Genomic DNA, 57,671 nt, shown 5'->3' with positions numbered 1-57,671 from the left:
GAAGGCATGACCGGCGTCTCCGGTATTCATAGGCTGGCAAACGTCACGACAGCGTGATGTTTGCCGAAACCCCCGATATCTTAATCTGATCTTTTAGTACGCAAGTTGGGGCTAAGGCTCCGTAAGGGCCCGCCATGCGGGCCCTTACTCGTTTAATCACCACGGTTTTAAAGCCCCTGAAAAACTACCTGAGCTTGCGGATCGCCTCTACGGTTTCATGAATCAGTTCCGGCCCACGATAAATAAAGCCCGTATACAACTGAACCAGCTTCGCGCCCGCACGAATCTTTTCAGCCGCACTCTCACCGTCCGTAATACCGCCCACACCAATAATGGGCAGCTCGTCACCAAGCTCAGCGTATAGCCCCTGGATAACTCTCAGAGATGCCTCCCGAACCGGAGCTCCACTCAGCCCCCCTGCCTCCGCAGCATGAACGTGGCCGGCAACCGCATCACGGCTTATGGTGGTATTCGTGGCAATAACACCATCGAGCCCGGCCTCTCTCAAAGCTGAGGCGACGAACCGGATGCCATCGTCGTCCATATCCGGGGCAATTTTAACGGCAACGGGGACATATTGCCCAAACTTGTTCTGACACTTCAGCTGCTCATCCTTGATGGCGTGGAGCAGGCTTTTCAGAGAGTCACCAAACTGAAGATCCCGCAAACCAGGGGTATTGGGCGATGACACATTAACCGTGATGTAGTCGGCACGGGTGTATACGGCCGAAATCCCTTTTCTATAGTCCGATTCAGCCTTCTCATTGGGCGTGTCTTTGTTCTTGCCAACATTGATACCCAGAATTCCGCGGTAGTTACGTTTATCCACACGCTCCAGCATGTGTGCCAAGCCTTCGTTGTTGAACCCCATACGATTAATAATGGCTTGATGTTCTGGCAACCGGAACATACGGGGTTTCGGGTTCCCAGGCTGGGCGAGCGGCGTAACGGTTCCAACCTCTATAAAACCGAAGCCGAGGGCGCCCAAGGCATCCAGATGATCTGCATTTTTATCCAGTCCTGCGGCAAGCCCTACCGGGTTGGGGAAATCCAGCCCCATAACATTTACTGGCAGCGCATGGGTTTTCGGTGAAAAGGCGCCTAACACGCCCAACCGATGCGCCAGATCCAGGCCATTCAATGCAACGGAATGGGCCTGTTCGGGTGATAGCCGGAAAAGCAGGTTTCGAATAACGCCGTACATCTGAAAACTCTCCTATAAAACGTGTGCGCGAGTATACCGGAAGTTTTCCACAGCGGCCCGGTCATGCAAATAAACGCAGCTAAACAGCTGTATCTTTAAGGTCGCGGGTGCTTGTCCACGGAATCTGTGGATAACCCTGTTGAAAATCGCGGGGCAACCTTGCCTACCCCTTGTTATCTGCGCCAATCTACAAATTGATCATTTTTTGATCAGTTTATTTTTGCATGTTTTTCAACAAGTTAAAAGAATCAAGCTTTAAAAAAAGAAAGTTTAAGCAAACAGTCACTAATGCGAAATAATGTTGCAATGTGCATAAATCTGGCGCATAAGCGCCGAAAACTACCTTGAGAGAGCTCTTCCAATAGCTCACAACACCACAAGCAATAAGGTTATACTGGCTTTCGCCATTTTGACCCGGAGTTTTTAAATGCAACAACCCGACTCCCCGGCCCAACGCAACCGTGAAACTCTCGCTGTGGAAATGAAAGCAGCCTCGCGGGTAACCATTATAGGAATGGTTCTTGATGCCTTTCTCGGAATCATTAAAGTTATTGGCGGCACCCTATTCCATTCTCAGGCTCTCCTCGTTGACGGTATACATTCGTTCACCGATGTCGTTTCCGATCTAGTCGTTCTGGGTGTAATGAAACTGTCACGCCAGGAACCGGATGACAATCACCCCTACGGTCACCAACGCATTGAAACCTTTGGCACTCTGGTGCTTGGCAGCATTCTCATTGCAGTAGGCGCCGCAGTGGCCTGGGAAAATACTCTTAGACTGATAGAAGGCGATATTAACAACGTTCCCGAATGGCCGGTGCTTGTTGCTGCCGCCATTTCGGTTGTGAGCAAGGAGTGGATATTTCGTTACACCCGTCATATCGGGCAAGCCATACGCTCAGACCTTATTATCGCCAATGCCTGGCACAGTCGTACTGACGCATTTTCCTCCGTGGTAGTTCTGATCTCAACGGCAGGTGCCATGCTGGGCTTTCTGTGGCTGGACGTACTGGCAGCTGTAGCCATTGCCGTCATCATTACCCACATTGGCTGGAAATTCACCTGGGACAGCGTTCAGGAGTTGGTGGACACCGGGCTATCGCCGGACGATACCGAAATGTTGAAAACCATAGCCCGCGATACCGATGGTGTTCTCAATGTACATGAGCTGCGCAGCCGTCGCATGGGACACGATATTCTTCTCGATATTCACCTCGTCGTGCGGCCGGAAATCAGCGTATCGGAAGGGCACCAGATTGGCATGCAAGTGGTGATAGGCATGCGTAAGGCACTAGAGAATATCCGCGACATAAACTTTCATATTGACGCAGAAAAGGACGAAGACCATTTCCCGGAAACTGAAAGCCTACCCTCGCGGGCGGAAGTGGGGAGAATCATTGCAGAACAACTTGGAGAAATACCCCAGCGCAGCCGTCTAAGGCTTCATTACCTCAGGAACAAGCTGCACCTGGAGATTTTCCTGGACGAGCAGGATCCCGGTACGATATTCACATCAGAAAATGTCCGGAGCCATCTGGATGGCTATCCCTGGTTTGGCAGCGTAAGAATTTGGGTAGCCGGCCCGTAAGCCGGCTATTAGAGGATCGCCTGCCGTCAACGCCGGCGGTTCTCCTCCATCCTCGACAGAAATTCCTGCATGATCAACGTATAGAGTTCGCCACCAAGAAACAGGTCTTCAACACCTGCATCAATGCTTGGGTTGTCGTTAACTTCGATAACAGCAACCCGATTTCCGGATTGTTTGATATCCACACCGTAAAGCCCATTACCTATCAGCCGGGTAGCGTTCAGCGCCGCCTGAATGACGTTTCTTGGAACTTCATAGGTAGGCATGGTTTCAAATCCGCCGCTCTCGCTCGCTGACTCGCCGTGCTGGTAAATCTGCCAGTGGCCTTTCACCATCATATATTTACAGGCATAGATGGCCCGGCCACCCAATACACCGATGCGCCAGTCGTAATCGGTGTAAAGATACTCCTGCGCGAGTACCAGCGCCGACTGGCGAAACAGGTCTTTTAGCCCTGTCCTCAAGGACTTTTCGTCTTCTGCCTTGTTCACTCCCCGGGAAAAGGCGCCATCAGGTATTTTGATGACGACGGGAAAGCCCAATTCCTGAACCACTTGTTCTACAGCGTCTTTCTGGTCCTTGGAAAGAATCAGGGTTTTCGGTGTCGGAACCTTGTTGTTTTTCAGAAGGTCTGCCAGAAAAACTTTGTTGGTGCATTTGAGGATCGACGCAGGATCGTCAATCACCACCATGCCTTCTGCCTCCGCCTTGCGGGCAAAACGATAGGTGTGGTGGTCAATGGCTGTGGTTTCCCGGATAAACAAACCGTCGTACTCGGGCAAACGCATGTAGTCCCGACGCGTAATCTGTTCTACGTTGATACCCAGTTTTCGGCCGGCTTTTTCAAAGCGCTTCAAAGCAACAGCATCGCTGGGAGGCATTTCTTCTTCGGGGTTAACCAGAATCGCAAGGTCAAACCGGTAACGACGGCGGGTTCTTGGTTTGCGCCACACCATACTGCTGAAGCGGTCCAGCGCCGACGCAAAGGCATCCTGTTCGGTCTCATCCAGATCTGCTGGCGCCGCAGGCTTCATGGACTCGATCTGCCAGGCCTTCCGGCGCCGGAAGACAATCTCAAGAATCGGGCTGGGAAACCGCTCAAACAGTGCCCGTGCCACAGGTTTGAGATCCGGATGCTCGGTTTGCCCGAAATAAGTACGAATCCGCACTTCATGGGTAGCATTGCGTTCATCACTGGCCGGGTCGATGGCCGATCCAGCTGCCTCCAGCCAGTTGATGACACTGGCGTCCAGTTCTTCCAGTTCGAGAGAAAACAGCCCTTTGCGACTCAGGTCGTTAAGCGTCATTACCGAGGGCACGACGTGATGGCCGCGGGCTTCGGCCAACAGCGAGCAGTAGTAGCCACGACTCAGGTATTTTGCACTCTGACACAGGTTGATAACACGAACGCGACTATTGGCCGGTGCAGAAAACTGGAGGTACTGATCAAAGCTCAGAACGTCTTCGCTGGGGTAGTAAGGAGCCCAGTCTTTGGTGCGATCTACAACGATAAGCAAACGGGACATTAAGGGCACTCCTCCCCGGAGACAATTGCCAATAGAACTGGCCGCAACAATACGCCGCTGCGGGGGTGGGAACAATCGGTGGATAATGAGTGCTTTTACGCATGATGAGATTATATGCCTGCGCTCAACTCTCAAACATAATAGCCGTACACGGGAAGCCTGCCAGCATGCCCAGCCGATATTCTCAAGGCCAACTTATACATGTCCGATCTGCAACTGCGGCAAGCCACCAGCGATGATCTGAAGGCGCTTCTGCAACTTGAACATCGCTGTTTTACGGAAGACCGTCTATCCCGCCGCAGTTTCCGACGCTTTCTGGACATGCCCCGGGACAGGTTGATTGTCGCCGAGGCCAAAAGCCCGGGGCAGAGCGAGTTGCTGGGTTATTGCCTGGTTCTGATGAGCGCCGCCACCCGTATGGCGCGCATATATTCCATTGCCGTGCTGCCGACTGCGCGTGGGCGTGGTATTGGTGAAAAGCTGGTAAAAATGGCGGAACGTGAAGCAGCAGATGCAGGCCGCATACTAATGCGCCTCGAAGTCCGGGAAGACAACAGCGGGGCCATTGCACTCTACAAGCGTTTGGGCTATCGCCAGTTTGGAACTTACCGGGACTATTACGAAGATCACGGGACGGCTCTGCGCTTTGAACGGCGCATTCTGTTTTACGAGCCAACAAGGGAATTTCTCCCCGTACCCTATTACGCCCAGACGACGGATTTTTCCTGTGGCCCTGCTGCGCTGATTATGGCAATGGCAGCGCTGGACGAACAGCAACCACTGACCACTCTGGAAGAGCTGAAAATCTGGCGCGAAGCTACAACCATTTTCATGCTTGCCGGTCACGGCGGCTGCGGCCCCCACGGACTTGCACTGTCCGCCTGGAACCGGGGTTTTGAAGCCAGCGCCTGGGTGAGTGCCGAAGGCCCGTTATTCAGGGACACGGTCCGAAACGACGATAAAAAAAGGGTTCTGGAACTGGTACATGAAGGTTTTTTGAACGACATAGGAAAGACCGGCATACAGTTGCATCACGATCCGCTCACCCTTGAGGCCATGGAGCAGGCGCTCCTTGAAGGCCGGATTCCGGTGATTCTGATCAGTACCTGGCAACTCAATCGAAGCCGGGTACCGCATTGGGTAACCGTGTGCGCTGTCGACGATCGGTTTGTGTACCTCCACGACCCGGAAATTGACGTGGATGACGGAGAAACCGTAGCCGACAAACAATACCTTCCGGTGGATAAACGGGTATTCAGCCAGATTTCACGGTACGGTCGCAACCAACCACTTCAGGCCGCCGTCATTATCGGCCCGAAGCGCTGATTTGGGTTTAACCTGTCCGAAGCGCCGCTTCTTTAAGCGCTGAGATTTCATCCCGAAGACGTGCGGCAGCCTCGAAATCCAGATCTGACGCTGCTTTGTACATCTCGTCTTCAAGGCGTGACACTTCTTTGAGCAACTCAGCGGGCGTTCGCTGGCCAACCCTGGCACGATACTGCTCTGCTTCTTCAGCCGCTTTCTCACCAGGTCGTGTGGCTTTATTGCGACCTCGGCCTCCGCCGCCAGCGCCTTCCATGACATCCGCAATTTTTTTGTTGAGCCCCTGCGGTGTAATACCGTGAGTCTCATTGTGCTCGGCCTGCTTTGCGCGACGGGTTTCGGTGATATCGATGGCCCGTTGCATTGATCCGGTTATTCTGTCGCCGTAAAGGATGGCCTTGCCGTTAAGGTTCCGCGCCGCTCGGCCAATGGTCTGAATCAGCGAACGCTCGGAACGCAGGAAGCCTTCTTTGTCGGCATCCAGAATGGCCACCAGTGATACCTCGGGCATATCCAGGCCTTCACGCAACAGGTTGATGCCTACAAGCACATCGAATTCACCCCGGCGCAGATCACGGATGATCTCTACCCGCTCAACCGTATCAATATCCGAGTGCAGATAACGCACGCGAATATCGTGCTCCATCAGAAAGTCCGTAAGATCCTCAGCCATGCGCTTGGTGAGCGTGGTCACCAGTACCCTTTCACTGACTTTCACCCGGGCGTGAATTTCAGAGAGCAGGTCGTCAATTTGTGTCGAGGCAGGACGTACTTCAATGATCGGATCCAGCAGGCCTGTCGGGCGCACGACCTGCTCCACCAATTGGCCAGCATGTTCGGCTTCGTAGTTGCCGGGAGTGGCCGACACAAAGATCATCTGAGGCGCTATCCGCTCCCACTCATCAAACCGCATAGGCCGGTTATCCAGAGCTGACGGCAGCCGAAAGCCATACTGCACAAGGGTTTCTTTTCTGGAGCGGTCACCTTTATACATGGCGCCGATCTGCGGGATAGTCACATGGGACTCATCCACAATCAACAGCGCATCCGGTGGCAGATAATCAAAAAGTGTTGGCGGTGCCTCGCCCGGCTGCCGACCGGAAAGATAGCGGGAGTAGTTCTCGATGCCGTTGCAATAGCCCAGCTCGTTCATCATTTCCATATCGTAGCGGGTGCGCTCTTCCAGCCTCTGGGCTTCTACCAGGCGACTATTATCACGCAGCTGCGGCAAGCGCTCATCGAGTTCCTTCTTTATCTCCTCAACGGCATCCAGCACTGTTTGCCGGGGCGTGACATAGTGGGACTTGGGATAAATCGTAATCCTGGGCACACGCCGGAGCACCTCGCCGGTGAGCGGATCAAAGTAGCTGAGGTTCTCGACTTCATCATCAAACAACTCAATGCGGACAGCTTCTTTTTCCGACTCAGCCGGGAACACATCAATGACATCGCCACGAACACGGTAGTTGGCACGGTGAAACTCGATATCGTTGCGGGTGTACTGCAGTTCAGCGAGCCGGCGCAGAATGTGCCGCTGATCAATCTTCTCGCCGCGATCCAGGTGCAACATCATTTTCAGGTAGGATTTCGGATCACCCAAGCCGTAAATGGCAGACACGGTTGCCACAATAATGGCATCCGGGCGCTCAAGCAGAGCTTTGGTGGCAGACAGCCGCATCTGCTCTATGTGTTCGTTAATCGAGGCGTCTTTTTCGATGAAAGTGTCAGACGAAGGCACATAGGCCTCGGGCTGATAGTAATCATAGTAAGATACGAAGTACTCGACGGAATTATCCGGAAAGAATTCGCGAAACTCACCGTATAGCTGCGCAGCCAGGGTTTTATTGTGGGCCATGATAATGGTTGGCCGCTGCACAGACTCGATCACTTTGGCAACGGTAAACGTCTTGCCCGAGCCGGTAACACCCAGCAACGTCTGGTGCGCCAGGCCAGAGTGAATGCCATCCACCAGCCCTGCAATGGCTTTGGGCTGGTCACCGGCAGGCTCGAATGGTGAATCAACCTTGAAAACGCCTTCCTTTACAGAACTGCTGGAATCGCTACTGGCCATAATCGGCACACAACCTCCACTCACTCAACATTGGTATCCGTACCAGATCCCGCTAGCGCAAAACCTGGTCTCAGAGAGAAATTTATTGTTGCGCCGGCTTCATGATACCATCAACCTGATCGACGGCTGGGCGAAAATCAGCCGCTAAATGGCAATGATTCAGACACCCCGCCGGTCACAGACCTATCAGACGCAGCTTTAAGGAGCGCAAGTTTGGACCTTCAACTTTCCAGCCGAGTACAGGCAATCAAGCCATCTCCCACCCTCGCGGTAACCAACAAGGCTGCCGAACTTCGCGCAGCAGGCCAGGATATAATCGGCCTTGGTGCGGGCGAGCCCGACTTCGACACTCCGGATCACATCAAACAGGCAGCCATTGAGGCCATTAATAACGGCCAAACGAAATACACTGCTGTTGATGGTACGCCGGCCCTGAAGAAAGCGATTATTGCGAAGTTCAAACGGGACAACGGCCTGGAATACGAAGCCAACCAGATACTGGTATCAAGTGGGGGCAAACAGAGCTTTTTCAACCTCGCACTGGCGACCCTTAACGCCGGTGACGAAGCCATTATCCCGGCGCCCTACTGGGTATCCTACCCGGATATGGTTCTGGTTGCTGAAGGCAAGCCGGTGATCATCGAAACAGGCGCGGAAACCCGCTTCAAGATCACTCCGGAGCAACTGGAAAACGCCATTACCGAACGCACCCGGTTGTTTGTTATCAACAGCCCTTCCAACCCCAGCGGTATGGCTTATACCCTGGAGGAGCTGCAGGCGATTGGTGAGGTGCTGAAGAAGCACCCGAACATCATGATTGCCACCGATGACATGTATGAGCCCATACTTTGGACCGGCAAACCGTTTTGCAACATCCTGAATGCCACACCCGAGCTTTACGACCGTACCTTTGTTCTCAACGGCGTATCCAAGGCGTATTCGATGACTGGCTGGCGTATCGGCTACGCGGCTGGCCCAGCGCGTATCATTGGGGCTATGAAGAAGATTCAGTCTCAAAGCACTTCCAACCCATGTTCCATCTCCCAGGCCGCCGCTACCGCTGCGCTGGATGGTGATCAGGCTTGCGTGGGTGAAATGGTCAAGGCCTTCAAACAGCGCCACGACTGGCTGGTAGACGCCCTGAACAAGCTGCCAGGAGTTGAGTGCCTTAAAGGTGACGGTACCTTTTATGTATTCCCAAGCTTCCAGAGCGCAATCGATGCCGATTCCAGTGTCAGTAATGATGTGGAGTTCGCAGAGAAGCTGCTGAGCGAAGCCGGCGTTGCTCTGGTTCCAGGTTCTGCCTTCGGTTGCCCGGGGCACATGCGCCTGAGTTTTGCGACAAGCATGGACAATCTTGAGCAGGCGATTGAGCGTTTGCAGAAGGCTCTGGGCTAAAAAGTTCGTCTAGGGGTTGACGAGGCGGTGGGGTAATCTTAATATACGCGCCTCGTCATATGACGACGTTCCCCGATAGCTCAGTTGGTAGAGCAACGGACTGTTAATCCGTTTGTCGCTGGTTCGAGCCCAGCTCGGGGAGCCACTATTTTAAAACCCGCTAATTCTATGAGTTAGCGGGTTTTTTCGTTTTAGCTTCGTGAACTTTTGCTTTTGACCCTAGCCTGCTTGGCTTGGGGGAGCGGGATGACCGACAGGGCTTTCCAAAACACGCTACAAGCACACCCATGTGCGCCTGTTTCGGGCCATCCATGGCCCTCTACAGTTTTGGAAAGCCCTGTCAGCCACCCCTTGCTTAACACTGAGTTGTCCGCAGAGTTTATAGACTATTACTCGGAAACCTGACTGGAATGGTGGGAGCCCACTCCCAAAAATGTCGTAGGCCAAGGATGGCCGAAGACAAGCGCACATGGATGTGCTCGTAGCGGTTTTTGGGAGTGGGCTCCCACCATTCCCTGCACTCAGGCTCAAAGGCCAGGTCGAAAACTAGAGGCCCATCACCTCGGAATGAATAGCCTCCAAAGCAGCCAGAGGGTCAGCCGCCTGGGTAATTGGTCGACCTATAACGAGGTAGTCTGAACCGGCTTTGAGAGCATCGCTGGGGGTCATGATGCGCTGCTGATCGCCTTTGTCGGCCGTTAAAGGCCGAATACCCGGAGTGACCAGTTTGAAATCGATGCCCTGCTCTGTTTTGAGTTTTGGGGCTTCCTGTGCGGAGCAGACTACACCGTCGAGGCCGCAATTTCGGGTTAGCGTAGCCAGGCGGGAAACCTGTGCTTCAGGGGAATCGGTAATGCCTATGCCTGCAAGGTCTTCTGCAGTCATGCTAGTGAGAACCGTGACGGCAATCAGCAGGGGCTTGTCGGCGCCAAAGGTGTCCAGGCGCTCCCTGCAGGCTATCATCATCTTCTCACCACCTGAGGCGTGCACGTTTACCATCCACACACCCAGGTCGGCAGCGGCGGCCACAGCAGCTGAGGCTGTGTTGGGAATATCGTGGAATTTCAGGTCCAGAAACACATCGAAACCACGCTTGTGCAAACCCTCAACAAATTGGGGGCCGGAGCGGGTAAATAGCTCTTTGCCGACCTTTAGCCGGCATTTTTCAGGATCAAGCTTGTCCACCAGGCCCAGAGCCGGGTTTGAAGAGGGAAAGTCTAGGGCTACGATGATCTTGGGATCGTTAGAGGTATGCACGTTGAAATATCCTGAAGGTGTGTCAGTAAATATTATTCGGCTTCAACGCCCTGAATCGGGCGAACAGTTTCCCACTGCTTACAGCTTGGGCATAGCCAGTGCAGCTGTTGACCTGAAAAGCCACAGCTAACGCAACGATAGACCGGTCGATTGGCTAGAATCAGAAGCCCTATACGGCTCACCAACCGACCTTCGTCAGTGGTCATACCCTTCTCATAACCTGCCATTTCTACCAAGCGCAAAAGCGCTCGCACGCTCGGGCGTATCTCCAGCTCCTTACGCAACAAATCCAGCGCCGCCGGGCGCCCGGCCCCCCGCTCAACAGACTCAACCAGAGCGAGCAACAAACTTGTACTCGGATAAACCTCATAAAGTTTGCGCAATTTTTTTACCAACCGGCCAATATCCCCGTGCTCATGCTCAAGCTTCATTAGGCGGTCGACGGCTTCAGGCCCGAAATCCGGGTTTTGGTCAAAAACCTTCAGGCTCTGATTTCCGGCTTCCCGATAACTGCCCTGCCGGACAAGTATCTTCATCAGGATCAAGGTCGCGCGAACGCAGGAGCGGTCATAATCCAGCGCTTCTTTGGCAAGCCGCTGGGCAGCCCAACGATCATCTCGTCCAAGAGCCTGTTCTGCCATCTCACAGGTAAGGTACGCCAGATCCTTGAACATAGCCGGATCTGCATCGTTTTTGGTAAGGGCGCGAGCGATGTCTGATGCTTTTCCCCACTCCCTTTCTTGTTGATAGAGCTCAATGAGTTGCTGAGCGGCCTTGCGCCCATACTCTCGATCTCCCATCAACTCTTGCAGTAAAGCCTCAGCGCGATCTAGCAAGCCCGCATTAAGAAAGTCCATGGCAAGCTCAAGCGTGACCTGAGGTGAAAATCGCGGGGGCAGTTCGGGCCGTGCGAGGAGGTTCTGGTGAACCAGAATGGCGCGATCGGTTTCGCCTTTATTGCGGAAGTGCCTGCCAATGGAGAGGTGAAGACTAACCGTCTCTTTGTTGACAGCCAGAGACTGTACAAAATTATCGACAGCCTGATCTGAATAGTTCGTAAACAGGAACTGAAGCCGATCCTTTACGGAATCTTCGTCTGAAATCTTGGTTCGGTTTCGTTTATTATCGCTACCCAGACGCCCAACAAACCAGCCGAGGGCAACTGCAATGGTCAACAGCAGCCACTGAAACACTATATCCATTAAATAGCCCGGTCGTTCTGAACCCTGGATTTCTCCAGTGCCTGTTCCGTTCGATCAAGTTTCTTCTGCAGGGTACGACGGGATACCGACGTGCGAAAGGTAGCAAGCAAGGTCATCAAAACGCCAACCAGCGCGCCGATTACAAAAGACATGATGATCCAGACGGCGACGCCGTGGGGCTGGGTTTCAAACACCAGAAAGTTTAGAGCGACGGCCATCTGATTGTTCAGAGAAAACACGAGCGCCAGCAAAACCAGGACCAGTACCAACAGAATCAATAGAATTTTCTGCAATCCTGCCATAGCCTTAGCTCTCCCTAACGCTTATAAAGTGCCCGAGTTGTGGGTATTCCGTTCCAGGAACAAAAACTTCTAAAATCCCTGCTTCAAACTGTCATTCACTTGTTCACGCAGCTCTTTGCCTGGCTTGAAATGCGGAACATGCTTTGCGGGTAATTGTACCGCTTCGCCTGTTTTCGGATTCCGGCCAGTGCGGGCAGCCCGATGGTGAAGGGAAAAACTGCCAAATCCCCTGATTTCAATTCGCTGCCCGTTAGCAAGCGACTGGGACATATGCTCAATAATCGTTTTTACCGCCAGCTCAACGTCTTTAACCGAAAGCTGCGTTTGTTTTGAGGCAATTAATTCGACCAGTTCAGACTTCGTCATGAGGCACTTCCCTCTATTCTTTTTTTATTCGGCCGTTGGTTGCCGAATTCCTACTCGTGTAGTTTAGCCAAATCATAAAAAAACACAAAAAAAACGGGCTCTTAGAGCCCGTTTTTTTTCATACCAACCGGAACTTAGTCCTTATTGGCGTTTTGCTGCTGCATTTGCTCCTTGATGAGATCACCAATGGTGGTCGCACCGGAGGTAGTTTCTGCAGCTTTGCTACGTACAGTATCAATAGCCTGCTTATCGTCTTCTACGTCCTTGGACTTGACGGACAGGTTGATAATGCGGTTTTTGCGATCGATGCTGATGATCTTCGCTTCAACTTCTTCGCCTTCTTTCAGTGCGTTACGCGCGTCTTCGACACGGTCACGGCTGATTTCAGAGGCTTTCAGAACCGCTTCAACTTCGTCGTTCAGAGCAATAGTAGCTGCCTTGGCGTCAATGGCAGAAACAACACCCTTAACGATGGAGCCTTTGTCATTCAGCTGAACAAACTCAGCGAACGGATCGCTTTCAAGCTGCTTGATACCCAGGGAGATGCGCTCACGCTCGGGATCTACAGACAGGATAACGGTATCAACATCGTCACCCTTCTTGTATTCACGAACAGCTTCTTCGCCTGTTTCGTTCCAGCTGATATCAGACAAGTGAACCAGACCATCAATGCCACCGTCCAGACCGATGAAGATACCGAAGTCAGTGATTGACTTGATCTTACCGGAGATGCGGTCGCCCTTGTTGAAGTTGCCGGAGAAATCTTCCCATGGGTTGGATACGCACTGCTTGATACCCAGGGAGATACGACGACGCTCTTCATCGATGTCCAGAATCATCACGCCCACTTCGTCGCCAACATTAACGACTTTGGATGGGTGAATGTTCTTGTTGGTCCAATCCATTTCAGATACGTGAACCAGACCTTCAACGCCTTCTTCCAGCTCAGCAAAGCAGCCGTAATCGGTCAGGTTGGTTACACGTGCAGTAACCTTGGTACCTTCCGGATAGCGACCTTTGATATCAACCCAGGGATCTTCACCCAGTTGCTTCAGACCCAGAGATACACGGTTACGCTCACGATCGAACTTCAGAACCTTAACGTTGATCTCGTCACCAACGTTTACGATTTCGCTCGGGTGCTTGATGCGCTTCCAGGCCATATCGGTAATGTGCAACAGGCCGTCAACACCGCCCAGATCTACGAACGCGCCGTAGTCGGTCAGGTTCTTGACGATACCCTGAATTGACAGACCTTCGGTCAGGGTTTCCAGCAGTGCTTCACGCTCGGCGCTGTTTTCAGCTTCCAGAACGGCGCGGCGAGAAACAACCACGTTGTTACGCTTCTGGTCCAGCTTGATAACCTTGAATTCGAGTTCCTTGTTCTCCAGGTGCGCAGTATCGCGAACCGGACGAACGTCTACCAGGGAACCCGGCAGGAACGCACGAATACCAGCCAGATCAACGGTGAAACCACCCTTAACCTTGCCGTTAATAATACCTTTGACCACTTCTTCAGCTTCGAAGGACTTCTCGAGTACCTTCCAGGATTCAGCGCGCTTGGCCTTTTCACGGGACAGGCGGGTCTCACCGAAACCATCTTCTACTGCATCCAGTGCTACGTCGACAACGTCGCCAATAGCTACTTCCAACTCGCCTTTTTCGTTCAGGAACTGGGAGGCGGGGATAACGCCTTCGGACTTCAGTCCGGCGTTAACTGTGACCCAGTCGCTATCAACATCAACTACGGTTCCCTGGACGATGGAACCTGGTTTCATGTCAATTTCTTTTAGGCTTTCTTCAAAAAGATCCGCAAAGCTCTCGCTCATTATGAGTCCTATAGGTTCAATGCAAGTATGCTCCGTGCCGCCAGCAACACGGTCTGTTAATAAGTTCCGGAATCAGCCAGTGACTGGCAGATTACGCTGCTTCCGGTATTTCAACGACAAAAAGGTGCAGTCAAGTCTGGCCCGCTGCTGCCATACACCTGCCCAACACCTCTTGTATACTCAACCCCGTAGAATCAATGACTTGCGCATCGTCTGCAGGCTTGAGAGGGGCTGCGGAACGGTTCATATCCCGTTCATCACGAACCCGTATCTCCTCTAAAAGGGCGTCAATACTAACATCGACGCCGGCAGCCTTCAACTGGCCGAAACGCCGGCGCGCTCGTTCTTCGGCGCTCGCTGTCAGAAAAATCTTGACCGGCGCGTCCGGGAAAACCACTGTGCCCATATCGCGACCGTCTGCAACCAACCCGGGCTCTTGCCGGAAATCCCGTTGACGCTGCAAAAGCGCATCGCGAACCGGCTGCATAACGGCAATGCGCGACGCGTTGTTACCGCAGATTTCCGTACGGATGTCAGAGGTTACATCCTCGCCCGCTAAAATCACCTTTACGGGCTCACCTTCCTGAGTCGGCTGAAAGGCAACATCCAAAGATGCAGCAACCTGCACTAACGACGCTTCGTCATCCAGCGATACATGCTGGCGCGTTGCTGCGAGAGCCGTCAGCCGGTAAAGAGCACCACTGTCGAGAAGGTGCCAGCCAAGTTTTCGCGCCAGCATCTGGGTAACGGTACCTTTGCCAGAGCCACCCGGGCCGTCAACGGCGATAACCGGTGCATTGCCTTCCGACATTAACCTGCTCCCTGTTCGGCGTTCGCTTCGGAACCCTCGGATGAAATATGGATACCGGTTTCTTTGGCCAGCTCTACAAAACCGGGGAAAGATGTTGCTACGTTGGCACAGTTATTTATCTCGATCTCGCCAGTTGCCCGCAGCGAAGCCACAGCGAAAGACATAGCAATACGGTGATCGCCATGGCTTTGAATGGAACCGCCTTTGATGGTCTGGCCACCCTCGATAACGATGCCATCCGGTGTAACCAGTGTTTCAACACCCAGAGCAGCAAGACCATCGGCCATTACCTGAATGCGGTCGCTCTCTTTTACCCGCAACTCCTCAGCACCGGTCAGTACCGTGCGGCCGGTAGCGCAGGTGGCAGCAATAAACAGCGCCGGGAATTCGTCGATAGCAAGAGGTACCTGATCTTCCGGAATATCAATACCTTTAAGCTCAGCAGAGCGGACACGCAGATCCGCAACCGGCTCACCACCAATTTCCCGCTCAGCCACGATCTCAATATTGGCGCCCATCTGCCGCAGGATGTTGACCACGCCGACACGTGTGGGGTTCATGCCAACATGGCGCAGGATCAGATCGGAATCTGGCGCAATGCTCGCTGCCACCAGAAAGAAGGCAGCCGATGAAATATCCGCTGGCACATCGATAACATTGGCTGTCAGCTTACCACCGCCAGTAACACTGGCCGTTGGCCCATCGCGCTCCACCTGATAACCAAAGCCAGTCAACATGCGCTCGGTGTGATCCCGTGTCGGTGCGGGCTCAGTTACGGACGTTGTGCCATCAGCATAAAGGCCGGCAAGCAAGAGGCAGGATTTCACCTGGGCACTGGCAACCGGCATATCGTAGTGAATACCTGTCAGTTTCTTGTCTCGGCTGCCATGAATTTTCAGTGGCGGACGACCGCCCTCTGCGGTGTCGATAACGGCACCCATGGATCTCAGTGGGTCCGCAACCCTGTTCATGGGTCGAACGGAGAGGCTTGCGTCGCCGGTGAGCTCGGATTCAAAGGGTTGAGCAGCCAGGAGACCGGTGAACAACCGCATGCCCGTTCCGGAATTGCCTAGATATATAGGGCCGCGCGGAGCCTGCAGGCCGTGCATTCCAACGCCGTGAATGCGCACAAAACCGTTGTCCGGCCCCTCAATCGTAACGCCCATATCACGAAAGGCCTGTAGCGTTGCGAGGCTGTCTTCACCTTCAAGAAAGCCCTTCACCTCGGTGATGCCTTCAGCCAGAGCGCCGAGCATAATAGAGCGATGAGAAATGGATTTATCACCAGGCACCCGGATATCCCCGGTTACGGAGCCACCTGGCTGAAGACGGAACCTTACCTGCTTTTCACTGTTATTTGTCACGTAAGCCTGCCCTGAAAGCATTTTTGAAAAGTGTTCACGCGCCGCTTTGGCACGGCTGAATACTCGCAATAGCGTAGCGCCATCCTGATCTGCAATCGCAGTGCGGAGTTGATCCAAGTCTTTAGTGAAATGATCGATCACCCGAAGAACGGCGTCGCGATTGGAAAGAAAAATATCGTGCCACATAACCGGATCGCTCGCGGCAATCCGCGTAAAATCACGGAATCCGCCTGCAGCATACCGGAAAATATCCATGTTCTCGTCTTCCCCTGCCAGCGTATCAACCAGCGAGAAAGCTATGAGATGGGGCAGATGACTTGTCGCTGCCAGCACTTCATCGTGGTACGCCACTGACATGGTAAGCACAGTCGCCCCACACGCCTCCCATAAAGCCCTGAGCTGGTCCAGATGAACACTGCTCACGTTATCTGATGGGGTCAGTATGACTTTATGGTTGGCGAACAACTCCCAATTGGCCGCACGAATGCCACTTCTTTCCGATCCGGCAATCGGGTGCCCGGGAATCACACGAGGCAAAAACTCCCCGAATACAGCTTCTACATCCTTTACAAAACTGGTCTTGGTACTTCCGACGTCGGTGAGAATTGCATCCGCTGATAGGTACGGCCGCACTTCCTCAAGTACCTTGCGAGTCGCCTGCACTGGCACAGCCAGCACGACAAGGTCTGCACCCTGCACCGCTTCTGCGGTCGTTCCGGCAACCGTATCAATAACGCCCAGAGACTGGCCCAGCACAAGGTCTTCTTTACGCTGATCAGCTGCGACAACTTCCCGGGCAAGTCCGTTTTTACGAATAGCGCTGGCCAGCGAACCGCCTATCAGGCCGAGCCCGATAATGGCGACACGATGAAAAAGCGGCTCGCCGGAAGACACCTCAGGCGCCCTGCCCTGACGCTGCCAACGCCTTAGCGAGCGCGTCGATAAACTGTTCGTTCTCCTCAGGCAACCCCACTGAAACGCGGAGGTGTTCTGGCATTCCGTAACCCGCGATGGGGCGCACAATAACCCCGTGGGCCAGCAATGCCTGGTAGACACCCATAGCTTGCGGCCCCACTTCAACCGCCACAAAGTTACCGGATGAAGGAATATACCGGAGGCCCATCTGATCAAAGGCCGCTTCCAGCTGCTTCAACCCGGCAGTATTGGTCTCGCGGGAGCGTTTCAGATAATCCTCGTCATCCAACACTGCGGTGGCGGCTGCGAGTGCAACAGTGCTTACGTTAAAAGGTTGCCGGACGCGGTTGAGTATGTCGGCAATTGCCGGTGAACTGATGCTGTAGCCAACACGCAGTGCAGCAAGGCCCCAGGCTTTGGAAAAGGTACGACACACAATCAGGTTCGGGAAACGGGTCAGCAGCGCAACACCGTCCGGATCCTTTTCACCGGTCATATACTCGCAGTAGGCTTCATCCAGAACCACCAAAACGTCTTCAGGGATCTTGCCGAGAAACGCTTCAATGGCGTCTGAATTGTGCACAGTTCCGGTAGGGTTGTTCGGGTTGGCCACAAAGATCAACCGGGTGCGTTCGGTAACCGCTGCCGCCATGGCATCCAGATCGTGGCCCCAGTCTTTCGCCGGCACAGCAACGGCTTTGGCGCCAATTGCCTGAGTCACAATCGGGTAAACGGCAAACGCATACTGGGAAAACACTACTTCGGAATCAGTGCCTGCAAAGCAACGTGCAATTACCTCGAGCACATCGTTTGATCCGTTTCCAAGTGTAATCTGGTCAGCGCCCACGCTGAGTCGCGCGGACAGCTTCTGCTTCAGATCAAACCCGTTACCATCGGGATACAAACAAAGTTCCGCCAAGGCTTTTTCGGCCGCAGCAACAGCTTTTTTACTGGGGCCCAGAGGATTCTCATTACTGGCCAGTTTGATGATCTCAGCCGGATCCAGGCCCAGCTCTCGAGCAAGCTCGCTGATCGGCTTACCCGGCTGATAGGGAGATAATGCCTGAACACCTTTTACCGCCAGGCTTTGATAATCAATGGCCATACACCTTCCTTAACTGGATGATACTAGAGAACACCGATGGGATAGGAGCCCAGGCGTTTGAGCTCAACGGCTTCTGCCTCTACCTCGGCGAGCACTTTACGCGCCAGCTCATCATCCATATGCCCTTCAAAATCGATATAGAACACATAGGCCCAGGTGCCACTGGGCGAGGGGCGCGTCTCAAGCCGGGTAAGACTGATTCCATGACGATGAAACGGCTCCAGCAACTGGTATAGCGCGCCAGGCTTGTTTCTCATGGAAACCAGAATCGACGATTTGTCTTGCCCGCTTGACTGAACCTCTTCCCGACCAACAATCAGGAATCGGGTGGTGTTGTCCGGCCGGTCTTCAATGCTGCCCGCCAGTTTCTCGAGACCATAGAGCTCTGCTGCCATATCACCGGCAATTGCTGCTGCGCCCGGCTCGTTGGCTGCCCTGCGCGCTGCTTCGGCATTACTGGACACAGTAACCCGCTCAATACCGTAGCGATGGGTATCCAGCCACTGGCGACACTGGGCAAAAGACTGCTGGTGCGAGTAAATGCGGGTTATTTCCAGATCCCGGTAGTCCGGTGAAACCAGCAGATGGTGATGAATTCTCAGCTGAACTTCTCCGCAGATTTTCAGCGGGGACAACATGAACATATCAAGTGTGTGGTTGACCATGCCTTCAGTAGAGTTTTCAACCGGCACCACGCCATAGTGTGCAGTGCCGGACTCTACCTCACGGAAAACCGCATCGATCGCTGGCAGGGGTAAACTGACAACGGAGTGCCCGAAGTGCTTGAGGGCTGCCGCCTGGGTAAAGGTGCCGATCGGCCCCAGAAAAGCGATGTGCATGGGCTTTTCCAACGCCAGACACGCCGACATGATCTCGCGAAACAGGCGGGCCATTTCTTCACCCGGCAAGGGGCCGGGGTTCGCCTCTTTAATACGGCGCAGAACCTGCGCTTCCCGCTCGGGGCGATAGAAAAACACATCCTCCCCAGGGTTTGCGGCCATTTTTACATGAGCAACTTCCTGGGCGCATTTAGCACGGGCACTGATCAGTTCCATGATCCTCTGATCAAGACTGTCTATTTCTTCCCGCAGTTCTCCGAGGCGAACCTGCTCATCACTCATGATCAGCCCCGCTCCTTCGCAAACTCAGTCATGTATTGAATCAGAGCATCCACGCCCGCCTCGGGCATCGCATTGTAGATACTGGCACGCATGCCGCCGACCGAGCGGTGACCTGCCAGGTTCAGCAAACCACGGTCCTCCGCACCCTGAAGGAAGACACCATTCAGAGCATCGTCTTGCAGCGTGAAGGGCACGTTCATCCAGGAACGAAAACGCGGCTCTATCGGGTTAGCGTAAAACTCATTGGTATCAATAAAACCGTACAGTTTTTCCGCTTTTCTCTGATTAATCTCGCCCATGGCTTTAACGCCGCCCTGAGCCTTCAGCCATTTGAATACCAGGCCCGCGAGATACCAGGAGTATGTCGCGGGCGTGTTGTACATAGACCCGTTATCGGCAATAACCTGGTAGTTCATCATAGTCGGCGTTTCCTTCCGGGCTTTCCCCAGAAGGTCCTTGCGAATAATGACCACAACCAGCCCGGAAGGGCCTATATTTTTCTGGGCACCGGCGTAGATCAGCCCGAACTTTGAAACATCCACCGGGCGCGAAAGCATGGTAGAAGACATATCTGCCACCAGCGGGACATCCGCGCTATCAGGAATAAAATCAAACTCCAGGCCGCCTATCGTTTCATTCGGCGTGTAATGCAGATAAGCCGCATCGGCACTGGTCCGCCAGGAGGCCTGATCCGGAATACTGGAGAAGCCACCGGCTTCAGCGCTGGCAACGACATTCACGTCGCTATAGCGCGCGGCTTCGGCAATGGCCTTTTTGGACCAGATGCCGCTGTTCACGTAATCCGCAGACGTTTTGTCGCCAAGCAGGTTCAGAGGAATCGTAGAGAACTGACTGGAAGCTCCACCCTGCATGAAGAGAACAGCGTAATCATCTGATACTCCAGCTAATTCCCGCAAATCCTGCTCGGCGGTTTCGGCGATCTCCACGAACGCGTCACCACGATGACTCATTTCCATCACGGACATGCCAGTGCCGCGCCAGTCCAGCATTTCATCCCGCGCCTGTACCAGCACGCTTTCCGGCAAGGTTGCCGGACCTGCACAAAAATTATACGCCCTGCTCATGTTCCTGTGGTCTCTCACGTCATGCGGATTCGATGTTCGGCAGCACTGGCTTATTCCTCGCCAGCGCCCGATTCCGAACTGTTGTCTACGCCTTCATCTGTGGAAGCTTCTTCGCCGTCGATATCTGCGCCATCAACCTCAGACTCTTCAATGTCTTCATCGTCGGTTTCAGCAATCCGCTCCACGCCCACCAGGCGCTCATCTTCCTGACTCAGTCTGATCAGGCGCACACCCTGAGTGTTCCGGCTGAGGACAGACACTTCATCCGTGCGGGTACGAACCAGCGTACCTTTGTCGGAAATCAGCATCATCTCGTCGCCGTCGAACAACTGCAGCGCAGTTACCAGGTTACCGTTACGGTCGGAGCACTGCATGGCAATAACGCCCTGGCTGCCACGACTATAGGTCGGGAACTCATCAATCGCGGTGCGTTTGCCGTAACCATGCTCACTGGCCGTCAGAATCACCCCGCCTTCCTGAGGAATGATCAGGGAAACCACATGGTGGCCTTCCGGCATTCTGATACCACGCACACCACGGGCCGTCCGGCTCAATGGCCGAACCGACTCCTCGTTGAATCGAACCGCCTTGCCCGCTGTGGAGAACAGCATGATTTCGGCGTCGCCTTCGGTTATTGCAGCGCCAATCAAGGTATCACCTTCGTCCAGAGACAAGGCAATCAGGCCACTGCTACGCGGGCGTGAGAAGTTCGGTAGAGGCGTTTTCTTGACGACACCTGCAGACGTCGCCATGAGAACAAACTGGTTTTCCGGGTAATCCCGCACTGGCAGGAAGGTAGTGATACGCTCACCTTCCTCAAGGGGCAGAATATTAACCATCGGCCGGCCACGGGATGCGCGACTGGCACGGGGAATCTCGAATACACGCAGCCAATAGACCTTGCCACGGTTGGAGAAGCACAAGATGGTGTCATGGGAGTTGGCGACCAACAGCTTCTCAACGAAATCTTCGTCTTTCATGGAAGTCGCGGCTTTACCACGCCCACCACGGCGCTGGGCCTGATAATCCTCAACCGCCTGAGTCTTGGCATAACCACCATGGGAGATGGTTACAACCAGGTCTTCTTCATCAATCAGGTCAGCAATCGTCAGATCACGCTGGGAGCTGGTTATTTCCGTGCGTCGCTCGTCGCCGAACTCCTGTACCACAGCTTCCAGTTCTTCACGGATAACCTGCATCAAACGATCCGGGTCGCCCAGAATTTCCAGCAGGCCGGCGATCTTCTCGAGAATTTCCTTGTACTCGTTCTGGAGCTTTTCCGTTTCCAGACCGGTCAGACGGTGCAGACGCATGTCCAGGATAGCCTGGGTCTGTTCCGGCGACATGAAGTACAGGCCATCCCGCAAGCCATAGATTTCCGGCAGGTCGTCCGGACGGCAGGCATCTTCGCCGGCACGCTCAAGCATCGCCATCACGTCACCGGGCGCCCAGCCCTTGGCCATCAGCTTCTCTTTGGCTTCCACAGAGCTCGGCGAGGCCTTGATCAACTCGATCATTTCATCAATGTTGGCCAGTGCAACGGTCAGACCTTCAAGGATATGGCCCCGTTCACGGGCTTTGCGAAGCTCAAAGATGGTACGACGGGTCACCACTTCACGGCGGTGACGCACGAACGCGTCCAGCATTTCCTTGAGGTTCAGAATTCTTGGCTCACCGTCGATGAGCGCAACCATGTTGATACCAAACACAGTCTGCAACTGGGTGTGTTTGAACAGGTTGTTGATAACAACTTCCGGGTTCTCACCGCGACGTAATTCTATAAAGACGCGGATGCCTTCCTTGTTAGACTCGTCCCGAAGCTCGGTGATGCCTTCCAGGCGCTTTTCTTTCACCAACTCGGCGATCTTTTCGATCAGACGGGCCTTGTTAAGCTGATACGGCAGCTCAGTGATAATGATGGCATCACGATTGGTTTTCTTGTCATGCTCGATTTCATGCCGGGCACGAACATAAATACGGCCACGGCCGGTGCGGTAAGCTTCAACGATGCCGGCACGGCCATTGATAATACCTGCAGTCGGAAAATCCGGTCCCGGGATGAACTCCATCAGCTCATCGCAGGTAAGATCAGGGTTATCTATCAGCGCCAGACAACCGTTCACTACTTCGGTCAGGTTATGGGGCGGGATATTAGTCGCCATGCCTACAGCGATACCAGAAGAGCCATTCACCAGCAGGTTAGGAACCCGCGTAGGCATAACTTCAGGAATTCGCTCTGTACCATCATAGTTGTCGACAAAATCTACGGTTTCTTTGTCGAGATCTGCCAACAAGGAGTGTGCAATTTTCTCCATGCGGATTTCGGTGTAACGCATGGCTGCCGCGTTATCACCGTCGATAGAACCGAAGTTGCCCTGACCGTTTACCAGCGGGTAACGCAGGGAGAACGGCTGAGCCATACGAACGATGGTGTCGTAAACAGCAGAGTCACCGTGCGGGTGGTATTTACCAATGACATCACCCACCACACGGGCAGACTTCTTGTAGGCCTTGTTCCAGTCGTTGTTCAGTTCGGACATTGCGAACAGAACACGACGGTGAACCGGCTTGAGGCCATCCCGCACGTCTGGAAGCGCTCGCCCGACGATAACGCTCATGGCGTAATCCAGGTAAGACTGCTTCAGTTCATCTTCAATATTGACCGGCAGGATCTCTTTGGCTAATTCACCCATCGAGAAAGGTTCCTTTGCGTTATCTGGAAGTCGTTGCAGGGCCGTTTCCAGGCCCCGTCGTTATTCTTCAACAAGCCGCCAATTCTACCACAGTCGCACCCTTTCAGGGGCATCTGTGGGGCAGCCTTAATCAAATACCACAGTCTTGTTTTCGTAGGTGATCACGCGATCCTCAATATGAGAGCGCAATCCCCTGGCGAGAACGTTTTTCTCCACATCTTTACCGAGGCGCACCATGTCCTCAATGGAATCACTGTGGGTAATACGGATGACGTCCTGCTCGATAATCGGCCCCTCATCAAGATCCTGGGTCACGTAATGGCAGGTAGCACCGATCAGCTTTACACCGCGGCTGTAAGCCTGGTGATATGGCCGCGCCCCGGCGAAGGACGGCAGAAAGCTATGGTGAATGTTAATCACCTTTCCGGCGTGTTTCGCACAAAGATCAGCCGGAAGAATCTGCATATACCTTGCGAGCACCACCACATCAACGTCATAGCCCTGAAAAAGCTCGTCGATATGGGCAAATGCCTCATCACGGTTCTCCTTGCTCACCGGAATATGGTGGTATGGAATCTCATGCCACTCCACCATACGGCGCAAATCATCATGATTGGAGATCACCGCAACAATTTCAGCGTTGATTTCATTACTGTGCCAGCGATACAGGAGGTCGGCCACGCAGTGGGACTCCTTGCTGCACATCAGAATCACTTTTTTGGGCTGGGCCGAATCGGCGATATGCCAATGCATATCAAACTCACGGGCAATCGGCTCAAACGAGGCGCGGAACTGATCAAGGCCAAACGGAATAGACTCGGCCTTGATCTCGTGGCGCATGAAGAACCGGCCGGTGTGGGTATCCGAATGGTGACTGGCTTCAGTGATCCAGCCATTATAAGTCGACAAAAAATTACTCACCTTGGCGACAATTCCAACCCTGTCCGGGCAGGAAATCACAAGACGGTAGGTATGCTCCATGAAAGCCTTTCCTTAACTGAAAAACGGGAAAGCAGATGCGCCGGGAACCATTGCCGGAAACGGCAGCCGGAACAGACACCAGGGTTAGCGGTACGCACCAGATAAAATGACGGGCTATCATAGCCTATCTGGACATCAGAAACGAGGAGTGAAGACATGGACAGAGGCCTGCACCAACAAACTATGGAAACCCGACTCCCCGGGCGCTCAGGCAGCCTACAGACACTTACCCGGATGGCCTGCCTTGCCCTATGCCTTGCAACCCTAACGACGCCGGTTTTCAGCCAGGCGATTCTTGAGGGTGAGCGGTTTCATCCCGCCAGTGCCCACAATGGCATGGTTGCAACCAGCCACACCCTGGCGACAGAAGTGGCATTAAAAGTACTGAAAGATGGCGGCAACGCCGTGGATGCGGCAGTAACTGCCGGATTCGCCCTGGCCGTTACCCAACCAAGGTCCGGAAACATCGGTGGCGGTGGTTTTATGCTGATATCGAAAGGCGACGGCTCCGCACCCGAGGCCATCGATTACCGGGAGAAAGCGCCGTCTGCCGCCACCGAGACCATGTATCAGGATGAGTCTGGCAACGTAATCCAGAACCGCAGCCGCTTTACGCACCTTGCCGCAGGCGTTCCCGGCACAGTTGCCGGCCTGGCCATGGCTTTGGAGCGTCATGGCACTCTGTCCCTGAAGCAGGCACTGGCACCCGCTATCGAACTCGCCCGGGAAGGGTTCATTGTTCCGCAACGATTCAGTGAAGGCCTTGAGCAGGCACGGGAGCGGCTTCAACGCTGGCCCGCAACCCAGGCAACCTTTTACAAAAAGGACGGTTCTGCCTGGAAAGCCGGTGAGCGCTTCCGCCAGCCGGAACTGGCAACCACCCTGCAACGCATTGCAGATGAAGGTGTAAAAGGTTTTTATCAGGGTGAAACAGCTCAATTGATTGTTGAAGAAATGGAGAGACATGGAGGCCTTATCACCCGGCAGGACCTCATAGACTACCAGCCGATTGTTCGCGCTCCGGTGCATGGAAACTACCGGGGCTACGACATCTACTCCATGTCACCACCCTCCTCTGGCGGTGCGCACATCGTACAGATACTGAACATTCTCGAGGGCTTTCCGATTCGGGAGCTGGGCCACAACTCGGCGGATACGATTCACTACATGGCTGAAGCCATGAAACTGGCCTACGCCGACCGCTCAGAATACCTGGGCGACACAGATTATGTAGATGTGCCCCTAAAAGGACTAACCAGCAAACCCTACGCTGAACAGCTGCGGCAAGGCATCAAACAGGACAAGGCTCGCCCGGCAAGCGATATCCGCCCCGGCCAACCCCCGGGCTACGAAAGCCCGGAAACCACACATTTCTCGGTTGTTGACAAATGGGGTAACGCAGTATCAAACACTTACACCATAAACTTCAGTTACGGCTCAGGGATTACCGTGGAGGGCGCCGGCTTTCTACTCAACAACGAAATGGATGACTTTAGTGCCAAGCCGGGCGTGCCCAATGCCTATGGCCTGATTGGCGGCGAGGCAAACAAGGTAGAACCCGGAAAACGCATGCTCAGCTCCATGTCACCGACCATTGTTCGCAAAGACAACCGTAATTTCCTGGTGACCGGCAGCCCGGGCGGCTCGCGCATTATTACAACGACTCTGCAGGTAATCATGAACGTGATAGACCACGACATGAACATACAGACCGCTGTTAATGCGCCCCGAATCCATCACCAATGGCTCCCGGATCAGATTCGCATCGAACAGGGTGTCAGCACGGACACTGTGCGTTTACTGGAAGGCCGCGGCCACAAGGTGGTAACCAATTCGGCTATGGGGGCCATTCAGAGTATTATGATAGGTGAAGATGGCACTCTGTACGGTGGTGCAGACCCGAGACGTAGCACCTCTTCGGCCATGGGCTACTGACACCAGAGTCGCGTGCCGATACGACGGTAGATACGGTAGATATAGAGGGTAACCGAAGATAAAAATGATCAATCCCAACAGCCCCGAAAAGCAGACGCCCCCGGCAAAGCAACAGCCGGAGGTACCGAAGCAGTATTCCTTTCTGTGGCTCAGCGCCGCCATCTTTCTGGCGTTCATGTGGCTACAGGACAGTGGCGCACCTAAGCTTCAGGAACTGGCGTACTCGGAATTCAAGACCGCCGTTACAAATAATCAAATCTCCGAGGTAACTCTCAGAGAAGACAACATAACCGGCCTGTTCAGTGACCAGGGACGAGCTTCTTTCACTACTGATGATGCGGCAAACAGCTCTAGCCCCGGATTCAGCACTACCCGCCCCCCCATGGATGATCCCGAACTGCTCACGCTGCTGGAAAGCAATGATGTCACCATCCGGGCCAAATCCCCGGAACTCCTGTGGTGGCAGGAGCTGATTCGCGGCATCCTGCCCTGGATATTACTGCTGGCCCTGATGTACTGGTTCTGGGGCTCCGCGCAGAAGCGTATGACCCAGGGCGGTGGCATGTTTGATTATGGTCGTTCCAAAGCCCGGCGGGCAGTGAAAGAAACCTCCACCACAACCCTGAATGATGTAGCTGGCATTGAGTCAGCAAAGCGTGAAATTGCGGAAATTATCGATTTCCTCAAATCCCCGGATAAATACCGGGCACTGGGTGCATCCATGCCCAAAGGCGTTCTTCTCGTCGGCCCACCAGGTACAGGCAAAACCCTTCTTGCCCGTGCCATTGCGGGGGAAGCGGAAGTACCTTTTTTCAGCATCAGCGCTTCAGAATTCATTGAAATGTTTGTGGGCGTGGGTGCCTCAAGGGTTCGGGATATGTTTGCGAATGCCCGCAAGGAAGCACCCGCGCTGGTTTTCATTGATGAGCTGGATGCGATCGGCCGCTCCAGAGGTGCCGGCGTCGGTGGCGGACACGATGAGCGAGAGCAGACACTGAACCAGATTCTTACGGAAATGGATGGCTTTGAGTCCCACGAGAACATTCTTGTGCTGGCCGCCACCAACCGCCCGGATGTTCTGGACAGCGCCCTGCTCCGCCCTGGTCGGTTTGACCGGAAGATCACTCTGGATCTTCCCCACAAAGATGCTCGGGACGTCATTCTCGCCGTGCACGTTCGTAAAGTACCCCTGGCTGCAGACGTAGATTTGAAGCAACTGGCGGCCCGCACTATTGGTTTTTCCGGTGCCGACCTGAAAAATCTGGTCAACGAAGCAGCTCTGACAGCAGCCCGTGAAAACCTGAGCGAGGTGACGGCTCACTGCTTTGAGCTCGCCCGTGATCGCATTGTACTGGGTGAAAAACGTGACGCCCGGCTATCACAGGAAGAGCGGGAAGTTGTGGCCTACCACGAAAGCGGACACGCCATCATGGCTTATTACATGCCCAAAGCCGACCCCCTGACCCGGGTCACGATTATTCCTCACGGCATGGCTATGGGCGTCACGGAGCAGACGCCGAAGGAGGATCGTTACAATTACTCTGAAAGCTATCTCAGAGACCGCATCAAGGTAATGCTCGGCGGTCGATCAGCAGAAAAGATCATCTATGGCGAAGTAACCACCGGCGCCCAGAGCGATCTCAAGGAAGCCACCAAACTGATCCGCAAGATGATTGGCCAATGGGGCATGAACGAAAAAATAGGCCCCATGGGCCTGAGTATTGGCGAGGAACACGTTTTCCTGGGGCGCGAGATGGGCTCGCAAAGGGAATACAGTGAGAAGATGGCAGAGCTGATTGATGCTGAAATCCAGTCAGAACTTCTGGCTCTGGAAAAAGCCACCCTTGAATTCCTGACAGATCACAGGGATCAGCTTGAAGCTCTGGCCAAAGCCGCACTCAAGAAAGAAAACCTCGGAGCGGAAGAGATCGAAAAAATCCTCAACAAAGAGGCGACCCGAAAAATCGCCTGAACACACTTGCCCTTGGTATGCCCCTCAAAACGATTCCCAAGGGCTTTATCTCAGACTTGCGTAACCAGCATATCGCTGAACAGCGCCAGGCAAAAACCGATCACCGCACCAAGGGGTGGCCCCCAGTGCTTTTCCAACCGCGACTGGGGCGCAATATCCTGAAAAATCAGATACAGAATACCGCCAGATGCCACCAGCATGATGGTTCCGAGAATTACTGGCTGGTCGGACAGAAAAAAATACCCAAGAAGCCCTGCAATCGGCCCCGCTGCAGCAAGGCCTGTCATTACAGTCAGGGTCTTTTTCGGTGTATAACCTGGCTTGTCACAGAACTCACGATAGGCATTGAACCCCTCAGGCAGGTTTTGCATGGCAATCAGCACAGCCATCAAGGGTGCCAGGCTCGGGTTAACGATAATGAGCCCACCCAGCGCGGCCGCCTCCGGCACGAAATCCAGCATCACGCCCATCAACTGTGGTGATTCCCTGTTATAAACTCCGAGCATTCGTTCAATCCAGAAAAACAGCAGACCGCCGGAAATAATAGCGGGTATGGCCCAAAACGAGTTGCCAATGCTCGACTGCCCTTCCGGTATCAGCACAATACTCACAGCGCCAAGCAGAATGCCACCACCCAAGGCTATCAGAAAGTGCCGGAACTCCTGTTCCAGCCAGTTGGGGCCGATGCGTTCAATTCTTGCCAGTAATCCGCCAAGGGGGATGCAAATACCGGCAAGTGCAGTCAAACCAACGATATAGACGATTTCAGAACTCATCGAAAAACCCGGGCTGAAAAAGTTGATACATCAGGATTCGCCAGAAGCCCCTGCAAGTTTGTCCTGGGTTTTGTGCTCAAAATCGCTCGCGTCGTGGCGCTCATATAGCTGACTTTCAGGTTCCCCCCAGGCCCGATTCACCATTCGCCCACGTTGAATGGCGGGGCGCTGTTTAAGCTCCAGGGCCCAGCGCAGCACATGGGTATAGGTGTGCGCTTCAAGAAACTCGGCCGCATCGTAAACCTTGTTTGTTACCAGCGCGCCATACCAGGGCCAGATGGCCATGTCCGCGATGGTATATTCATCGCCCGCAACATACCGGTTATTGGCCAACTGACGGTCCAGCACATCCAGCTGTCGCTTGACCTCCATGGTGTAGCGGTTAATGGGGTACTCGTACTTCTCGGGTGCATAGGCATAGAAGTGTCCAAAACCACCGCCGACAAACGCCGCACTGCCCATCTGCCAGAACAGCCAGTTAAGCGTCTCGGTGCGTTTGGCTATATCCGAAGGCAGGAAATGGTCAAATTTTTCAGCCAGATAAAGCAGAATGGAGCCCGACTCAAATACCCGTACAGCAGGCTCCTGAGAGCAATCCAGTAACGCCGGGATCTTCGAATTCGGGTTAACGTCCACAAACCCGCTACTGAACTGTTCCCCCTCGTTAATGCGAACCAGCCAGGCGTCGTATTCAGCTTCATTGATACCCAGTTCCAGCAACTCTTCCAGCATAATCGTGACCTTCACACCGTTTGGTGTTGCCAGTGAGTAAAGCTGGAATGGATGCTTACCTACAGGCAAGTCTTGGTCATGAGTCGGACCTGCAACAGGGCGGTTGATATTCGAAAAAGCGCCGCCGCTTGCAGATTCCCACTTCCAGACCTTGGGTGGCGTGTAGCTGGAATCGCTCATATCTATGGATACTCCTTGTATGCTTATTATCAAGCCTGCATGCCGGCCATTCAGAATATTCAAGCAACTGGGTTGTGCATGCGAAACCCCGTGCTTCACTATAGGTTAAGCTATTCCAACAAAGGAACCGTACGTATGCCAATGATCGGTTGGATTTTTATACTCGTTGCCGTAGCCCTGGTTCTGGGCAGCCTTTTTATGCTCAGGGATTCCGCCAGCAAAATGTACATCCCGGAAGACAAACTGGAGAAGGTTCGCAAGCGCAAGGCAGAGCTCGAAGCGCAGGAAAAAGCGGACGATGATTAGGGTTCTGCCAGATTCCAGACAAGCACATGCTCATCACCAACGCCAATAAGGCTATCACTGGCCAGAGAGAAGGTCATATCCTCAAGGCTAACGCGGGGCATGTGAAGACGAAAAGGGTTAGTACCAGCACGAACATCCCACAGCACAAGTTTGCCGCTATAGCCATAAAGCGCAAGCCAACGACCATCAGGGGATGCCGCGATAAGCCGGACACCACTGGTATCAGGCAAAACAGCGGAGTAAAGCAGGCTGCCCTTATCGGTATCCATGAGGTGTACACCAACCATCGGATCGGACTCCGGTCTCTCGATATCAAAGACCGTTGCCAACCACTCGCCCTTGGCCGAAACCAGCCCTCCGGAGCCTGTTTTGAAAGCACGAGGGTCCAGCTCTGGCCAGGAAGGAAGACCTTCGGGCATCGCAATGCGGGGTGGTACAGCAAACGAACGCAACACCTGGCCAGTATCCGGATCCAGCTCGGCAACGCCCTGGTCATCCTCTACCCATGGATTGGAACCGCCCTTTAACAACCTCTGATGGTTGACAAACCAGTCACTGCGCGGAACAGGCTGAGGCGATGACATTGTCAAGCCATCAAGTCGCCGAAAATCCCCCACCTTAAAAGAAGCCAATACAGGCCCACGTCCATCGACCCACCACTGTATCGTATCCAGTCTTGGCTGCTCACCCTCTGGAAAATCAAGGCTAACGACACCCTCCCCCTGGCGATAATGAAACAGGGTTAACTGCTCTCCAAAGGGATAACCGGTAAACCAGAGTTGTTCTCCGTCCAGGCTTGCATAAAGTTCATTAACACCGGCCTCTCCCTCCCACAGCACTTCAATGGCTGTCGCCTCCGGGGTCAGTCTCAGGAGTGCACTGATCCATAGCTCTTCCCCATCACGCTCAGCGCTTGCTTCTGCAACCAGAATCAAAGCGCCATCCGGTTGTTGCTGAACTGCACGAAGCATTAATGCCTGGTTATTACCAAGTCGATGGGCCAAGGGCTCGATCAGCTGCCCATTTGTAGAAGGAAAGCGCCAATCTGCCGCAGGCAAGGTATCGGGTATCGGCACCGGCGGAATCCAAACACCCGGTGATTCTTCCAGGCGGATTGCGCTATCGGGCAGTGCCTTGGTGATTGCATCCAATGTCGCCTGAAAAGTCTCCGCAGGTACCAGGTTCTGCGTAGTAAATTGGGGAGTATCGGCTAAAGCCAGAAAGCGTTTTCGATTCTCTAACGCGTGCTTGCGCTGGATAGTCACGGCAGTAACGGGTAGCCCCATCACAGGTTCAAGGTCCAGGATATCGTAGTCGTCCGTGCGGTAATTCTTGCCGTAGGTCTGTTCGCGATAGTGACGAACTCGCTGAACGGGTTCGCGAAACTCTGGCACTTTTCGCATCGTTTCAGAGTATGCCTGGATACTTGCACCGAGAAGCTGCAAACGGCGTTCGCGTTCGTTGTCCGTCAGTGCGCCGTCCTCCACCGCTTGCTCAAGCTCCGGGCCGTAGACCTTGTTCACCATGGCCGCACGCAAACCCGGCTGGGCTGCAAGCATCAGCTGCACCCAGTCTTCCGGCAGATCGGCCCGTTGCAGCGTGGCTTCCTCAACCGGATACCCCAACTGCTCCCATACTTTCACAACAACAGGGCTTACAACTGAAAATGGCGCATCAACAAGAATGACTACAGCTTCTGAGGCTATTTCCCGGCCTTCACCCATGATCAGAACCGGAGTGCGCAGTTTGCGCGGAGTATTTGGGTGAAGTGCGGCAGAACCATCGTCCAATCGCCAATCATCCTGGGAGCTGGAGGGAAATTCCATTTGAGCCTGAGCCGTACTGGTGAGCAATAGTGTTATCCATATCCACAACATTCGGGTTTTCATACCCGGCATTCTACCGCTCATCCAATATTCCTTTTAATGTCAATTATTCAGCGGTAAGCCAAATCCGTTCTTGCCGCCATAATGAAGTCGTTTTTGTGCAGTCCACCGATTGCATGGGTCCACCAGCTTACGGTCACCTTCCCGTATTCCACAAGGATAGCCGGGTGATGGTCTTCGGCTTCAGCCAGCTCACCTACCTTGTTGGCAAAAGCCAGAGCCTGAGCAAAGTTCCTGAATTTAAATACCCTGCGCAATTGTTCTTCGCCATTCACATCAAGGATATCCCAGTCCTCGACATCTTTGTGCAGCACGCGTTTCTCTTCATCGGTTGCCCTTGGGGCGCCCGCACTACAAGCTTCACAGTGCTGTTCAGTCAGTCCACTCATGTATAACCTCCAAGCCTGATATTCCGGACTGTCCATACTTTCCCTGCTACAAGCGTGGGTTCCGTTACTCATTTTATCAACCCACTTCTTGAAATCAGCCCGCCTACAGAATACTGTATATTTAAACAGTATTCCGAGATTTCACCATGAGCGAACTTATTAACACGCTGATTCAGGATGCCCGTGTATGGCAGGGGCAACGGCACATCAAAAGCACTCAACCGGCAGAGCCAACCGGCTATCAGGCTCTGGACAACCAGCTTGGTGGCATAGGCTGGCCCAGGGGTGCGTTGAGTGAATGCCTGCTGGACGCCCCCGGTATTGGCGAGCTGACTCTGTTAATGCCGTTAATGCAGCGGCTGTCGCAGGCCGGTAAAACCGTGTTCTGGCTGAATCCTCCACATACGCCTTATGCTCCGGCGCTGGCTCGGGGGGATATCGACCTGAACCAGGTGATCATGGTCCATACCGAAGATAAAGGCGATTTTCTGTGGACGCTGGAAAACTGCCTGCGCTCTCCGGTTACCGGCCTTGTGATGGCCTGGCCGGGCAAGCTCGCGGCCCGCGAAATCCGGCGTTTACAGCTGGCAGCCGAAGCCGGCAGTAATGTTTGCGTGCTTTTTCGCGAACGTCGCTACGCTGAACAGAACTCCCCGGCTGCCTTGCGCCTTGAACTGGAGCCCGGCGAGCAACAGAGCCTTAACATAAATGTGCTGAAGCGCCGCGGCAGCTGGCCGGGCCAACACTGCTCGCTAGCTATAACTCACCGGGCGAACCTGCTCCACCATGAAGCGCCCCGTGTGGTTCAGGGTCCCTGGCCCACATTAGCCCGGTAATTTCCTATGCTCTGGCTGTACTTGCACTTCCCTCACCTGCTTCTGGATCACATTCGCCGCTCCAGTGAAAAAGCCTCTGCGCTGGTGATTGTGGAAGATTCCGGACAAAAAGTGATACAGGCCTGCCCAGCTGCCCGGGACCTGGGTGTGGGCGCCGGCATGCGCCTGAAAACAGCAGTCAGCCTGGTACCAGAGCTGGGCATAATAAGGGCAGATCAACAGCAGGAAGCCCGAATTCTCGAAGACCAGGCCCGCTGGCTATACCGTTATGCGGCTCATATTGTTCTGGTTCCACCAAACGGTTTGTTAGCTGAAATCGGCAGCCTGCAACGGTTGTACGGCGGCCTCCCGGCAGTATGGCAAACCCTGGAAGAGGTATTGCAGGAGCGCCGGCTTACGGCCTGGCCAGGTATTGGCCATACACCACTGGCAGCCCGCCTGATTGCACGGAGCGGCAAGGGAACATGCACGAGCGACAAAGGCCACACTCTGCAAGTCCTTGGCCAGATGCCTCTGCTGGCTGCAGAGTTTGACGAACGCACCTGCACCCGCTTGCAGCGGCTTGGGCTGAATACTCTGGCCGAGGTGTTCCGCTTACCACCGGCTGACATGGCGCGCCGGCTGTCCCCGGAAACCCTCGCATATATCCAGAAAATTCAGGGCTCCAGGCCTGACCCCCAGGCACCCTGGCAACCGCCCCATTACTTCCGGCAACAGGCAGATTTTGTACAGGACATTGAACAATCGCAGGGCTTACTGTTTCCGTTGCAACGTATTCTGTCCGAGCTGGAAAGAGACCTGTGCTGGCGCCAACAGGATACCGACTGCTTGCTTCTGGTTCTCGGGCACCGCCATGCAGAGCCAACGCGCCTGCGCATCCGCACCTCCGGCCCGGAACACCGGGCAGAAGCATTTCTCAGCCTGATCAGACTGCGATTTGAGCAACAACCCCTGCAAGCCCCGGTTATATTGCTACGCCTGACGGTTAAACGGTTTCTTGGGCGGGAAGCCCCGAGCGGGCAGGATCTTCTGGGCGAAAGCCAGGACCTGAACGAAGCCTGGCACACCTTGTTGAGCCGTCTGCAGGCACGGCTTGGTGAGAATGCTCTGAAGCAGCTTGCGCCCCAGGCAGATCACCGGCCCGAACGAGCATGGAGCGCGTCAGAGGTTCGGCGCACACAGCATGTTTTGACAACAGCCGCCAGCCACCTGCCTCAACGTCCCTTATGGCTTCTTCAGGGGCCGCAACCACTTACGGAAATTCCGCAGGTATGGTTTACCGGCCCGGAGCGAATCAGCGGTGGCTGGTGGGACGGTCAGAGGGTCCATCGGGATTATTACATTGCCCAACTGAATAACGGACAGCTTGCCTGGGTGTTCCGGGACGTGCGGGAAGGCTGGTTCGTACATGGATGGTTTGGCTGATGAGTGAGCCGTCTTACGCCGAGCTGTTCTGCTTCAGCAACTTCACCTTCCTGACCGGGGCATCTCACCCCCATGAGCTTGCGGAACGAGCCGCAGAGCTGGGATATACCGCACTGGCAATCACCGATGCCTGCTCGGTGGCCGGCATACCCCGTGCCTGGGCTGCGCTGAAAGAAAGCCCCGTAAAACTGATTACCGGCAGCCTGTTCGAGCTGGAGGACGCCCCGCCAGATGCCTGCGCCCCCAGGTTTATTCTTCTGGCTCGTGCCCGCAAAGGCTATGGCCAGCTTTGTCAGCTTATAACCACAGCTCGCCGCCGGGCAGAGAAAGGACAGTACCTGCTCTTCAGCCGGGATATGGAAACACATGCTCTGGATGACTGTCTGTGCCTGTGGTTGCCACCCGCGCCGGCTAACGCCAGCCCGGACCAGGCCCTGGCTTGCGGCGAATGGCTACTCCGACTGTTTGAGCATCGTCTCTGGATTGCCGCCGCCCGCACCCTTGAAGCCGGCGAAGACCAACAACTGGCCCGCGCCCGCTGGCTTTCCGAGCACTTGCGCTGCCCAGTTACCGCCACCGGCGAAGTTCACATGCACAGCCGGGAGCGCCAACCCTTGCAGGACGTACTCGCCGCCCTGCGCAATCACGCCAACCTGGAAAATGCCGGCCACTGTCTGTTTCAGAATGGTGAACGCTACCTGCGCCCACTACCGGTCCTGCAACGATTATTCCCCGAAAGCTGGCTGGAAGAATCTTTGCGTATAGCCCGGCAGTGCACCTTCGAACCCGGTAGCCTGCGCTACGAATACCCTCCGGACCTTGTACCGGAAGGAGAATCTCCCGCTGCTTATCTGAAACGTTTAACTCAAGAAGGCGAAAGGCAGCGCTACCCGGAAGGTACTCCACTATCTGTTCAGGCCCTGATACGCAAAGAGCTGGGGCTGATTTCAGAAATGAAGTACGAACACTACTTTCTCACTATCCATGACATTGTTGCCTTTGCCCGCACCCGAAACATTCTGTGCCAGGGCCGTGGCTCTGCCGCTAACTCCGCCGTGTGCTATTGCCTGGGCATTACCGAAGTAAATCCAGCCCAGGTAGACCTGCTGTTTGAACGTTTTATCTCCAAAGACAGAAACGAGCCGCCGGATATCGACGTGGATTTTGAACACGAACGCCGGGAAGAAGTTATTCAGTACATCTACCAGCGCTACAGCCGGGAGCGGGCCGCGCTGGCAGCAACAGTGATCCGTTACCGTCCTCGCAGCGCCATTCGCGATGTAGGTAAAGCTCTCGGATTCGACCCGGCACTGGTGGAACAGTTACTGGAAGGTATCGACTGGCGTGATAAAGCCACCAACTGGCGCCAGCAGATTCTCGATAAACGCCTGACCCGAAACCCCAAAGTCGCCGATCAGTTCTTTACTTTGGTAAACACCCTGCTCGGTTTTCCCCGCCACTTGTCCCAACATGTAGGCGGCTTTGTGATCAGTTCCGGACCACTGGCCGAACTGGTGCCTGTCGAAAACGCTGCCATGTCTGACCGCACCGTTATCCAATGGGACAAAGACGACCTGGAAAGCCTGGGCCTGATGAAAGTGGACATACTCGCACTGGGCATGCTCACAGCCCTCCGCAAAGCTCTGGAACTGATAAGCCAGCAAAAAGGCCGGCCCTTCCATATGCAGGACATACCCCAGGAAGACAGGGCCACCTACAAGATGCTGCAAAAAGGCGACAGCATCGGCGTATTCCAGGTGGAATCCCGCGCCCAGATCAACATGCTGCCCAGGCTGAAACCTGAAACTTACTACGACCTGGTGATCGAAGTGGCTATTGTTCGCCCCGGCCCGATCCAGGGTGACATGGTGCACCCGTACCTGCGAAGAAAACATGGCCTTGAACCCGTGGAATATCCCAACGATGCCATCCGTAGCGTGCTTGAACGCACTTTGGGTGTACCCATCTTTCAGGAACAAGTCATCAAACTGGCCATGGTTGCCGCCGGTTTCACTGCTGGCGAAGCCGACCAACTCCGCCGCGCCATGGCCGCCTGGAAATCCCACGGCGACATGACTCCGTTCCGGGAAAAACTCATCAACGGCATGCTCGAACGTGGTCACGATGCTGACTTTGCTGAACGCCTCTATCTGCAGATCTGCGGCTTCGGCGGATACGGCTTTCCGGAATCCCACGCCGCCAGCTTTGCCCTGCTCGTTTACGTCTCGGCCTGGATCAAAAGACACTACCCCGCCGCCTTCTACTGCGCCCTGCTCAACAGCCAGCCCATGGGGTTCTATTCCCCCTCACAATTGGTCCAGGACGCCAAACGCCATAACGTTGTTGCATTACCGCCAGACATCAACATCAGCCAGTGGGATCACACTCTGGAAGGCCGTGACCACCAACTGCGCCTGGGCCTGAAAATCATCCGGGGGTTCCCGACAAGCGCCGCTGAACGCCTGTACCAGCATCGCCCCCAAACCGGCTACCAATCCGCCACCGAGTTACGCCGCCTGGCAAACCTGAACCAGCGCGAAATGGAACTCCTGGCCGGTGCCAACGCCATGCCTGCATTCGCCGCCAACCGCCATCAGGCTTACTGGCAGCTATTGGGCCACGAAAAACCCGCAGAGCTTTTTTCAACAGCTGAAGACAACGAAAGCTACGAACCGGAAACTTGCGCCCAACTACCGGAACCCAGCGAAGGCCAGAACGTACTCGCCGACTACTCCAGCCAGGGTCTCACCCTCCAGCGCCACCCACTGGCCCTGCTCCGGGAACAAGGCCACTTACAGTTCTGTCTCAGCGCCGAACAACTAAAAACCACCAAGGCCGGCATACCCGTACAGGTAGCCGGCCTCGTAACCGGCCGACAGCGCCCCGGTTCTGCCTCCGGAGTTACCTTCGTAACCCTGGAAGACGAAACCGGCAACGTAAACGTCGTCGTCTGGCTGGAAACCGCACGCCGGCAGCGCAAACCGTTGCTCACCGCACGGTTGTTACACGTGAAAGGCATACTGGAAAGAGAGGGGGAAATTGTCCATGTGATGGCGGGAAAACTCTCGGATCTGAGTCATCTAATACAGACCCTTCCTGTTAATTCCCGAGATTTTCATTAAAACAATCTTTAAGAAAGCCAACAATGAAGATCAAAGAGCGGGCGCGGGGCCGATTTTCAGGAATGTCGGAGGCCATGGATGGCCGGAGCCAAGCGCACAGGGGTGAGACAAGCATCTATGAAGCAAAGCTTCATGCGCAGCCGAACGACAGCAATCTGTGATTGCTGGCCGGACCCCGCAAGGGGTGCTCGTAGCGGTTCCTGAAAGAAGGTGACCCTCCGGCTCAAACACCAAAACCAGCAGACCTAAAAACAGAAAACCCCGCACAAGGCGGGGTTTTCACACTACAAGAGCGACAATCAGCTAAGCAGCTTGATCATCACACCCGCAGCAACAGCCGAGCCGATAACACCAGCAACGTTCGGCCCCATAGCGTGCATCAACAGGAAGTTATGCGGATTCGCCTCAAGACCAACCTTGTTGGAAACCCGCGCTGCCATCGGCACCGCAGATACGCCGGCAGAACCAATCAACGGGTTGATCGGATCCTTGCTGAACTTGTTCATCAGCTTGGCCATAAGAACACCACAGGCCGTACCAACACCAAAGGCCACAATACCCAGGCCAAGAATACCCAGGGTCTGAGCATCCAGGAACTTGTCCGCCATCAGCTTGGAACCAACGGACAGACCCAGGAAGATCGTAGTAATGTTGATCAGCGCATTCTGGGCAGTGTCATTCAGACGCTCCACCACGCCACATTCGCGCATCAGGTTACCAAAGCAGAACATACCCAGCAGCGGTGCCGCATCCGGCAGGAAGAGAACAACCGCAATCAGGACAACCAGCGGGAAAACAATCTTTTCACGCTTACTGACCGGGCGAAGCTGAGACATCTTGATGGCCCGCTCTTTCTCACTGGTCAGCGCCTTCATGATAGGCGGCTGAATCATCGGTACCATCGCCATGTAAGCGTATGCAGATACCGCGATGGCACCCAGCAGATGCGGAGCCAGCACACTGGACACGTAGATGGAGGTTGGTCCATCAGCACCACCAATGATACCGATCGCAGCCGCTTCCAGAATGGTAAAGTCCAGAACACCGAGCCAGTCCAGCAATGCTGCACCCAAAACAGTACCGAAGATACCGAACTGGGCTGCGGCACCCAGCAGCATAGTTTTCGGGTTGGCCAGCAGCGGACCGAAATCGGTCATCGCGCCAACACCCATGAAAATTACCAGGGGTCCGATGGTGCTGCCGATAACCACAGAATAGAAGTTATACAACATACCGTTGCCATAACCCGCATCCTGAGCGATGGCGTTGGCCATCGCCATTTCGGAATAGCTCGCCTCTTTCACCGCGACCTTGAAGGCCTCTTTCAGTTCAGGCGTAATTGCCTGCCCGGCCTGATAGGCCACATCCAGAGGCGCTGCCAGAGCAGCCAGGATCTCGCCCTTTCCGCCATTCAGTGCAAAATGAATAGCGTTTTCCGCCGCAGTCAGGGCCAGCCCCGCCTCCGGAATATTCGCCAGAATGCCGCCGAACCCGATGGGTACCAGCAGCAGTGGTTCAAACCCCTTACGAATCGCAAGGAACAGAAGAAGCAGACCCACGGCGATCATGATCACCTGGCCAAGCTCTATATTGAACAGGCCACTACCTGTCCATAATGTCATTAATTTATCCATGGAATGCTGGCCCTTTATGCGATTGTCAGCATTTCATCATCAGGAGAGACGGCATCACCGACCTTGATGAAGACTTCGCCGACGGTGCCGGCCTTGGGTGCACGAATCTCGGTTTCCATTTTCATGGCTTCGAGGATAATCAGCACATCGCCTTCTTCAACGGCATCACCTGGTGAAACCAGTACCTTGAAGATGTTGCCGCCCAGAGGTGCGATCACAGGCTCGCCTTCACCGGCCGCCGGAGCTGGCGCAGCAGAAGCCGCTGGTGCGGATGCAGCACCGCCCTCGCTCTGAATCTGGGAAATTTCACCACCTTCAGAAACCGCAACCACGTACTGCTTGCCGTTAACATCGACGGTGTAAGTCTCGGGGCCACTGGCCTTCTTGGCTGGAAGCGCATCTTCAGCGGTGGGCACCGGCTCAAATGCGTCCGGATTGCCACGGTTTTCAAGGAACTTCAGACCAATCTGCGGGAAGAGCGCATAAGTCAGAACATCATCAACAGTGTTATCCGCCAGCTTGATGCCTTTCTCATCCGCCAGTTTCTTCAGCTCGTCGGTCAGCTTGTCCATTTCCGGCTCGATATTGTCGGCCGGACGGCAGGTGATGGCTTCTTTTCCATCCAGAACCCGCTCCTGCAACTCCTTGTTGAACGGCGCCGGCGCGGAACCGTATTCGCCCTTAAGGATGGCAGAGGTTTCCTTGGAGATGGACTTGTAGCGCTCACCGGTCAGAACGTTCAGTACCGCCTGAGTACCAACAATCTGGGAAGTCGGCGTTACCAGCGGGATGAACCCCAGGTCTTCACGAACTTTGGGAATCTCGGCCAGAACTTCGTCGAACCTGTCCGCAGCGTTCTGTTCTTTGAGCTGACCTTCCATGTTCGTCAGCATGCCACCAGGCACCTGAGCGATCAGAATACGGGAATCGGTACCGCGGAGGCTGCCCTCAAATTTTGCGTACTTCTTACGAACTTCGCGGAAGTAACTAGCGATCTCTTCCAGCAGGACAAGATCCAGGCCAGTGTCACGCTCGGTACCTTCCAGAATCGCAACAATCGCCTCTGTGGGCGAATGGCCGTAGGTCATACTCATTGACGAGATGGCCGAATCCACGTTGTCGATACCAGCTTCCGCTGCCTTGATGGCCGTAGCTGTCGACATGCCAGTGGTCGCATGGCACTGCATGTGAATTGGAATATCCAGCTCTTTCTTCAGGCGGCTGACCAGATCAAAGGCTACATAAGGCTTAAGAATACCGGCCATGTCTTTGATTGCAATGGAGTCGGCACCCATATCGGCGACTTCTTTCGCCAGCTCAACCCACATCTCAATGGTATGCACCGGGCTGGTGGTATAGGAGATGGTGCCCTGGGCGTGCTTACCGGTTTTCTTAACAGCCTTGATAGCCGTCGCCAGGTTGCGCGGGTCGTTCATCGCATCAAAAATACGGAATACATCAACACCGTTCTCGGCGGCACGGTCAACGAACCGCTCCACTACGTCGTCTGCGTAATGCCGGTAACCCAGGAGGTTCTGACCACGCAGCAGCATTTGCTGAGGCGTATTGGGCATGACTTTTTTCAGTTCACGGATGCGCTCCCAGGGGTCTTCGCCCAGGTAACGGATACAGGAGTCGAAAGTAGCGCCGCCCCAGGATTCCAAAGACCAGAAACCAACTTTGTCGAGCTTCTCGGCAATGGGCAGCATGTCGTCAAGCCGCATACGGGTGGCAAGCAGGGACTGGTGGGCGTCACGAAGTATAACGTCCGTAATCCCCAGCGGTTTCTTTGTATCAGTCATCGTGTCAGCCTTCTGTATTAAAGGTTGTATCTAATCGGTTGCCGGGTCACTTCTTGTGGCGCGACCGGAATTGTGCAATCGCCTTTTTAATCGCCTCTGCCGTATCAGGATCAACTGATGCTGGCGCCTTTGGCTTGGCGCGAGGTGACTTGGCTGGAGTTGCAGGCTCAGGCGGTGCAAACCGGGTGAGCAGTTTGGACATAAGCAGGGTCGCGAACACCAGAACAATCAGGAACACGAACACGAATCCCATACCCGCAACCATCAGGTCGATGGCTTGTGACATCAGGTCATCCATATTGAATAGCTACCTGTTATTAATTCATGGTCTTTTTCCCGGAAAAACAGACACGCATAAGACCTAAGTCCTATAGCGCACCGGAGCAAACCGGGGGGCAAAATCCTGCGTAATTTACCGGTTTCGCACGCTGTGAGCAACCAAAATGCAAATGACTATACGGACTTTCCGAGCGGTTCTTATCCACTATGCCTCCATGGACACGCCTACAACACCCACTCTCAGACCTGCCTGACTCTTAGCTTGCGACCTTTTACTTTTCCCTCTTCAAGGCGCTTCAGGGCGAGCCTCGCCTGCCCAGACTCGACAGCAACGAAGCACTGGAAATCGAACAGATCAATCTTGCCAACGGATTTTCCGTTCAGCCCGGCTTCGCCGGTCAAGGCACCCAGTACGTCGCCCGGACGCAGCTTTTCCTTTCGCCCGGCTGCGATGCACAGTGTTTTCATTGCGGGTGCCACCGGCTTTGGCGGAACAGATAGCAAAATTTCTGTATCACCCCAGGTAACCGGTCTGCCGCGCTCGGCCTCAAGACGATTGATCTTGTGTCCTTGTGACGGACTGCACAAAGTAACCGCCAGTCCGGCCTCACCAGCCCGCCCTGTGCGACCGACCCTGTGGGTATGCACTTCCGGATCACGCGCGGGCTCTGCATTTATCACCAGCGGCAAGGCCTTGATATCCAGGCCACGGGCCGCTACGTCTGTTGCTACCAGAACCTGACAACTCTGGTTTGCAAACCGTACCAGTACGCTGTCGCGCTCACGCTGCTCCAGGTCACCATGCAATGCCAGAGCCGAGAAGCCCTGAGCACCCAGCTCGACAGCCAATTCATCGCACTGTTGTTTCATGGAACAGAACACCAGGCAGGAAGCCGGCTGGTATTCAGAAAGCAGGCTTACAATGGCACGGGTACGCTCCTGCCCTGGAATTTCGTAAAACAGCTCACGAATATCGGCATTCACACTTTGCGCTTCTGCGCGCACATCCACGGGCTCCCGCTGAAAACCTGCACTCAGCTTGCGAATGGATTCAGGCCAGGTCGCTGAGAACATCAACGTTTGGCGCTGCTTGGGCGCATAACCCAGAATTTCTTCCATGGCATCCTGAAACCCCATATCGAGCATCCGGTCTGCTTCATCCAGAACGAGCGTCTTGAGGCGTTTCAGGTCAAGGGTGCCTTTGCGCAGGTGATCAGCGATACGCCCCGGAGTGCCCACAACAATATGAGCACCATGAGCCAGGGAACCGATCTGTGGTCCAATAGACACACCGCCACACAGGGTAAGAATCTTTATATTTTCCTGCGCCCTAGCCAACTCCCGCAAGGCTTTGGCCACCTGATCCGCCAACTCACGGGTAGGACACATGACCAGGCCCTGCACCGCAAACAGCTTTGGCTTGAGATTCTCGATCAGCCCGATACCAAAAGCCGCCGTTTTACCGCTACCCGTTTGTGCCATGGCAATGACATCGCGCCCTGCCAGACAATGGGGCAATGCCCTGGCCTGAATCTCTGTGGGCCTGGAAAAGCCCAGCTGGGCAAGATTGGCCTGCATGGCGGCAGACAGATCAAGATCTTTAAAGGAAGACATACAAGAAAATCCCGGAATCAGCGGTTGCTGGTTAAGAAGGTAGACACGAGCGCGTATACTGTCCCGATAGAATACCAGAATTTGTGACCAATTAACGGAGTTACCCCATGGCGTCCCTGCAGGATCAGCTATTAAAAGCGGGCCTGGCCGATCAAAAAAAGGCCAAGGCTATTCGCAACGAGAAACACAAGCAGCGCAAACAACAACCCAAGGGCGCAGTCCAGGTCAATGAGACCGAAATCCGCGCTCGCCAGGCCCGCGAAGAAAAAGCAGAACGCGATCGCCAGCTGAACCTCAAGCGCCAGCAGGAATCCGAGAAAAAGGCGATCCAGGCCCAGATTCGCCAACTGGTGGACACCAACAAACTGGATCGCAGCCGGGGTGAAACGTCGTACCAGTTCGTCCACGACAAGAAAATAAAGAAGTTGTATGTAGATGACACCATGGCGGACCAACTCTCCCGAGGCCGGCTTGCCATTGTATTCGTCAATGGAGCGTACGAGATCGTCGCCGACGGAGTTGCTCGCAAGGTTATAGAGCGCGATGAACAGGCAGTGGTTGTACTCCATGACCGCAAAAAAGACGATGTGGGCGAAGATGACCCCTATGCAGGCTATGAAATCCCCGACGACCTGATGTGGTGATCATTGGGTCGACTTTCCCCTTTGTTATCTCAGGACAATGCAGATGCGCTATAAAAGTGGGACTGGATATCAGCCCCACTTTTGTTGCCACCGCAACCATATGTTACCTAAAACAAATTGAATCTTAGCCCTGGTACGTACCTAATAGAGACACAATAAAAGGTTCAACCAACGCTTTTGCGTATCAAAACCGCCAATTCATGATTCTCTGAATGACCCGAATGGCATAACTGGTAACGCTCGCAAGCCCCAGGGACACTGTATGGCACTTCAAAACTTCTCCGGCAACATGACCATCCGAAGCAAGCTGGCTGGCGGCTTTGCGCTGTTATTGCTCCTCACCGTCATTGTTGGCGTCGTTGGCAGTCGGGCACTGGACGCCGTCAGTGATCGCTCAGCCATTGTAACCATGCTGGGACAGGTGAACACGGGGCTCACTGAAGCGAGAGTCGAAGAGAAAAATTTTTTACTTTCGGGTAATGCCGAGGACGTGCTCGCATCCAGGGCCCTCGGCGATGAAGTTCTCGAAATCACGAGCAAGGTCAAGCCGTTGCTGGCAGTTGACGCAGACATCAGCACCCTGGAAAACATTCAGTCTGATATCGCGCAATACCAGGCATTGATGAGTAATGTGGAGTCCAATATAAGCCAACGGGAAGAGGCTCTTGACAGGCTTGAAACAAAAGCCCGGGTATTGGGATCTTCGCTTAAAGCCCACAGCTCGCTGTTTTTTGCCTCGGCGATGTTTGAGGATATGCGCCGTTCGGAGCGCAAGTTCCTCGTAGAGCGCGATCCCACAAGTGTCGAAGCGTACCAGGAAGATGCTACAAGGATTCAGGGACCACTGAATTCGGCCGCCATAACCCCGGAAGAAAAAGCAAAGGTCATCAATGCACTGGAATCCTACACCGATGAATTCCAGAATGTTGTGACACTGACTGAATCCAGCGAGCAGCTATCTCAGGATATGGTAACGACAGCCAGTCGCGTGATCGAATCGGCGAACAGCCTGCGCGAAGCGCAGGCAGACAAGATGGAATCTGAGCACAATCAAGCGACGACACTGATTTTTGCCGCAACAGCCATCGCCGTGCTGCTTGGCATTCTGATGGCCTATCTAATTACCAGGGCAATCACCGCCCCCATCAATCACGCCGTTGCAATCGCTTCAGAGGTTGCCTCCGGCAATCTGTCGGTTGATATCGACAACAGCCGGACTGACGAAGTAGGTCGCCTGATGGCTGCCCTGGCAACCATGGTCAGCGGCTTACGCGAGCTTGTCAGGAGCATTGAGTCCGGAGCGACCAATATCGCGGCGGCTTCAGAAGAGCTGTCGACGGTTACCAGCCAGACCAGCGACGGGATCAATCGCCAGAAGCAGGAAACCGATCAGGTTGCCACGGCGATGAACGAAATGACCGCAACCGTTGCAGAAATCGCCCGCAACGCAGAGCAGGCGTTTACCGTCGCATCTGATGCTGCCAATCAGGCGACTGAGGGCGAGCGTGAGGTCAGGGAAACCGTGAGCCAGGTCAATGGGCTCGCCAATGAGGTAAGCCAGAGTATGGAAATCATCCAGAGCCTGAAAAATGAAACCACTAATATCGGGACGGCTCTGGATGTCATCAAATCTGTCGCCGAGCAGACGAATCTTCTCGCGCTGAACGCTGCCATTGAAGCTGCCCGGGCGGGTGAGCAGGGGCGTGGGTTTGCCGTGGTTGCTGATGAGGTGCGTTCTCTGGCCCAACGAACGCAGAGTTCCGCCCAGGAAATCGAGACCCTTGTGACATCCCTGCAAACCAGCTCGAATGACTCAGTATCCGCGATGGAGTCCAGCGCAACTATGGCCGCTGACACCCTGAAAAGAGCCACCGCGACAGGCGCATCCATTGAACGTATCACCCGTTCCGTCGACGAAATAAAGCAATACAACAGTCAGATTGCGACAGCGTCAGAACAACAAACGTCCGTAGCAGAAGAGATCAACCAGAATGTCACCAGCATTCGTGACCTTACCGACCAGTCTGCGGCATCCTCCAACCAGACCGCCAGCTCCAGTTCAGAGCTGGCAAAACTGGGTAGTGAGTTACAGAACCTGGTGTCACGCTTCAGGCTCTGACCAAGGCTCAGCCCGCCTGACCTTCAAGGGCCTTACGAATTGCACGCACAGCGGCGACAGACTCAGGGTTGTCGCCGTGAACGCAGAGGGTATCTGCTTCAAGGTGCAATGGTTTGCCGTCTATCGTCTGGAGCGGTTCGCCTCTGGCGATTGCAACAGCCTGACGCAGAATGGTGTCGGGATCGTGATGCACGGCATTCGGGGTACTGCGTGAGACAATATAGCCCTTTTCATCATAAGCACGGTCAGCAAACGCCTCCAGCAACAGCCCTACCCCGTATTCTGCGCAAAGCGTTTTCAGAGGCTGATTATCTGCCGTGGTCATCGCCATCAGTGCCAGTTCCCCCGGAGACTGGCTTAGCGCACCGAGAATAGCCCGGAGAACAGACTCGTTCCGCATCATGTCGTTGTAGAGCGCACCATGGGGCTTCACATAACTCAGGCTTCCGCCCTGTGCAGCAGCGATATGACTCAGCGCACCCACCTGGTAAAGCACCATGGCGTGAATCTCATCGGGGCTGCAAGCAATCGAGCGTCGCCCAAAGCCCTGCAGATCGGGGTAGGCAGGGTGTGCGCCCAGGGATACCTCATGCTCCAGCGCCAACCTTACCGTGTTGCTCATGACCATCGGGTCGCCGGCATGAAAGGCGCAGGCTATGTTCGCCTGGTCAATATACGGCATCACCTGATCGTCCAGCCCCATCGTCCAGGCGCCATAACTTTCACCAATATCACAGTTCAATAGCATGTCAGTACCCAGTCAGGGTGTATCAATTAAAGGTGGGCAGTATGCCACCGTATCACATGGTTATCGTTTCCACTTCCGTATCAATTATCACAATACAGCCATTCGCTGAATACTTCAGGACGTTATCCATCAGGTAAGGAACAGCGGCCGTGGCCCTGCCGGATATGCAGTTGCTGCACGCCGATCTGACAGCCAAAGACAAGGTAAACCAGGAACTCATGCGTAAACTGCCGGTCGTAGGCACGCCAATCATGAACAAGGAGAGATGATGTTATCGGTTAATATCGGCCCGCTGAGCTTACCTCTGGCCCAGCTTCTATTAATCACTGCTTTCGTAATTGCGCTGATTGTTGGCGCCATTACCGGGCGCAAGGAAGGCGTGCCCATAGCAGGCACTCTATCCGATATTTTTCTCGTTGCTTTGGTATCAGCGCGTATCGGCTTTGTTATTCAGTACTTCGAGTACTACCAGGAAAACCTCTGGGGCATTATCGATATCAGGGATGGCGGCTTCAGCGTCATTGCCGGTCTACTCGGTGCAGTCTTTCTTATCGGCTGGAAGCTCTGGCGCCACCCGAAAATCCGTCGATCACTCTCCATTGCCAGCGCTTCGGGTCTGTTGGTATGGGGCTCTTTGTCATTGTTGATATACCTTATGGAAAGCAGCTCCAGGGGCGTTCCTGATGCAACATTCACTTTGCTGGACGGCACGCCGGTGGCGCTGGCAGAAGTGGCAGGCGGCAAACCCATGGTCGTCAACCTTTGGGCTACCTGGTGCCCGCCATGCATTCGTGAAATGCCGGTACTGGAACAAGCTCAGCAGGAAAATCCCGGTATCACATTTGTCTTTGTAAACCAGGGCGAACAACCGGAAACAATCAGCCGCTTTATGAGCCAACACGGGCTCTCGCTAAAGAATGTTCTGACCGATACCAGTGCCAGCCTTGGCCGAACCACCGGCAGCCAGGCTCTGCCAACAACGTTGTTCTACGATGCCAACGGCCAGCAGGTAAACGCCCACCTTGGAGAACTGTCGCGGGCCTCACTGGCCCATAACCTCAGAAGCTTTGATACCGACGGAACCGGAGACTTGTAATGCAACTAATGAAGCCCGTACTCAAACACACACTTCTTGCCACAGCATTGGCCGCCAGCGGTCTGAGCCTGCAAGCTCAAGGGCAGGAGCAACACCCCGAAGCCGTTGAGCAACTGATTGATCGTGGCGTAACAGTCGCCGGCAGCTTCGAGGCGCCCGATAATATGACCGGCTACGTTGGCGACATGCAGGGCCGCCCTATTGCTTTCTATCTCACTTCAGATAACCAGCATGTGATCGTGGGAACCATGCTGAACGCCAAGGGTGAAAACCTTACCGAGGCCAAAATACAGGAGTTGGTTACAGGGCCACAAAATGAAAAGGCCTGGAGCCAGATTGAGAACGCAGACTGGGTGCGTGACGGCGACGCCGATGCCCCCGTGATCGTCTATACCTTTACCGACCCCAACTGCCCATTTTGCCACCGGTTCCGTCAGGCTGCAGAACCCTGGATAGACGCCGGAAAAGTACAGTTGCGCCATGTAATGGTGGGTATTCTGAGGAAGGACAGCCTGCCAAAGGCCGCCACTATCCTGGGTTCAGATAACCCCCGTGCTGCTCTGCAAAAGAACCAAAAAAGTCATGGAGAGGGTGGCATTGAGGTGGACCGCAACATTGTCAGCAAATACGCTAAAACAGTTCAGAAAAACAATCAGCTGATGTCCAGCCTGGGGCTAAGTGCCACTCCAAGCACCTACTACAAGGACAACAATGGGGCCGTCCAGATGAAACAGGGCGCTCCGAGACCCGGTGAAATGGAGGCAATCATGGGCAGCCCACAGCCTTGAGCACAACGCCCATTTGAAACGCCCAGACAGAACCGGCATCTGCTGGTTCTGTCTGCCCCTACCACGACACTTACGTTTTCCCACTCCAGTTCCAATATCGATCAACAAACACACTTTATTGAGATTTTGTCGATATAAAACCGCTAAAACATCATCACTTTGTAACAATAAATTTGACGGCGTGAAGGCTCGCGACTAGCTTTTACCAGACAAAGCACAAAACTGGTTTCAGCACTTTCCTGCAGATCCGTGCTTTAGAACGTAAACCCGCATGCACAACTGTCGCTCTCAAATATTTTCAGCGCCAAGAGGCAACCATCATGACAATAAATACCACACCCTTTCGCCAGCGCCTTATTTCTGTACCTTACTTGAAACGGTTTGGAGCCGTAATTTCGGCAGCCGCCCTCTCGTTAGCAGCAGCTAACGCCCAGGCGACCGACTGGGATATGCCCACACCCTACGGCGACTCCAACTTCCATACCGTTAATATCAGCCAGTTCGCTGACGATGTCAGAGAAGCAACAGACGGTGAGCTCGATATCACGGTTCACAGCAGTGGCTCTCTGATCAAACACCCGGAAATCAAAAACTCCGTTCGCCGCGGTCTTGTTCCCATCGGTGAACTGATCATGTCGCGCCTTGCCAACGAAGACCCTCTGTTCGAAGTGGACTCAGTACCCTACCTCGCCAGTGATTATGACCAGGCATGGAAACTCTGGCAGGCATCAAAAGACGTACTCTCCAAGCGCCTCGAAGGCCAACGTCTGAAACTTCTATTTGCTGTGCCCTGGCCACCTCAGGGAATTTATACCCAGTTTGCCGTTGAAACAGGCAATGAACTTAAGGGTGTAAAAATGCGGGCCTATAACAAGTCGAGCGAACAGCTCGCCGAGCTGCTAGGCGCTCTGCCCACTCAAGTCGAAGTGCCAGACATACCAACTGCATTTGGAACAGGTCGTGTTGATGCCATGATCACATCCCCTTCTACGGGCGCTAATACCCGGGCCTGGGACTACCTGACGCATTTCAATCACGCTCAGTTGTGGCTACCGAAAAACATGGTGGTCGTAAACGTGAAGGCCTTTAACAACCTGCCTGAAGCGACCCAAAAGGCACTGGAAGATGCAGCAGCGGCAGCTGAAAAGCGGGGCTGGGACGCCAGCAAAGCCGAAACTGACGCCAAGATAAAAATCATGAAGGATAACGGCATTGAGGTGTCCGAACCTTCCCCTGAATTGGTCAAGCATTTGCAGGAAATCGGCGACACCATGACCGAAGAATGGCTCGGCCGTGCTGGCGAAAGTGGTCAGGCTCTGCTTGACGCGTATAACGAACAATAGTCACCCGGCGGCGCCAGAACGGCCGAATCTCGGTTGTACTGGCGCTTGAATTATCCCCGCCCTGCAATAGGGGTCATAACAAAAGGACAGACCCATGCGCAGAGCGCTTGATGCGTTTTACAAGCTGGGCGGTGCACTCTCAGCACTGAGCCTGACACTCATCATGGTATTGATCGTGGCTCAGGTTCTTGGCCGAGTGCTCGACAAATTGATGGGCTGGGCCGGCTTCGATGCTATGGGGCTTACTGTACCAGGCCTTGCAGAGATCGCAGCATTCCTGCTGCTTGGCGCAACATTTTTTGGCCTTGGCTATACGTTTTGGCAAGGCGGCCATATTCGCGTCACCCTGGTGCTGCAGCACCTCCCCAAACCCCTACACCGATTTATGGATATCCTGGTAACCCTGGTAGCGGCGTCTGTTACGGCCTTTGCCGCCTGGCACAGCGCGCGCCTGGCACTGGACAGTCATGATTTTGGCGACCTCTCGATTGGCATGGTGCCCGTACCTCTGTGGATTCCCCAAGCGGTCATGACGCTCGGCTTGATCTGGCTTTTGATTGCTTTGCTGGACGCCCTGTTTTTGCTTGCCAGTGGCAGAATCAGCCAGCTCGTTAACGACGCCCCCGAGGAGTGAGCTCATGGAAATGATCTGGATGAGTTTGCTACTGCTGTGTGTGCTTTTGGTGCTTCTTGCCAGCGGGCTTTGGGTCGCTTTTTCACTAACTGGCATCGGCTGTATAGCCCTGTTTTTTTTCAGCGGTATCCCCGTAGGCGACAGTCTTTCCACGGCCTTCTACAGTGCCAGTGTGTCCTGGGACCTCGCGGCGCTTCCAATGTTTATCTGGATGGGTGAGGTGTTGTTTCGTTCACGCCTGTCCGAAGAGATGTTCCGTGGCATTTCTCCCTGGGTTGGCAAAGTACCCGGGCGACTGCTGCATACCAATATAATCGGCTGCGGCATATTTGCGGCTATTTCCGGCTCTTCGGCAGCCACAGCCGCCACCATTGGCAAGATGTCGATACCGGAACTCAGTAACCGCGGCTACAACAAGAACCAGATTCTCGGCACCCTGGCCGGCTCAGCAACCCTGGGGTTGCTGATTCCACCGTCCATCATTCTGATTGTCTACGGAGTTGCAACAGAGCAATCCATCGCCCGGCTCTTTGTTGCGGGTATCCTGCCCGGCTTGATGCTCATGTCCCTGTTTGCGGGCTACGTGATGGTCTGGTCGCTAATGAACCCGTCGGGCGTGCCCGCTGGTGAGGCCGAATCCTTCTCATTCCGAGAAAAAGTACGCCGCAGCCGCCCCCTTATTCCTGTGATGCTGCTCATTATCGGGGTTATCGGTTCTATCTATGCCGGCCTGGCGTCCCCGACAGAATCAGCTGCCATCGGCGTGGCACTGGCACACCTTCTGTCCTGGAAAAGCGGCTCATTGAGCAGGAATACCTTCGTGAGCGGGTTAATGGGCACGGTAAAAACCTCATCAATGATCGCCTTTATTCTGATTGGTGCCCATTTTCTGACGAGTGCGATGGGCTTTACCGGCATCCCTCGGGAGCTTGCCGCCTGGATTGATACCCTGGGTCTGTCGCCTTACATGTTGCTGCTAGCGCTAACTCTGTTCTTTATTCTGCTGGGCTGTTTTCTCGACGGTATATCCGTTGTGGTGCTGACCACCTCAGTAATTCTTCCGATGGTTAAGGCGGCGGGCATTGACCCTCTTTGGTTCGGTATCTACCTCGTGATTGTTGTGGAAATGAGCCAGATTACGCCACCGGTCGGCTTTAACCTCTTCGTCATCCAGGGGCTTACCGGGGAAAACATTCTGAGAATCGCCTGGGCAGCACTACCTTACTTCCTGCTGATCCTGAGTGGTGTAATTCTCATCACTTTGTTCCCGGAAATCGTGACCTACCTTCCCGGGAAAATGGGTAACTAAAGAGCCCTGGCACAGATACACCAATGAAACATAATAGATAAAGAGCTCCTGCCTCCTCATGAAAAAAACCAACGATTCTTCGCAGAATCCCGACACAAATAGCGCCCAGCGTAAAGTGGGCCCGATCGTATCGTCCGCCCACCTTGCTTCAGACAGCGCAATGGAGTTGTCCGAGCTGGAATTCGGGCTGATCGTGGCGAGCAATGCATTTAACCGATGGATGGTGCGTTGTATGAACGCGGCCGGTCTACCCGAACTCAGCCCTCTGGACATACTGGTTCTTCACAGCGTGAACCACCGGGACCGCGCAAAAAAGACCGCCGACATATGCCTGGTTCTGAACGTGGAAGATAGCCATACCGTGACTTATGCACTCAAGAAGCTGCTGAAACAGGAGGTTGTCGTGCCAGAGAAGCACGGTAAAGAGATCTGGTATTCGGTCACCGAGAAAGGCAAAGCAGTTTGCCGTCGCTACCGGGAAATACGTGAAGAATGTCTGGTGGATTCCTTAAGGACATTAGGGTTCTCAGGAGCCGACACTGGTGAGGTGGCAGGCTTCCTGAGAGGTATATCGGGGCTCTACGACCAAGCGGCACGATCAGCCGCTTCGCTTTAGCTGTAGCACCCGGAAGTCAGGTGCAGCCTTACACCATATCGGCCACAACACGCACGCGCACAGGCAAACCCTGCCGGACCGAAGCACCGCTGACATTCTCCAGCCAGGTGGCAGTGCCATCTTTGCGGGTAGGGTCAGAAAAGCCCAGATCGTTGATGTTCACGCCAGCCGCCAGATAAGGGTTGCCGGCACGCTCTTCTCCATCAATGACATGGCTCGCAGCCCCCAGCTCCCTGTGGCCGTAACCATGCTCAATGCCAAGCGCGCCTTCGTGTACGTTCTCCCCTACCAGGGCCAATGCCAGCACTTTGCCCCCCGGGCTTTCAATGCTTATGGTGTCGCCATGGCGCACCCCGAATTTCTCCGCATCGTTGCGGTGCAAAAGCACCGGATTGTAGGGCTTGATCATACGAAGGCGCTCAAGCCCTATGGCGTATGAGTTCATCAGGTTCGACTTGAACGAAAATGCCAACAGCGGCCACTCTTCCTCAGGATAATGATCTCTTAACAAGGATCCGTCCCAGAACCGTGGTTCATGGTGGGTCGGTGTCCCGACAAGTCTTTTACCACTATAACTATCAATGCTGGTGCCTACCTGCTCGTTATAGACACACAATGGGCGTGCCCAGGCATGACCCAGCTTTTCGCCATCATATGCACTCTCCATGGTTTCAAATCGACCACCGCGGGAGTACAAATGGGCGACCGGCCCTGCTTCGTCTTCAGCAACCGTACTCTGGATTCGCTCTAGCAACGATTCGATTCCACTGGCGTTGATATCTTCTTGCGCCGGCGTCGGCAAGGGTTGACCTGACATGGCGATATTCGCAGCAGCACGCAAGTAGAAGTCTTCGGCCCGCTTGAGAGGGTGCACCTGACCATCAGCGCCCTCGATGGCATTGTCACCGAAGCCTGGCAGGTCAAGGCGCTGAGCCAATTCAATGAAGAAGCTATCCATACTGACTGGCTCACCGGTCGAGGTTTTTGCCTGGCGCGGTTCGACAACGGGCCAGCAGGCCGTGGTCATCTTGGTCAGCGTGCCGCTCCAGGCACCTGTAAAGCCCCAGACTTCATACATCACAGAGTCCGGCACAATGTAGTCAGCAAAACGGTTGGTTTCGTTAATGAATCCATCCACCGCCACGAACAGGCCAACGTTTTTCGGGTCCTTGAGCCTTTCTTCAAGCAAAGATGTCAGGCCAGCCTGGCCGTACATCGGGTTGGCCATGACGCCTATCATGGCCTTTATTCTATAGGGGTATCCCTCAAGGCCTGAGAGCAAGTGTTCAGTTAGAATCGGTGGCGCGAGCGAACGCCAGGGCGCGGTCGCCGGATACGGGGACTCTCCCGCTGCCACACGACGCTTGTATTCGCTGGTTTTCTCGTACGGAAAACGTGAGCGTGAAAGAAACACACCCTTGGGCCCGACCTTTCCGGGGAAGTCCGCAAGGTTGTAACGGGGCCCGGCACCAACACCGTTGAAGCTACCGCCGCCTTTGGCCACTCCGCCTTTCTGGTTAAAACTGCCGGCCAGCAAGTTAATCATGTTAATGCTATAGGAAGCATAGAAACCAGCACCGGACATCATACCCCCATGGGTATCCGCGGCCGCAGTGCGCCCGAAGCTGGTGAAGCGCCGGGCGAGATTGCGGATAACATCGGCCTCAATGCCACAGAACTCTGCGTATTCTTCAATGCTGTACTGCATCGCTTCCTGGCGCAGCTTGAACAATGAGCTGCGGACGGTTACCGGGCCGCTGCCGGTTTCCACGGTACGCTCAACAAACAGCTGGCCGCTGTCAGCGACCTCAGAGCTGTCCAACTCTCCAGCACTATTGACCACGACCGGGTAATCGTCTTCAGCCCCTGATTCCGCTTGTCCTATGTCGCTCAAACGCAGGAAATAGCCAGCTCTCGGGTGGCTGTTGTCTTCAATCACCAGATGCGTGGCGTTGGTGTGGCCAGGCTCACCTGCGTGCCGGGCAGCGTTGTTGCCAGGCAGAGCTAGATAATCCTTGGCGTAAGCTTCATTCGCCAGCATCCAGCGAATCAAAGCCATCGCCAGTGCAGTGTCTGTGCCGGGAAGAATGGAAATCCAGCGATTCCGGTCGCTGGCAGAATGGGAAGCGGCCGCCGTCAGGGCCGGGTCCACCAGAACATATTCCATTTCACCCGTGGTTCGTGCCTGGGCCAGCAAACGCCCCTGGCGTTTGAACGGGTTACCAGCCTGACTCGGCGCGGTCCCGATAAACAACGCAAACTTCACGTTGGCATAGTCCGGTTTCACGTGAGCATTCTTCGCGAGATCATTCATCAACGCACCGGAGCCCATACGGAACGCAAGCCCGCAGTAGGCACCATGATGCCCATAGTTACGGGTACCAAAGGCATTGAATGCGAAGCGCTTGAGCAGCGCAGATCGACCGTAGTCTGTGGCCTCCATCATCAGAAGCTGATTGGATTTTGGCCCATACTCCGGGTTGTCCGGGTCCAGCGGCGTTTTCACGTCGCGAATGGAGCGCAGGCCTTCAACCTCACCCTCACCGAACAGGTCACCACCGGCCACGATTTCATCAAGCAGCTGTTCAAACGGAATAGTTTCCCACTGATTGCTGCCCCGGGGGCCAGTTCGTTTCAGGCAGTTAAGCACGCGCTGGTCGCTGGTCAACTGGGACATAGCCGCATTGCCGCGGGCGCACGCTGTAGAGCGGTTGAGCTGCCCCTGATCCTGAAAGCTGCTCATACGCTGAAAGGCTTCCAGCACCGGCGTTCTTTCATCCAGATGCTCGTCGGACGACAACGGGTGATAAGGGTTACCGGAAACCCGCAGTACTTTGTCTTCATTATTATCAATACGTACCCGCACGCCGCATTTAGTAGTGCAGCCATAACAGACTGTGAAGGCAGTACGTTGTTCCGGATTGAGTGTTACCTCTCCGGTTTTAGGGTCGACCGACCACTCCGGCGCTAGGCTATTGCCATGCAGCCGGTCAGCGGTGGCCTTGCCCGAAGTTCCGTTAACCAGGCCTTTGCCCATTTTTTCCAGCGGGCCGTAGTAGCCCGCCGCGAAGGTCGCGGCACCGCCTGCGGCAGCTGCACCTTTCAGGAAATTACGACGTTTATTGTCCATAATCTCGCTCCGAAGACGTGAATCAGTGGGGACTTGTGTGGAGGGCCTTTTTCCAGGGCACCAGAATGTCAATAATCAGCAGCGCGGCTAGCCATAGCCCGAAAGTGCCGATGATACCCAGTAAGCCGCTAGACCCGGCTTCAATGGCGTAGTGGTAGTAGCCGGCGGTATTCTTCGCCACAGTCTGCACCTCCATCAACACCATCCAGCGGAAGGTCCAGCCAATGTGTACAGCCAGCAGGCCCGCAATCCAGGAGCGGCCAAGCCAGCCCGGGCGGCGTAACATTACGATTGCAGACAGCGTAAGAGCTATACCCACCAGCAAGCCGTAAATCGCAACAGCACGCCATTCCGGATTCCCCTGTAGAGACACCAGCGCCTGTTCTACCGAAGGACTGAAACCGGTAATGCCTTCCGAAATCCATAATGCCGCCACCAACGCAGACAGAACCATGCTGACGAAAACCACCTTCAGACTCTGTTCGTTAACGTCTTCGTCGTTACCGGTCATCAGGCGGTTGAGTAAAATAACCAGCCCCGCAGCAGCAACCAGCCCTGTCAGTACGAACATGACCGGTAACCAGGGGGTATCCCACAGTGGTCGCGCTTTTACGATGGCGACTTCAGCACCGGTATAAATCATGATACCCAGAGAAAACACCAGTGCCCCAAGGCCTGAAAGCACCAACATCCAGCGTGGCGCATGCCACTGACCCAGGCTTATCCAACCAGACAGCTTGGCAATCCAGCCCTCACCCTGCGCCTGTTCCTGCATGGCAGGCCGCCAGGCAAGCCAGGCATAAGCGACAACCAAGGAGAGATACACCGGCAATAAAAGGCTGCCGATCGACATCCAGGACCAGGGAGTGAGGTTGGCGTAGAAGTGCCAGAACCTTAGCGGTTGGTGCAAGTCTGCCAACAGTGCGACCGGGCCTACCAGCGTGCAACTGACCGTAACCAACAGCGCTACTTTTGCCAGAGGCTGGTAGCTCTTCTTGCCAAACAACAACCCAGGAACGGTCAGCAACAAGGCCGAATAGGATACGGCAATCATGAAAAAATACTGTACCGCCCACGGATACCAGGCGATACCGTAGCGGGGTGCGAGAACCTCAATGACCGCTGAATTCATAGCCTATCTCCTCACCGTGTTGAGTGCGCACATCCCAGATGGCAGGCTTGGCATCCGGAGGGGATACGAACCGCTCATCCATACCCAGATAGAACACATGAGGCGATGTGCCCATTTCCGGTTTAAGCACCATCAATTCGTTGTAGTGTTTTTTCATCATCCGGCTGATCTGACTGTCAGGGTCGCGCAGGTCGCCAATAACCCGAGCTCCACCCACACAGGATTCGACGCAGGCCGGCAGCAATCCGACATCAAGTCGGTGGGCACAAAACGTGCACTTATCCGCCGTCTGGGTGTGTTCATTAATAAACCGTGCATCGTAGGGGCAGGCCTGCACACAGTAGGCACAACCAACACACACCTCATTATCCACAACGACAATGCCGTCCTGTCGCTGGAACGTGGCCTGTACCGGGCACACCGGAACGCAGGGCGGGTTCTCGCAGTGGTTACATAACCGGGGCAACATGAAGGTTGCCGAGTCGCCAGTCTCTTCGTGCTCAACCTCGTATTGGGAAACGATCGTGCGGAAACTGCCCAGCGGGGCTTCGTTTTCAATATGGCAGGACACAGTGCAGGCCTGACAGCCAATGCAGGCCCTGAGGTCGATCAGCATGGCATATCGCTTCTCGGAATCGCCTTCTCTTCGCGGCGGCTGATCATTTATGCCTGCGGAAGCGACGCTGCTTAGCGGAACCAGAGCGGCTCCGGCCGTCAGTTTAGCAATCTGTCCTAGCAGAGCGCGGCGGATCTTATCCATGACGTCTCCATTCGATAGCGCTGGAGGTTAATTGGTGAGGCAACTATCGAAAGTCTATCAAGGCAAGATTGGGCAAGTTTGACGATGGTCAATTCGGACTGCAGAGGCTGTAGGGGTATCCCCTGACAAAAGAAGGAGATAGCGCTGGTTTCGGGCGAACCTCTTTCGGTTCAAATTCTCCCAGCTATAGAATGCAAAATGCCTCAGGCTGTGGGGCGCACAAGCTGAGGCATTTTGACTTGAATATGGCGCGGCTGGGAGGATTCGAACCTCCGACCGCTCGGTTCGTAGCCGAGTACTCTATCCAGCTGAGCTACAGCCGC

Annotated in this window: 46 protein-coding genes and 2 tRNA genes (1 of these 48 running past the window's edge); 20 read left to right on the top strand and 28 right to left on the bottom strand. The window is 54.5% G+C overall.

Going from position 1 to position 57,671, the window contains the following annotated elements:
• Positions 1 to 57 carry the end of a ribosome modulation factor gene (gene rmf / locus Q4501_RS07600; protein WP_048494371.1) on the top strand. The gene continues 156 nt to the left of window position 1, outside the view, so only the last 57 of its 213 coding nucleotides appear in the window; its start codon lies off the left edge, out of view; it ends in the stop codon at positions 55 to 57.
• 127 nt (positions 58 to 184) lie between these two features.
• Here the strand turns inward: rmf and Q4501_RS07595 are convergent, their stop codons facing one another.
• Positions 185 to 1,204 (bottom strand): quinone-dependent dihydroorotate dehydrogenase, encoded by a 1,020-nt coding sequence (locus Q4501_RS07595; protein ID WP_303595576.1) that lies wholly within the window; start codon positions 1,202 to 1,204, stop codon positions 185 to 187.
• Between the two features lie 427 nt (positions 1,205 to 1,631).
• On the opposite strand from Q4501_RS07595, the gene Q4501_RS07590 reads away from it, so the two are divergent.
• Entirely contained in the window at positions 1,632 to 2,792 is a 1,161-nt protein-coding gene (locus Q4501_RS07590) for a cation diffusion facilitator family transporter (RefSeq protein WP_303595575.1), read from the top strand.
• A 26-nt stretch (positions 2,793 to 2,818) separates the two neighbouring features.
• On the opposite strand, the gene Q4501_RS07585 is transcribed toward Q4501_RS07590, so the two are convergent.
• Positions 2,819 to 4,318 carry a RimK family protein gene (locus tag Q4501_RS07585; protein WP_303595574.1) on the bottom strand — a complete coding sequence of 500 codons (1,500 nt, stop codon included), beginning with the start codon at positions 4,316 to 4,318 and terminating at the stop codon, positions 2,819 to 2,821.
• A gap of 201 nt (positions 4,319 to 4,519) precedes the next feature.
• Here Q4501_RS07585 and Q4501_RS07580 point away from each other — a divergent pair, with 201 nt between their 5' ends.
• Positions 4,520 to 5,644 (top strand): GNAT family N-acetyltransferase/peptidase C39 family protein, encoded by a 1,125-nt coding sequence (locus tag Q4501_RS07580; RefSeq protein WP_303595572.1) that lies wholly within the window; start codon positions 4,520 to 4,522, stop codon positions 5,642 to 5,644.
• Between the two features lie 7 nt (positions 5,645 to 5,651).
• Here Q4501_RS07580 and uvrB read toward each other — a convergent pair whose 3' ends face one another.
• The gene (gene uvrB, locus Q4501_RS07575; RefSeq protein ID WP_303596181.1) at positions 5,652 to 7,712 is read right to left on the bottom strand and encodes an excinuclease ABC subunit UvrB; all 2,061 of its coding nucleotides are present in this window, start codon (positions 7,710 to 7,712) and stop codon (positions 5,652 to 5,654) included.
• Positions 7,713 to 7,925: 213 nt separating this feature from the next.
• Between uvrB and Q4501_RS07570 the strand changes: the two genes are divergently transcribed.
• Both Q4501_RS07570 and Q4501_RS07565 read left to right on the top strand, forming a co-directional pair.
• Positions 7,926 to 9,110: a pyridoxal phosphate-dependent aminotransferase gene (locus Q4501_RS07570; protein WP_303595570.1), complete on the top strand. Its 1,185-nt coding sequence runs from the start codon at positions 7,926 to 7,928 to the stop codon at positions 9,108 to 9,110.
• Positions 9,111 to 9,179: 69 nt separating this feature from the next.
• Positions 9,180 to 9,255 (top strand) — tRNA-Asn (locus Q4501_RS07565).
• 401 nt (positions 9,256 to 9,656) lie between these two features.
• Here Q4501_RS07565 and pyrF read toward each other — a convergent pair.
• The 12 genes from pyrF to purU all read right to left on the bottom strand — a co-directional run bounded on the left by pyrF (position 9,657) and on the right by purU (position 24,141).
• Positions 9,657 to 10,367, bottom strand: coding sequence for an orotidine-5'-phosphate decarboxylase (gene pyrF, locus Q4501_RS07560; RefSeq protein ID WP_303595569.1), 711 nt, complete (start codon positions 10,365 to 10,367; stop codon positions 9,657 to 9,659).
• Positions 10,368 to 10,399: 32 nt separating this feature from the next.
• Complete coding sequence (lapB, locus tag Q4501_RS07555; protein ID WP_303595567.1) at positions 10,400 to 11,569, bottom strand: lipopolysaccharide assembly protein LapB; 1,170 nt, start codon at positions 11,567 to 11,569, stop codon at positions 10,400 to 10,402.
• Positions 11,569 to 11,871: a LapA family protein gene (locus tag Q4501_RS07550; protein ID WP_303595565.1), complete on the bottom strand. Its 303-nt coding sequence runs from the start codon at positions 11,869 to 11,871 to the stop codon at positions 11,569 to 11,571. The genes lapB and Q4501_RS07550 overlap by 1 nt, the downstream gene beginning before the upstream one ends.
• Before the next feature lie 69 nt (positions 11,872 to 11,940).
• Positions 11,941 to 12,237, bottom strand: coding sequence for an integration host factor subunit beta (locus Q4501_RS07545; protein WP_071268191.1), 297 nt, complete (start codon positions 12,235 to 12,237; stop codon positions 11,941 to 11,943).
• 134 nt (positions 12,238 to 12,371) lie between these two features.
• Entirely contained in the window at positions 12,372 to 14,066 is a 1,695-nt protein-coding gene (gene rpsA / locus Q4501_RS07540) for a 30S ribosomal protein S1 (protein ID WP_303595563.1), read from the bottom strand.
• A 130-nt stretch (positions 14,067 to 14,196) separates the two neighbouring features.
• A complete protein-coding gene (gene cmk, locus Q4501_RS07535) occupies positions 14,197 to 14,877 on the bottom strand; it encodes a (d)CMP kinase (protein ID WP_303595561.1) in 681 nt (226 codons plus the stop codon).
• Positions 14,877 to 17,135 carry a bifunctional prephenate dehydrogenase/3-phosphoshikimate 1-carboxyvinyltransferase gene (locus Q4501_RS07530; protein ID WP_303595559.1) on the bottom strand — a complete coding sequence of 753 codons (2,259 nt, stop codon included), beginning with the start codon at positions 17,133 to 17,135 and terminating at the stop codon, positions 14,877 to 14,879. The genes cmk and Q4501_RS07530 overlap by 1 nt, the downstream gene beginning before the upstream one ends.
• 1 nt (position 17,136) lies before the next feature.
• Positions 17,137 to 18,261, bottom strand: coding sequence for a histidinol-phosphate transaminase (gene hisC / locus Q4501_RS07525; protein ID WP_303595557.1), 1,125 nt, complete (start codon positions 18,259 to 18,261; stop codon positions 17,137 to 17,139).
• A 23-nt stretch (positions 18,262 to 18,284) separates the two neighbouring features.
• Positions 18,285 to 19,382 (bottom strand): prephenate dehydratase, encoded by a 1,098-nt coding sequence (pheA, locus tag Q4501_RS07520; RefSeq protein ID WP_303595555.1) that lies wholly within the window; start codon positions 19,380 to 19,382, stop codon positions 18,285 to 18,287.
• Positions 19,383 to 19,384: 2 nt separating this feature from the next.
• A complete protein-coding gene (serC, locus tag Q4501_RS07515; protein ID WP_303595553.1) occupies positions 19,385 to 20,467 on the bottom strand; it encodes a 3-phosphoserine/phosphohydroxythreonine transaminase in 1,083 nt (360 codons plus the stop codon).
• Positions 20,468 to 20,517: 50 nt separating this feature from the next.
• The gene (gene gyrA, locus Q4501_RS07510; RefSeq protein WP_303595552.1) at positions 20,518 to 23,160 is read right to left on the bottom strand and encodes a DNA gyrase subunit A; all 2,643 of its coding nucleotides are present in this window, start codon (positions 23,158 to 23,160) and stop codon (positions 20,518 to 20,520) included.
• A gap of 126 nt (positions 23,161 to 23,286) precedes the next feature.
• Complete coding sequence (purU, locus tag Q4501_RS07505) at positions 23,287 to 24,141, bottom strand: formyltetrahydrofolate deformylase (RefSeq protein WP_303595551.1); 855 nt, start codon at positions 24,139 to 24,141, stop codon at positions 23,287 to 23,289.
• 156 nt (positions 24,142 to 24,297) lie between these two features.
• On the opposite strand from purU, the gene ggt reads away from it, so the two are divergent.
• Both ggt and ftsH read left to right on the top strand, forming a co-directional pair.
• The gene (gene ggt, locus Q4501_RS07500) at positions 24,298 to 26,076 is read left to right on the top strand and encodes a gamma-glutamyltransferase (RefSeq protein WP_303595550.1); all 1,779 of its coding nucleotides are present in this window, start codon (positions 24,298 to 24,300) and stop codon (positions 26,074 to 26,076) included.
• Between the two features lie 64 nt (positions 26,077 to 26,140).
• A complete protein-coding gene (gene ftsH / locus Q4501_RS07495; RefSeq protein WP_303595549.1) occupies positions 26,141 to 28,048 on the top strand; it encodes an ATP-dependent zinc metalloprotease FtsH in 1,908 nt (635 codons plus the stop codon).
• Positions 28,049 to 28,098: 50 nt separating this feature from the next.
• Here the strand turns inward: ftsH and Q4501_RS07490 are convergent, their stop codons facing one another.
• The gene (locus Q4501_RS07490) at positions 28,099 to 28,824 is read right to left on the bottom strand and encodes a ZIP family metal transporter (protein ID WP_303595548.1); all 726 of its coding nucleotides are present in this window, start codon (positions 28,822 to 28,824) and stop codon (positions 28,099 to 28,101) included.
• Positions 28,825 to 28,854: 30 nt separating this feature from the next.
• Positions 28,855 to 29,736, bottom strand: a complete 882-nt coding sequence (gene yghU / locus Q4501_RS07485; RefSeq protein ID WP_303595547.1) for a glutathione-dependent disulfide-bond oxidoreductase — start codon at positions 29,734 to 29,736, stop codon at positions 28,855 to 28,857.
• Positions 29,737 to 29,871: 135 nt separating this feature from the next.
• On the opposite strand from yghU, the gene Q4501_RS07480 reads away from it, so the two are divergent.
• Positions 29,872 to 30,042 carry a DUF2897 family protein gene (locus Q4501_RS07480; protein ID WP_303595546.1) on the top strand — a complete coding sequence of 57 codons (171 nt, stop codon included), beginning with the start codon at positions 29,872 to 29,874 and terminating at the stop codon, positions 30,040 to 30,042.
• Here Q4501_RS07480 and Q4501_RS07475 read toward each other — a convergent pair.
• The gene (locus tag Q4501_RS07475; RefSeq protein WP_303595544.1) at positions 30,039 to 31,952 is read right to left on the bottom strand and encodes a WD40 repeat domain-containing protein; all 1,914 of its coding nucleotides are present in this window, start codon (positions 31,950 to 31,952) and stop codon (positions 30,039 to 30,041) included. The two genes, Q4501_RS07480 and Q4501_RS07475, sit on opposite strands and share 4 nt — an antisense overlap.
• A 26-nt stretch (positions 31,953 to 31,978) precedes the next feature.
• Positions 31,979 to 32,317 carry a 4a-hydroxytetrahydrobiopterin dehydratase gene (locus Q4501_RS07470; protein ID WP_303595542.1) on the bottom strand — a complete coding sequence of 113 codons (339 nt, stop codon included), beginning with the start codon at positions 32,315 to 32,317 and terminating at the stop codon, positions 31,979 to 31,981.
• Between the two features lie 146 nt (positions 32,318 to 32,463).
• Between Q4501_RS07470 and imuA the strand changes: the two genes are divergently transcribed.
• From imuA to Q4501_RS07450, 4 genes are read left to right on the top strand one after another with little or no spacing between them, the layout of a single operon-like run.
• A complete protein-coding gene (gene imuA / locus Q4501_RS07465) occupies positions 32,464 to 33,153 on the top strand; it encodes a translesion DNA synthesis-associated protein ImuA (protein WP_303595541.1) in 690 nt (229 codons plus the stop codon).
• Positions 33,154 to 33,159: 6 nt separating this feature from the next.
• Positions 33,160 to 34,578, top strand: coding sequence for a DNA polymerase Y family protein (locus tag Q4501_RS07460; RefSeq protein ID WP_303595539.1), 1,419 nt, complete (start codon positions 33,160 to 33,162; stop codon positions 34,576 to 34,578).
• Entirely contained in the window at positions 34,578 to 37,700 is a 3,123-nt protein-coding gene (locus Q4501_RS07455; RefSeq protein WP_303595537.1) for an error-prone DNA polymerase, read from the top strand. Before Q4501_RS07460 ends, Q4501_RS07455 begins: the two co-directional genes overlap by 1 nt.
• A 23-nt stretch (positions 37,701 to 37,723) precedes the next feature.
• Positions 37,724 to 37,861, top strand: coding sequence for a hypothetical protein (locus Q4501_RS07450; RefSeq protein WP_303595535.1), 138 nt, complete (start codon positions 37,724 to 37,726; stop codon positions 37,859 to 37,861).
• A gap of 138 nt (positions 37,862 to 37,999) precedes the next feature.
• Here the strand turns inward: Q4501_RS07450 and Q4501_RS07445 are convergent, their stop codons facing one another.
• The 4 genes from Q4501_RS07445 to dbpA all read right to left on the bottom strand — a co-directional run bounded on the left by Q4501_RS07445 (position 38,000) and on the right by dbpA (position 43,029).
• Positions 38,000 to 39,334 (bottom strand): sodium ion-translocating decarboxylase subunit beta, encoded by a 1,335-nt coding sequence (locus Q4501_RS07445; protein WP_303595533.1) that lies wholly within the window; start codon positions 39,332 to 39,334, stop codon positions 38,000 to 38,002.
• Between the two features lie 14 nt (positions 39,335 to 39,348).
• Positions 39,349 to 41,136 (bottom strand): sodium-extruding oxaloacetate decarboxylase subunit alpha, encoded by a 1,788-nt coding sequence (oadA, locus tag Q4501_RS07440; protein ID WP_303595531.1) that lies wholly within the window; start codon positions 41,134 to 41,136, stop codon positions 39,349 to 39,351.
• A gap of 46 nt (positions 41,137 to 41,182) precedes the next feature.
• Positions 41,183 to 41,434 carry an OadG family protein gene (locus tag Q4501_RS07435; RefSeq protein WP_303595530.1) on the bottom strand — a complete coding sequence of 84 codons (252 nt, stop codon included), beginning with the start codon at positions 41,432 to 41,434 and terminating at the stop codon, positions 41,183 to 41,185.
• Positions 41,435 to 41,655: 221 nt separating this feature from the next.
• Positions 41,656 to 43,029 (bottom strand): ATP-dependent RNA helicase DbpA, encoded by a 1,374-nt coding sequence (gene dbpA / locus Q4501_RS07430; protein WP_303595528.1) that lies wholly within the window; start codon positions 43,027 to 43,029, stop codon positions 41,656 to 41,658.
• 107 nt (positions 43,030 to 43,136) lie between these two features.
• Here dbpA and Q4501_RS07425 point away from each other — a divergent pair, with 107 nt between their 5' ends.
• Positions 43,137 to 43,673, top strand: a complete 537-nt coding sequence (locus tag Q4501_RS07425) for a DUF2058 domain-containing protein (protein WP_303595526.1) — start codon at positions 43,137 to 43,139, stop codon at positions 43,671 to 43,673.
• 262 nt (positions 43,674 to 43,935) lie between these two features.
• On the top strand, positions 43,936 to 45,792 hold the full coding sequence (locus Q4501_RS07420; RefSeq protein ID WP_303595524.1) for a methyl-accepting chemotaxis protein: 1,857 nt from the start codon (positions 43,936 to 43,938) through the stop codon (positions 45,790 to 45,792).
• Between the two features lie 7 nt (positions 45,793 to 45,799).
• Here Q4501_RS07420 and Q4501_RS07415 read toward each other — a convergent pair whose 3' ends face one another.
• Positions 45,800 to 46,540, bottom strand: coding sequence for a 5-oxoprolinase subunit PxpA (locus tag Q4501_RS07415; protein ID WP_303595523.1), 741 nt, complete (start codon positions 46,538 to 46,540; stop codon positions 45,800 to 45,802).
• A gap of 268 nt (positions 46,541 to 46,808) precedes the next feature.
• Between Q4501_RS07415 and Q4501_RS07410 the strand changes: the two genes are divergently transcribed.
• The 6 genes from Q4501_RS07410 (at position 46,809) to Q4501_RS07385 (ending at position 52,326) form a co-directional block, all read left to right on the top strand.
• Complete coding sequence (locus Q4501_RS07410; RefSeq protein ID WP_303595521.1) at positions 46,809 to 47,636, top strand: TlpA disulfide reductase family protein; 828 nt, start codon at positions 46,809 to 46,811, stop codon at positions 47,634 to 47,636.
• Complete coding sequence (gene dsbG / locus Q4501_RS07405; RefSeq protein WP_303595518.1) at positions 47,636 to 48,424, top strand: thiol:disulfide interchange protein DsbG; 789 nt, start codon at positions 47,636 to 47,638, stop codon at positions 48,422 to 48,424. Before Q4501_RS07410 ends, dsbG begins: the two co-directional genes overlap by 1 nt.
• Before the next feature lie 320 nt (positions 48,425 to 48,744).
• Entirely contained in the window at positions 48,745 to 49,767 is a 1,023-nt protein-coding gene (locus Q4501_RS07400) for a TRAP transporter substrate-binding protein (protein WP_303595517.1), read from the top strand.
• Positions 49,768 to 49,861: 94 nt separating this feature from the next.
• The gene (locus Q4501_RS07395) at positions 49,862 to 50,401 is read left to right on the top strand and encodes a TRAP transporter small permease (protein WP_303595516.1); all 540 of its coding nucleotides are present in this window, start codon (positions 49,862 to 49,864) and stop codon (positions 50,399 to 50,401) included.
• A gap of 4 nt (positions 50,402 to 50,405) precedes the next feature.
• Entirely contained in the window at positions 50,406 to 51,710 is a 1,305-nt protein-coding gene (locus Q4501_RS07390) for a TRAP transporter large permease (protein WP_303595514.1), read from the top strand.
• A 58-nt stretch (positions 51,711 to 51,768) separates the two neighbouring features.
• Positions 51,769 to 52,326: a winged helix DNA-binding protein gene (locus Q4501_RS07385; RefSeq protein WP_303595513.1), complete on the top strand. Its 558-nt coding sequence runs from the start codon at positions 51,769 to 51,771 to the stop codon at positions 52,324 to 52,326.
• 28 nt (positions 52,327 to 52,354) lie between these two features.
• On the opposite strand, the gene Q4501_RS07380 is transcribed toward Q4501_RS07385, so the two are convergent.
• The 4 genes from Q4501_RS07380 to Q4501_RS07365 all read right to left on the bottom strand — a co-directional run bounded on the left by Q4501_RS07380 (position 52,355) and on the right by Q4501_RS07365 (position 57,671).
• Positions 52,355 to 55,456: a molybdopterin dinucleotide binding domain-containing protein gene (locus Q4501_RS07380; RefSeq protein ID WP_303595511.1), complete on the bottom strand. Its 3,102-nt coding sequence runs from the start codon at positions 55,454 to 55,456 to the stop codon at positions 52,355 to 52,357.
• A 22-nt stretch (positions 55,457 to 55,478) separates the two neighbouring features.
• Positions 55,479 to 56,588, bottom strand: coding sequence for an NrfD/PsrC family molybdoenzyme membrane anchor subunit (gene nrfD, locus Q4501_RS07375; protein WP_303595509.1), 1,110 nt, complete (start codon positions 56,586 to 56,588; stop codon positions 55,479 to 55,481).
• On the bottom strand, positions 56,569 to 57,348 hold the full coding sequence (gene dsrO / locus Q4501_RS07370; RefSeq protein ID WP_303595507.1) for a sulfate reduction electron transfer complex DsrMKJOP subunit DsrO: 780 nt from the start codon (positions 57,346 to 57,348) through the stop codon (positions 56,569 to 56,571). The genes nrfD and dsrO overlap by 20 nt, the downstream gene beginning before the upstream one ends.
• 246 nt (positions 57,349 to 57,594) lie before the next feature.
• Positions 57,595 to 57,671, bottom strand: a tRNA-Arg gene (locus tag Q4501_RS07365).

Origin of the sequence: Marinobacter sp. 2_MG-2023 (assembly GCF_030546935.1) — a bacterium.
In the GTDB taxonomy this organism is placed as follows: domain Bacteria; phylum Pseudomonadota; class Gammaproteobacteria; order Pseudomonadales; family Oleiphilaceae; genus Marinobacter.
The sequence above is the reverse complement of the archived record's forward strand: the minus strand, read 5'-3'. Positions and strand labels throughout refer to the sequence as shown.

Bases quoted from the DNA above. Each gene is read 5' to 3' on its own strand.
- Q4501_RS07455 (WP_303595537.1), top strand. From the start codon at position 34,578: ATGAGTGAGCCGTCTTACGCCGAGCTGTTCTGCTTCAGCAACTTCACC.
- Q4501_RS07385 (WP_303595513.1), top strand. From the start codon at position 51,769: ATGAAAAAAACCAACGATTCTTCGCAGAATCCCGACACAAATAGCGCC.
- pheA (WP_303595555.1), bottom strand. From the start codon at position 19,382: ATGAGTGATGAGCAGGTTCGCCTCGGAGAACTGCGGGAAGAAATAGAC.
- Q4501_RS07590 (WP_303595575.1), top strand. From the start codon at position 1,632: ATGCAACAACCCGACTCCCCGGCCCAACGCAACCGTGAAACTCTCGCT.
- Q4501_RS07595 (WP_303595576.1), bottom strand. From the start codon at position 1,204: ATGTACGGCGTTATTCGAAACCTGCTTTTCCGGCTATCACCCGAACAG.
- cmk (WP_303595561.1), bottom strand. From the start codon at position 14,877: ATGTCGGAAGGCAATGCACCGGTTATCGCCGTTGACGGCCCGGGTGGC.
- dsbG (WP_303595518.1), top strand. From the start codon at position 47,636: ATGCAACTAATGAAGCCCGTACTCAAACACACACTTCTTGCCACAGCA.
- hisC (WP_303595557.1), bottom strand. From the start codon at position 18,261: ATGGCCATTGATTATCAAAGCCTGGCGGTAAAAGGTGTTCAGGCATTA.
- Q4501_RS07550 (WP_303595565.1), bottom strand. From the start codon at position 11,871: ATGGCAGGATTGCAGAAAATTCTATTGATTCTGTTGGTACTGGTCCTG.
- Q4501_RS07420 (WP_303595524.1), top strand. From the start codon at position 43,936: ATGGCACTTCAAAACTTCTCCGGCAACATGACCATCCGAAGCAAGCTG.
- yghU (WP_303595547.1), bottom strand. From the start codon at position 29,736: ATGAGCGATTCCAGCTACACGCCACCCAAGGTCTGGAAGTGGGAATCT.
- Q4501_RS07390 (WP_303595514.1), top strand. From the start codon at position 50,406: ATGGAAATGATCTGGATGAGTTTGCTACTGCTGTGTGTGCTTTTGGTG.
- imuA (WP_303595541.1), top strand. From the start codon at position 32,464: ATGAGCGAACTTATTAACACGCTGATTCAGGATGCCCGTGTATGGCAG.
- Q4501_RS07585 (WP_303595574.1), bottom strand. From the start codon at position 4,318: ATGTCCCGTTTGCTTATCGTTGTAGATCGCACCAAAGACTGGGCTCCT.
- serC (WP_303595553.1), bottom strand. From the start codon at position 20,467: ATGAGCAGGGCGTATAATTTTTGTGCAGGTCCGGCAACCTTGCCGGAA.
- rpsA (WP_303595563.1), bottom strand. From the start codon at position 14,066: ATGAGCGAGAGCTTTGCGGATCTTTTTGAAGAAAGCCTAAAAGAAATT.
- Q4501_RS07410 (WP_303595521.1), top strand. From the start codon at position 46,809: ATGTTATCGGTTAATATCGGCCCGCTGAGCTTACCTCTGGCCCAGCTT.
- Q4501_RS07480 (WP_303595546.1), top strand. From the start codon at position 29,872: ATGCCAATGATCGGTTGGATTTTTATACTCGTTGCCGTAGCCCTGGTT.
- ftsH (WP_303595549.1), top strand. From the start codon at position 26,141: ATGATCAATCCCAACAGCCCCGAAAAGCAGACGCCCCCGGCAAAGCAA.
- purU (WP_303595551.1), bottom strand. From the start codon at position 24,141: ATGGAGCATACCTACCGTCTTGTGATTTCCTGCCCGGACAGGGTTGGA.
- Q4501_RS07475 (WP_303595544.1), bottom strand. From the start codon at position 31,952: ATGAGCGGTAGAATGCCGGGTATGAAAACCCGAATGTTGTGGATATGG.
- oadA (WP_303595531.1), bottom strand. From the start codon at position 41,136: ATGACTGATACAAAGAAACCGCTGGGGATTACGGACGTTATACTTCGT.
- Q4501_RS07460 (WP_303595539.1), top strand. From the start codon at position 33,160: ATGCTCTGGCTGTACTTGCACTTCCCTCACCTGCTTCTGGATCACATT.
- gyrA (WP_303595552.1), bottom strand. From the start codon at position 23,160: ATGGGTGAATTAGCCAAAGAGATCCTGCCGGTCAATATTGAAGATGAA.
- nrfD (WP_303595509.1), bottom strand. From the start codon at position 56,588: ATGAATTCAGCGGTCATTGAGGTTCTCGCACCCCGCTACGGTATCGCC.
- Q4501_RS07580 (WP_303595572.1), top strand. From the start codon at position 4,520: ATGTCCGATCTGCAACTGCGGCAAGCCACCAGCGATGATCTGAAGGCG.
- Q4501_RS07425 (WP_303595526.1), top strand. From the start codon at position 43,137: ATGGCGTCCCTGCAGGATCAGCTATTAAAAGCGGGCCTGGCCGATCAA.
- Q4501_RS07545 (WP_071268191.1), bottom strand. From the start codon at position 12,237: ATGACGAAGTCTGAACTGGTCGAATTAATTGCCTCAAAACAAACGCAG.
- Q4501_RS07395 (WP_303595516.1), top strand. From the start codon at position 49,862: ATGCGCAGAGCGCTTGATGCGTTTTACAAGCTGGGCGGTGCACTCTCA.
- uvrB (WP_303596181.1), bottom strand. From the start codon at position 7,712: ATGGCCAGTAGCGATTCCAGCAGTTCTGTAAAGGAAGGCGTTTTCAAG.
- dbpA (WP_303595528.1), bottom strand. From the start codon at position 43,029: ATGTCTTCCTTTAAAGATCTTGATCTGTCTGCCGCCATGCAGGCCAAT.
- lapB (WP_303595567.1), bottom strand. From the start codon at position 11,569: ATGGATATAGTGTTTCAGTGGCTGCTGTTGACCATTGCAGTTGCCCTC.
- Q4501_RS07490 (WP_303595548.1), bottom strand. From the start codon at position 28,824: ATGAGTTCTGAAATCGTCTATATCGTTGGTTTGACTGCACTTGCCGGT.
- ggt (WP_303595550.1), top strand. From the start codon at position 24,298: ATGGACAGAGGCCTGCACCAACAAACTATGGAAACCCGACTCCCCGGG.
- dsrO (WP_303595507.1), bottom strand. From the start codon at position 57,348: ATGGATAAGATCCGCCGCGCTCTGCTAGGACAGATTGCTAAACTGACG.
- Q4501_RS07470 (WP_303595542.1), bottom strand. From the start codon at position 32,317: ATGAGTGGACTGACTGAACAGCACTGTGAAGCTTGTAGTGCGGGCGCC.
- Q4501_RS07435 (WP_303595530.1), bottom strand. From the start codon at position 41,434: ATGGATGACCTGATGTCACAAGCCATCGACCTGATGGTTGCGGGTATG.
- Q4501_RS07445 (WP_303595533.1), bottom strand. From the start codon at position 39,334: ATGGATAAATTAATGACATTATGGACAGGTAGTGGCCTGTTCAATATA.
- Q4501_RS07380 (WP_303595511.1), bottom strand. From the start codon at position 55,456: ATGGACAATAAACGTCGTAATTTCCTGAAAGGTGCAGCTGCCGCAGGC.
- Q4501_RS07400 (WP_303595517.1), top strand. From the start codon at position 48,745: ATGACAATAAATACCACACCCTTTCGCCAGCGCCTTATTTCTGTACCT.
- Q4501_RS07450 (WP_303595535.1), top strand. From the start codon at position 37,724: ATGAAGATCAAAGAGCGGGCGCGGGGCCGATTTTCAGGAATGTCGGAG.
- Q4501_RS07415 (WP_303595523.1), bottom strand. From the start codon at position 46,540: ATGCTATTGAACTGTGATATTGGTGAAAGTTATGGCGCCTGGACGATG.